The 56,371-nt window shown below is 73.5% G+C and carries 47 protein-coding genes and 1 pseudogene (2 of these 48 only partly in view); 23 read left to right on the plus strand and 25 right to left on the minus strand.

Annotated features, from left to right (window positions below):
* The 3 genes from ACFZAM_RS27600 to ACFZAM_RS27610 all read right to left on the minus strand — a co-directional run.
* Positions 1-793: the 5' portion of a thiolase domain-containing protein gene (locus tag ACFZAM_RS27600; protein WP_391050120.1), read on the minus strand. It extends 251 nt beyond the left edge of the window; 793 of the gene's 1,044 nt are visible here — the first part of the coding sequence; it begins with the start codon at positions 791-793; its stop codon lies beyond the left edge, outside the window.
* On the minus strand, positions 794-1,765 hold the full coding sequence (locus ACFZAM_RS27605; protein ID WP_391050122.1) for an OB-fold domain-containing protein: 972 nt from the start codon (positions 1,763-1,765) through the stop codon (positions 794-796). It abuts the gene before it with no gap.
* Between the two features lie 186 nt (positions 1,766-1,951).
* Positions 1,952-2,755, minus strand: coding sequence for a crotonase/enoyl-CoA hydratase family protein (locus ACFZAM_RS27610; protein WP_355343985.1), 804 nt, complete (start codon positions 2,753-2,755; stop codon positions 1,952-1,954).
* 198 nt (positions 2,756-2,953) lie between these two features.
* On the opposite strand from ACFZAM_RS27610, the gene ACFZAM_RS27615 reads away from it, so the two are divergent.
* The 6 genes from ACFZAM_RS27615 (at position 2,954) to ACFZAM_RS27640 (ending at position 8,129) form a co-directional block, all read left to right on the plus strand.
* Complete coding sequence (locus ACFZAM_RS27615) at positions 2,954-4,591, plus strand: AMP-binding protein (RefSeq protein WP_391050124.1); 1,638 nt, start codon at positions 2,954-2,956, stop codon at positions 4,589-4,591.
* Positions 4,592-4,600: 9 nt separating this feature from the next.
* The gene (locus ACFZAM_RS27620) at positions 4,601-5,209 is read left to right on the plus strand and encodes an isochorismatase family protein (protein WP_391050125.1); all 609 of its coding nucleotides are present in this window, start codon (positions 4,601-4,603) and stop codon (positions 5,207-5,209) included.
* A gap of 99 nt (positions 5,210-5,308) precedes the next feature.
* Entirely contained in the window at positions 5,309-5,878 is a 570-nt protein-coding gene (locus ACFZAM_RS27625) for a TetR/AcrR family transcriptional regulator (protein WP_355343976.1), read from the plus strand.
* Positions 5,879-5,995: 117 nt separating this feature from the next.
* Complete coding sequence (locus tag ACFZAM_RS27630) at positions 5,996-6,583, plus strand: DUF4865 family protein (protein WP_391050126.1); 588 nt, start codon at positions 5,996-5,998, stop codon at positions 6,581-6,583.
* A gap of 77 nt (positions 6,584-6,660) precedes the next feature.
* Positions 6,661-7,143 carry a carboxymuconolactone decarboxylase family protein gene (locus tag ACFZAM_RS27635; protein WP_391050128.1) on the plus strand — a complete coding sequence of 161 codons (483 nt, stop codon included), beginning with the start codon at positions 6,661-6,663 and terminating at the stop codon, positions 7,141-7,143.
* A complete protein-coding gene (locus tag ACFZAM_RS27640; protein ID WP_391050130.1) occupies positions 7,140-8,129 on the plus strand; it encodes a phosphotriesterase in 990 nt (329 codons plus the stop codon). The genes ACFZAM_RS27635 and ACFZAM_RS27640 overlap by 4 nt, the downstream gene beginning before the upstream one ends.
* Here ACFZAM_RS27640 and ACFZAM_RS27645 read toward each other — a convergent pair.
* Positions 8,126-8,968, minus strand: coding sequence for an endonuclease/exonuclease/phosphatase family protein (locus tag ACFZAM_RS27645; protein WP_391050275.1), 843 nt, complete (start codon positions 8,966-8,968; stop codon positions 8,126-8,128). The genes ACFZAM_RS27640 and ACFZAM_RS27645 overlap by 4 nt on opposite strands.
* Positions 8,969-9,096: 128 nt before the next feature.
* On the opposite strand from ACFZAM_RS27645, the gene cpt reads away from it, so the two are divergent.
* Positions 9,097-9,642 carry a chloramphenicol phosphotransferase CPT gene (gene cpt / locus ACFZAM_RS27650; protein ID WP_391050132.1) on the plus strand — a complete coding sequence of 182 codons (546 nt, stop codon included), beginning with the start codon at positions 9,097-9,099 and terminating at the stop codon, positions 9,640-9,642.
* Between the two features lie 112 nt (positions 9,643-9,754).
* Here the strand turns inward: cpt and ACFZAM_RS27655 are convergent, their stop codons facing one another.
* The 4 genes from ACFZAM_RS27655 to ACFZAM_RS27670 form a co-directional block, all read right to left on the minus strand.
* Complete coding sequence (locus ACFZAM_RS27655; RefSeq protein WP_391050133.1) at positions 9,755-10,486, minus strand: alpha/beta fold hydrolase; 732 nt, start codon at positions 10,484-10,486, stop codon at positions 9,755-9,757.
* Positions 10,487-10,514: 28 nt separating this feature from the next.
* Positions 10,515-12,068, minus strand: a complete 1,554-nt coding sequence (locus ACFZAM_RS27660; RefSeq protein WP_391050135.1) for an AMP-binding protein — start codon at positions 12,066-12,068, stop codon at positions 10,515-10,517.
* A 58-nt stretch (positions 12,069-12,126) separates the two neighbouring features.
* Complete coding sequence (locus ACFZAM_RS27665) at positions 12,127-13,272, minus strand: nitronate monooxygenase (RefSeq protein WP_391050136.1); 1,146 nt, start codon at positions 13,270-13,272, stop codon at positions 12,127-12,129.
* A gap of 209 nt (positions 13,273-13,481) precedes the next feature.
* Complete coding sequence (locus ACFZAM_RS27670; RefSeq protein WP_391050138.1) at positions 13,482-14,987, minus strand: MFS transporter; 1,506 nt, start codon at positions 14,985-14,987, stop codon at positions 13,482-13,484.
* A gap of 165 nt (positions 14,988-15,152) precedes the next feature.
* Between ACFZAM_RS27670 and ACFZAM_RS27675 the strand changes: the two genes are divergently transcribed.
* A complete protein-coding gene (locus tag ACFZAM_RS27675; RefSeq protein ID WP_391050140.1) occupies positions 15,153-16,136 on the plus strand; it encodes an AsnC family transcriptional regulator in 984 nt (327 codons plus the stop codon).
* 40 nt (positions 16,137-16,176) lie between these two features.
* Here the strand turns inward: ACFZAM_RS27675 and ACFZAM_RS27680 are convergent, their stop codons facing one another.
* Together ACFZAM_RS27680 and ACFZAM_RS27685 are read right to left on the minus strand one after the other, a co-directional pair.
* A complete protein-coding gene (locus ACFZAM_RS27680; RefSeq protein WP_391050142.1) occupies positions 16,177-18,468 on the minus strand; it encodes a tetratricopeptide repeat protein in 2,292 nt (763 codons plus the stop codon).
* A gap of 247 nt (positions 18,469-18,715) precedes the next feature.
* Positions 18,716-19,894 carry an acyl-CoA dehydrogenase family protein gene (locus ACFZAM_RS27685; RefSeq protein ID WP_391050143.1) on the minus strand — a complete coding sequence of 393 codons (1,179 nt, stop codon included), beginning with the start codon at positions 19,892-19,894 and terminating at the stop codon, positions 18,716-18,718.
* Between the two features lie 291 nt (positions 19,895-20,185).
* On the opposite strand from ACFZAM_RS27685, the gene ACFZAM_RS27690 reads away from it, so the two are divergent.
* The 4 genes from ACFZAM_RS27690 (at position 20,186) to ACFZAM_RS27705 (ending at position 24,033) form a co-directional block, all read left to right on the plus strand.
* Positions 20,186-21,694 (plus strand): LCP family protein, encoded by a 1,509-nt coding sequence (locus ACFZAM_RS27690; protein ID WP_391050145.1) that lies wholly within the window; start codon positions 20,186-20,188, stop codon positions 21,692-21,694.
* 197 nt (positions 21,695-21,891) lie between these two features.
* A complete protein-coding gene (dhaK, locus tag ACFZAM_RS27695; protein WP_391050147.1) occupies positions 21,892-22,884 on the plus strand; it encodes a dihydroxyacetone kinase subunit DhaK in 993 nt (330 codons plus the stop codon).
* 73 nt (positions 22,885-22,957) lie between these two features.
* On the plus strand, positions 22,958-23,632 hold the full coding sequence (dhaL, locus tag ACFZAM_RS27700; RefSeq protein WP_391050149.1) for a dihydroxyacetone kinase subunit DhaL: 675 nt from the start codon (positions 22,958-22,960) through the stop codon (positions 23,630-23,632).
* On the plus strand, positions 23,629-24,033 hold the full coding sequence (locus tag ACFZAM_RS27705) for a PTS-dependent dihydroxyacetone kinase phosphotransferase subunit DhaM (protein ID WP_391050151.1): 405 nt from the start codon (positions 23,629-23,631) through the stop codon (positions 24,031-24,033). Before dhaL ends, ACFZAM_RS27705 begins: the two co-directional genes overlap by 4 nt.
* Before the next feature lie 76 nt (positions 24,034-24,109).
* On the opposite strand, the gene ACFZAM_RS27710 is transcribed toward ACFZAM_RS27705, so the two are convergent.
* The 5 genes from ACFZAM_RS27710 to ACFZAM_RS27730 form a co-directional block, all read right to left on the minus strand.
* Positions 24,110-24,367, minus strand: coding sequence for a hypothetical protein (locus ACFZAM_RS27710; protein ID WP_355343930.1), 258 nt, complete (start codon positions 24,365-24,367; stop codon positions 24,110-24,112).
* 202 nt (positions 24,368-24,569) lie between these two features.
* The gene (locus ACFZAM_RS27715) at positions 24,570-25,643 is read right to left on the minus strand and encodes a hypothetical protein (protein ID WP_391050154.1); all 1,074 of its coding nucleotides are present in this window, start codon (positions 25,641-25,643) and stop codon (positions 24,570-24,572) included.
* Positions 25,644-25,828: 185 nt separating this feature from the next.
* The gene (locus tag ACFZAM_RS27720) at positions 25,829-27,484 is read right to left on the minus strand and encodes a DHA2 family efflux MFS transporter permease subunit (protein WP_391050156.1); all 1,656 of its coding nucleotides are present in this window, start codon (positions 27,482-27,484) and stop codon (positions 25,829-25,831) included.
* 343 nt (positions 27,485-27,827) lie between these two features.
* Positions 27,828-30,605 carry a BTAD domain-containing putative transcriptional regulator gene (locus tag ACFZAM_RS27725; protein ID WP_391050157.1) on the minus strand — a complete coding sequence of 926 codons (2,778 nt, stop codon included), beginning with the start codon at positions 30,603-30,605 and terminating at the stop codon, positions 27,828-27,830.
* Between the two features lie 384 nt (positions 30,606-30,989).
* Positions 30,990-31,499 (minus strand): NUDIX domain-containing protein, encoded by a 510-nt coding sequence (locus tag ACFZAM_RS27730; protein WP_391050159.1) that lies wholly within the window; start codon positions 31,497-31,499, stop codon positions 30,990-30,992.
* 188 nt (positions 31,500-31,687) lie between these two features.
* Between ACFZAM_RS27730 and ACFZAM_RS27735 the strand changes: the two genes are divergently transcribed.
* A complete protein-coding gene (locus ACFZAM_RS27735; RefSeq protein WP_391050161.1) occupies positions 31,688-32,821 on the plus strand; it encodes an O-antigen ligase family protein in 1,134 nt (377 codons plus the stop codon).
* A 76-nt stretch (positions 32,822-32,897) separates the two neighbouring features.
* Here ACFZAM_RS27735 and ACFZAM_RS27740 read toward each other — a convergent pair whose 3' ends face one another.
* Both ACFZAM_RS27740 and ACFZAM_RS27745 read right to left on the minus strand, forming a co-directional pair.
* Positions 32,898-33,449 carry a hypothetical protein gene (locus ACFZAM_RS27740; protein WP_391050163.1) on the minus strand — a complete coding sequence of 184 codons (552 nt, stop codon included), beginning with the start codon at positions 33,447-33,449 and terminating at the stop codon, positions 32,898-32,900.
* Positions 33,450-33,495: 46 nt separating this feature from the next.
* Entirely contained in the window at positions 33,496-34,257 is a 762-nt protein-coding gene (locus ACFZAM_RS27745) for an aspartate/glutamate racemase family protein (protein ID WP_391050165.1), read from the minus strand.
* A 354-nt stretch (positions 34,258-34,611) separates the two neighbouring features.
* On the opposite strand from ACFZAM_RS27745, the gene ACFZAM_RS27750 reads away from it, so the two are divergent.
* Positions 34,612-35,769 (plus strand): glycosyltransferase, encoded by a 1,158-nt coding sequence (locus ACFZAM_RS27750; RefSeq protein ID WP_355344119.1) that lies wholly within the window; start codon positions 34,612-34,614, stop codon positions 35,767-35,769.
* A 54-nt stretch (positions 35,770-35,823) separates the two neighbouring features.
* Here the strand turns inward: ACFZAM_RS27750 and ACFZAM_RS27755 are convergent, their stop codons facing one another.
* Complete coding sequence (locus ACFZAM_RS27755; protein ID WP_391050167.1) at positions 35,824-37,164, minus strand: TerD family protein; 1,341 nt, start codon at positions 37,162-37,164, stop codon at positions 35,824-35,826.
* A 195-nt stretch (positions 37,165-37,359) separates the two neighbouring features.
* On the opposite strand from ACFZAM_RS27755, the gene ACFZAM_RS27760 reads away from it, so the two are divergent.
* The 4 genes from ACFZAM_RS27760 to ACFZAM_RS27775 all read left to right on the plus strand — a co-directional run bounded on the left by ACFZAM_RS27760 (position 37,360) and on the right by ACFZAM_RS27775 (position 42,126).
* Positions 37,360-37,992, plus strand: a complete 633-nt coding sequence (locus ACFZAM_RS27760) for a DUF6643 family protein (RefSeq protein WP_391050169.1) — start codon at positions 37,360-37,362, stop codon at positions 37,990-37,992.
* A 53-nt stretch (positions 37,993-38,045) separates the two neighbouring features.
* Complete coding sequence (locus ACFZAM_RS27765) at positions 38,046-38,873, plus strand: MOSC N-terminal beta barrel domain-containing protein (RefSeq protein WP_355343902.1); 828 nt, start codon at positions 38,046-38,048, stop codon at positions 38,871-38,873.
* A gap of 93 nt (positions 38,874-38,966) precedes the next feature.
* Positions 38,967-39,596 (plus strand): hypothetical protein, encoded by a 630-nt coding sequence (locus ACFZAM_RS27770; protein ID WP_391050171.1) that lies wholly within the window; start codon positions 38,967-38,969, stop codon positions 39,594-39,596.
* A gap of 118 nt (positions 39,597-39,714) precedes the next feature.
* Complete coding sequence (locus ACFZAM_RS27775) at positions 39,715-42,126, plus strand: right-handed parallel beta-helix repeat-containing protein (RefSeq protein ID WP_355343896.1); 2,412 nt, start codon at positions 39,715-39,717, stop codon at positions 42,124-42,126.
* Here ACFZAM_RS27775 and ACFZAM_RS27780 read toward each other — a convergent pair.
* A complete protein-coding gene (locus ACFZAM_RS27780; protein ID WP_391050277.1) occupies positions 42,096-44,522 on the minus strand; it encodes a hypothetical protein in 2,427 nt (808 codons plus the stop codon). The two genes, ACFZAM_RS27775 and ACFZAM_RS27780, sit on opposite strands and share 31 nt — an antisense overlap.
* Positions 44,523-44,915: 393 nt before the next feature.
* On the opposite strand from ACFZAM_RS27780, the gene ACFZAM_RS27785 reads away from it, so the two are divergent.
* On the plus strand, positions 44,916-45,761 hold the full coding sequence (locus ACFZAM_RS27785) for a DeoR/GlpR family DNA-binding transcription regulator (RefSeq protein ID WP_188286022.1): 846 nt from the start codon (positions 44,916-44,918) through the stop codon (positions 45,759-45,761).
* Positions 45,762-45,853: 92 nt separating this feature from the next.
* Here the strand turns inward: ACFZAM_RS27785 and ACFZAM_RS27790 are convergent, their stop codons facing one another.
* From ACFZAM_RS27790 to ACFZAM_RS27800, 3 genes are all read right to left on the minus strand, one after another.
* Positions 45,854-47,257, minus strand: coding sequence for a hypothetical protein (locus ACFZAM_RS27790; protein WP_391050174.1), 1,404 nt, complete (start codon positions 47,255-47,257; stop codon positions 45,854-45,856).
* 126 nt (positions 47,258-47,383) lie between these two features.
* A complete protein-coding gene (locus ACFZAM_RS27795; RefSeq protein WP_391050175.1) occupies positions 47,384-48,088 on the minus strand; it encodes a cytochrome b/b6 domain-containing protein in 705 nt (234 codons plus the stop codon).
* Positions 48,072-48,761, minus strand: coding sequence for a molybdopterin-dependent oxidoreductase (locus ACFZAM_RS27800; protein ID WP_391050177.1), 690 nt, complete (start codon positions 48,759-48,761; stop codon positions 48,072-48,074). The genes ACFZAM_RS27795 and ACFZAM_RS27800 overlap by 17 nt, the downstream gene beginning before the upstream one ends.
* Positions 48,762-49,110: 349 nt before the next feature.
* Between ACFZAM_RS27800 and ACFZAM_RS27805 the strand changes: the two genes are divergently transcribed.
* The gene (locus tag ACFZAM_RS27805) at positions 49,111-49,518 is read left to right on the plus strand and encodes a Rid family hydrolase (protein WP_391050179.1); all 408 of its coding nucleotides are present in this window, start codon (positions 49,111-49,113) and stop codon (positions 49,516-49,518) included.
* A 54-nt stretch (positions 49,519-49,572) separates the two neighbouring features.
* On the opposite strand, the gene ACFZAM_RS27810 is transcribed toward ACFZAM_RS27805, so the two are convergent.
* On the minus strand, positions 49,573-50,802 hold the full coding sequence (locus ACFZAM_RS27810; protein ID WP_391050181.1) for a pyridoxal-phosphate dependent enzyme: 1,230 nt from the start codon (positions 50,800-50,802) through the stop codon (positions 49,573-49,575).
* Between the two features lie 250 nt (positions 50,803-51,052).
* Here ACFZAM_RS27810 and ACFZAM_RS27815 point away from each other — a divergent pair, with 250 nt between their 5' ends.
* Positions 51,053-51,562 (plus strand): ATP-binding protein, encoded by a 510-nt coding sequence (locus tag ACFZAM_RS27815; RefSeq protein WP_391050183.1) that lies wholly within the window; start codon positions 51,053-51,055, stop codon positions 51,560-51,562.
* Between the two features lie 260 nt (positions 51,563-51,822).
* On the opposite strand, the gene ACFZAM_RS27820 is transcribed toward ACFZAM_RS27815, so the two are convergent.
* Complete coding sequence (locus tag ACFZAM_RS27820) at positions 51,823-52,143, minus strand: SHOCT domain-containing protein (RefSeq protein WP_391050185.1); 321 nt, start codon at positions 52,141-52,143, stop codon at positions 51,823-51,825.
* A 228-nt stretch (positions 52,144-52,371) separates the two neighbouring features.
* Here ACFZAM_RS27820 and ACFZAM_RS27825 point away from each other — a divergent pair.
* Positions 52,372-53,097, plus strand: a pseudogene (locus tag ACFZAM_RS27825) (DUF2797 domain-containing protein); the annotation flags it as partial.
* 1,066 nt (positions 53,098-54,163) lie between these two features.
* Here the strand turns inward: ACFZAM_RS27825 and ACFZAM_RS27830 are convergent.
* Positions 54,164-55,396 carry an ROK family protein gene (locus ACFZAM_RS27830; RefSeq protein WP_355343876.1) on the minus strand — a complete coding sequence of 411 codons (1,233 nt, stop codon included), beginning with the start codon at positions 55,394-55,396 and terminating at the stop codon, positions 54,164-54,166.
* A gap of 17 nt (positions 55,397-55,413) precedes the next feature.
* Between ACFZAM_RS27830 and ACFZAM_RS27835 the strand changes: the two genes are divergently transcribed.
* Positions 55,414-56,371 carry the 5' portion of an MFS transporter gene (locus ACFZAM_RS27835; RefSeq protein ID WP_391050187.1) on the plus strand. The gene runs 389 nt beyond the window's last position, so the window shows 958 of its 1,347 coding nt (coding positions 1-958); its start codon is at positions 55,414-55,416; the stop codon falls past the right edge of the window.

Raw genomic sequence — 56,371 nt, forward strand, 5'->3', positions numbered from 1 at the left:
TGTCCACGGGCGCGTCGAAGGCTCCGGCCCGCTCGGCCGCGAGCCGCGTCGAGGGCGAGTCGGTGAGGTCGCGGACGCCGAGCGAGGGGGCCTCGATGCGGTGGTCCATGCCCCGGATCCAGGCGGGCCGCGCGCACAGCCGCCGGGCGGTGTCCCCCGCCGCGAGCACCACGGCCGCGGCCCCGTCGCCGACCGGCGGGCAGTCGGCGCGGCGCAACGGGCGTACGACATAGGGGTCGTCGGCTGCGGGCGCGGTGGTGAGCTGCGCGTTCGGGTTGGTGCGGGCGGCGGCGCGGCTGCGGGCGGCGATCCCGGCCAGCTCGCGCTCGTCGGTGGCTCCCGCGTCGATCAGCGCCCGGGCCTGGAGTGCGGCGAGCGCGACGGAGTCGGGCCACAGCGGCGCCATGTAGTACGGGTCGAGCTGCCGGGTGAGGACCGAACGCAGGTCGCCGGGCGAGGACTTGCCGTAGGAGTAGACGAGCGCGGTCTCGGCCTCGCCGGTGAGGATCCGCACCCACGCCTCGTACAGCGCCCAGGCGCCGTCGGTCTCGACGTGGGACTCGGAGATCGGCGGCCAGGCGCCGACGCCGTCCAGCGCCATGGTGAAGGAGAAGGCGCGTCCCGCGAGGTAGTCGGCGGAGCCCGAGCAGGTGAAGTCGATCTCGCTGGTGGCCAGTCCGGTCTGTCCGAGCGCGTCGTGCAGGACGGGCATCAGCAGTTCGACCTCGGAGACCTCGTCGGTGCGCGCGCGGTGGCGGGACTGCGCGAAGGCGACGATGGCGACGTCGGGCATCTAGACCAGCTCCCGGTAGGTGTCGTATTCGGCGTCCGGTTCCCCGGTGGGGCGGTAGTGGTCGGGGTAGCGTCCGCCCTCGGTCCAGACCGCCTCCACCCGCAGGCCCATCCGCACCTGGTCGTACGGCATTCCGGCGATCCGTCCGTGCAGCGGGAGGTCGGCGCCGTCGAGCGCGATGTGCGCGTAGACGTACGGGACTTCTATGTCCATGGCCTTCAGGTGGGCGCTCTTGATGTTGACGATGCAGAAGGTGGTGACTGTGCCGCGCGGACCGACCTCGACCTCTTCCGCGGTGGCGACGCCGCAGGTGGGGCAGGCGCCGCGCGGCGGGACGTAGACCTTGCGGCAGGACGGGCAGCGCTCGCCGACGATCCGCCGGTCCTCGGCGGCGCGCAGGTAGCCGGTCTGGGCGCGGCCGGGCGAGTAGGTGTAGTCGAGGCGGGCGGGGGCGACGATGCCGGTGACGGGGTCGGTGAAGACGCCGTCGTGGGCGGTGGCCGCGCCGCGCGTACGGCCGTCGTCGTACGGCTCGAAGCAGGCGATGTCGGTGATGGCGCCCTGGCGTTGCCCGGCCCAGCGGATCGCGACGCGCATGCCGGTGCTGACGTCCTCGGGCGCGGCGGCGTCGAGCGCGTGCAGCAGGGCGGTGTCGGCGCCGTCGAGGCGGACCAGGACCCAGGCGAAGGGCGTGGCCAGCGGCTGGTTGGGGCGCGGGTCGGGATTCCAGGCCCAGGTGGTGACGGTGCCGGTGGCGCCGACCTCGACCAGGTCGCGCACCTCGGCCGCGGTGACCGGGTCGTACTCGACGGGGGGTACGAGGACGCGGCCTTCGGCGGTCCGCACGCCGAGCACGGTGCGCTCGCGCAGCCCGGTGAGGAAGGCGCTCTGCACGGGGCCGAGCGAGCGGGTGAAGGGGAATTCCACGACGAGCGGGGCGCTGAGCACGTCCGGTGCGTGGCCTGGTGTCATGGGCTGGCCTCCTGGGGTGGGGCGGCTCGTCGGGGGTGGTGCGCGGTGGCTGTCCGAGCGCGGTGGGCGTCCGGTGCCGGGGGGGGGTTCAGGTGCCCGGCTTCAGGGGCCGGGGTTCAGGTGCCCGGCTTCAGGGGCCGGGGTTCAGGGGCCGGGGTTCAGGGGCCGGGGTTCAGGGGCCGGGGTTCAGGCGCGGCGGAAGACCGGCTGCCGCTTCTCGGCGAAGGCGCGCGGTCCTTCCTTCGCGTCGGCGGTGGCGAACAGCGGCCAGCCGCGCTCGAGTTCGAGTTTCAGCCCCTCGGTCTCGGGCAACTCCGCGGTGTCGTAGACGCTGGCCTTGACGGCCTCGACGGCGAGCGGGCCGTTGGCGTTGATCAGCTCCGCGGTCTCCATGGCCCGGTCCAACGCGGTCCCGTCGGGCACGACATGGCCGATCAGGCCGATGTCGCGGGCCTCGTCGGCGCTGTACGGGCGTCCGGTGAGCAGCATCTCCAGCGCGTGGGTGCGGGCGATCTGCCGGGTGAGCCGTACGGTCGAGCCGCCGATCGGGAAGAGGCCGCGACGGACCTCGAACAGGCCGAAGACCGCGCTCCGTCCCGCGATCCGGATGTCGGTGCCCTGGAGGATCTCGGTGCCGCCCGCCACGCACGGTCCTTCGACCGCGGCGATCACGGGTTTGCGCGGCCGGTGGTGCCGGAGCATCGCCTTCCAGTGCAGATCGGGGTCGTCCTTCAGCCGGGCCCGCGCCCGCGTGGCGGTCTCGTCGGCGCCCTCCGACAGCGCTTTGAGGTCCATCCCGGCGCAGAAGGCGCCGCCCGCTCCGGTCAGCACGATCGAGCGGATCGCGTCGTCCTCGTCGGCCTCGACCCAGCCGTCGTACAGCCCGACGAGCATCGGCAGCGAGAACGCGTTGCGCGCCCGCGGCCGGTTCAGGGTGAGGACGAGGGTGGCGCCCGCACGCTCCACGGTGAGGTGTTCCGTACCGCCCATCACGGTGCTCCTTCCGTCCGGTACTGGAACAGGTTGCAGTAGCAGCAGGCCGGGGACAAGGGTTTTCTGACTACTCGTCAGATTTGTTGGACGGGAGCCCTTCCCACCGCACGCCCGGACCGCTCTAATGACCGCGAGTCCACCGCCACTTCACCTTCACCGACGACCGACGCGGGACCGCGCGGGACGGGAGACGCCGTGGAGTACAACCTTGCCGACCTCTTCGAGTCGGTCGTCGACGCCGTACCGGACCGGGAGGCGCTGGTGTACGTCGACCACCCCGGCACCGGATCCGAGCGGCGGCTGACGTACGCGCAACTCGACGCGGCGGCCAACCGGCTCGCCCACCACCTCCTCGCGGCCGGCCTGCGCCCCGGCGAACACGTCGGACTGCACCTCTACAACGGGGTCGAATACCTCCAGACCGCTTACGCCTGCCTCAAGGCCCGCCTGGTGCCGGTCAACGTCAACTACCGCTATGTGGCTGAGGAGTTGGTCTACCTCTACCGGGACGCCGACCTGGCGGCGCTGGTCTTCGACGCCGAGTTCACCGACCGCGTGGCCGCGGCCCTGCCGCAAGCTGACCGGCTGCGGCATCTGATCCGGGTGGGCGGCCCGCCCGCCGCCGAGGACGCGGAATCCGCCCTGGATACGGTGGAGTTCGCCGACGCGGTGGCCGCGGAATCGTCCTTACGCGACTTCGGCCCGCGGTCGGCCGACGACCAGTTCGTCATCTACACCGGCGGCACCACCGGCATGCCCAAGGGCGTGATGTGGCGTCAGGAGGACCTGTTCTTTTCGGGGATGGGCGGCGGCGCCCCGACCGGCGAGCCGGTCAAACGGCCGGAGGAACTGGCGGAGCGGGTCGCGGCCGGCGGCGAGGGCCTGGTCTTCTTCCCCACCCCGCCGCTGATGCACGGCACGTCCACGCTCACCGCCTTCATCGGCTTCCACTTCGGCCAGAAGGTGGTGATCCACCGGAAATTCGTGCCGGAGGAGGTGCTGCGCACCATCGCGAAGGAACGGGTCACCAGTGTCTCGCTGGTCGGCGACGCGATGCTCAGGCCGCTCGCCGACGCGCTGGCCGGACCGCTCCAAGGCACCGACTGCTCCTCGCTGTTCACCCTGTCCAGCTCGGGCGCGGTGATGTCGCAAACGGTCAGGGACCAGTTCCAGTCGCTGGTGCCCGGGGTGCTGATCCTCAACAACTTCGGCTCGTCGGAGTCCGGCTTCAACGGCACCGCGACGGCCGACGCGGGCCCCGACCGCGGCTTCCGCATCTCGGTCGACTCGCACATCGCGGTGGTCGACCCGGCCACGCTCGAACCGGTGACCGGCGCGGCGCCCGGCCGTATCGCGCTGCGCGGCCACGTACCGCTCGGCTATTACAACGACCCCGCCGCGTCCGCGGCGACCTTCTTCCGGCGGGACGGCGAGCGCTGGGTACTGCTCGGCGACATGGCCACCGTGGACGAGGACGGCGTGGTGACGGTGCTCGGGCGGGGCTCGCAATGCATCAACACCGGTGGCGAGAAGGTCTATCCGGAGGAGGTCGAGGAGGCGCTCAAGGCGCATCCCGACGTCTACGACGCGCTGGTGGCGGGGGTGCCGGACGAGCGCTGGGGCCACCGTGTGGCGGCGGTGGTGCAGCCGCGCGACGGGGCGGACCCGCTCACCCTCGAGGACGTGCAGGCGCACTGCCGTGCGCGGCTGGCCGGGTACAAGATTCCGCGCAGTCTGGTGGTGACCGACCGCATCCAGCGCTCCCCCAGCGGAAAGGCCGACTACCGGTGGGCCCGTTCGATCGTCGTACAGGGGGCCGGATCCGGCGGGTAGGGTCCGATCATGACCGTACATGATCACCAACGCGGCGCCGGGCGGAACTCCGGCCGCGAGTCGCCGCATGCGCCGCACTCCGCCCTGTCCCCGCTCTCTCCCGGCCTCGATCCGGCCCGCACCGCGCTGGTGCTGGTCGACCTCATGGACCGGATCGTCGCGTTACCCCTGGCTCCGCACAGCGGGCCCGACGTGCTCACCGCCGCGTGCGGCCTCGCCGCGTCCTTCCGGGACGCGGGCGCGACGGTCGTCGCCGTTCGCGCGCAGCGCACCGGCCCCGCGGAACAGCCGCCGGGCAGCGGCCTGGTGGAGGGCGTGGCGCGGGACGGCGACCTGCTCGTCGTGAAGCGGACCGTCGGCGCCTTCCACGACACCGGCCTCCACGACCGGCTCCAGGAGCGCGGCATCGACACCCTCGTCCTGGCCGGGATAGCCACCAACATGGGCGTGGAGTCCACCGCGCGGGCCGCCGCCGACCACGGCTACCGGCTGGTCTTCGCCGAGGACGCGATGTCCGGCCTCACCGCCGCCGAGCACCGGGCGACGGTCTCCCTCGACTTCCCCCGGTTCGGCACCGTCGTCTCCGCCGCGGAGGTGGAATTCGTCGGTCCCGGCTGAACCCGCCGGTCTTCGGGAACCTAGGAGTGGCGGCGGGGTGGCCCGCCGCCTTCTTTTTCACCCTGGTTTCTGTACCTACTAGTATGTACACTCGGTTCCATGGACACGGCGGAGCGGTTGATCGAGAGCGCCCAGGAGCTGCTCTGGGAGCGGGGCTATGTCGGGACCAGCCCGAAGGCCATACAGGACCGGGCGGGTGCCGGGCAGGGCAGCATGTACCACCACTTCCGGGGCAAGCCGGACCTGGCGGTGACGGCGATGCGGCGCAGCGCCGCGCAGCTCAGGGCGCAGGCAGAGGAGCAACTGGCGGGCGGCGAGACGGCCGTGGAGAAGGCGCTGGCGTATCTGCTGCGCGAGCGCGACGCCCTGCGCGGCTGCCGGGTCGGCCGGATGGCCATGGACCCGGACGTCATCGACAGCGCGGAGCTGCGACAGCCGGTGGCGGAGACCTTCGGCTGGCTGTGCGACCGGCTCGCCGGGATCATCGCCGACGGCATGGACAGCGGCGAGCTGCGGCCGGGCCTGGATCCGTACGACACGGCCGCCGCGATAGTCGCCGTCGTCCAGGGCGGTTACGTCCTGGCCCGCGCCGCCGACTCGCAGGAGCCGTTCGACCGGGCGGTACGGGGTGCCACGGCGCTGCTGACGGCGGCGCGTACGGCGTCCTGACCACAGACACCCGGCGCCGCTTCTCGACCCGACACCTGACAAGGACCCGTCCCGCCGCACGACGGCGGCGCACCGCTCCGAGGCGGCGCCGCGGCACTCATGGGGGAGCCACCGACCATGCACGCGATGAACTACCGCATCACCCTGCCCGCCGACTACGACATGGGGATCATCCGGCACCGGGTGGCGACCCGCGGCCACCTCCTGGACGACTTCCCCGGCCTGGGCGTCAAGGCGTACCTCATACGTGAGCGCGGGGTCGAGGACTCGCCGGTCAACCAGTACGCCCCGTTCTATCTGTGGAACACCCCGCAGGGCATGAACGGCTTCCTGTGGGGTCCCGGTTTCCAGGGGATCGTCAGCGACTTCGGACGGCCGGTGGTCGAGCACTGGACCGGGCTCGGCTTCGCGCGCGGACCGTCCTTCGGCGCCGTTCCGCGCGCGGCGGCCAGGCGGGCGTGGCCGCTGGACCCGGGCGCCGAGCCCGCCGCCGTGATCAGTGCCGCGCTCGCGGAACTGCCGGAGCTGGCCGCACGCCCCGGCGCGCACAGCGTCGCGCTCGCCGTCGACCCCCGACGGTGGGAGCTGCTGCGCTTCACCCTGTGGGAACAGACGGCCCCGCCCGCCCCCGGCGAGGAGCGGTACGAGGTGCTGCGTCTGTCGGCACCGGAGTTGGACACGATCGAGACGGGACAGCAGTGGTGACCACCCCTACGGCTGATACGGCGCGTACATCCCCTACGGTCCCTACGGCCCGTACGGTCCCTGCGGCCCCTACGACGATGACGCCGAGCACGATCGACCGGGACGCGGGCTACCGGCTGCTGGCCGAAATGGCGGGCCCCTCCACCGTCGAGTCCACCCTCACCGGCCTCGACTCGCTCGCCCCCGGCTTCCCCGACTGGATCGTCACCGCCCTCTTCGGCGGCACCTACCAGCGCGAGGGGCTGGCCCTGCGGGACCGGCAGATCGCCAATCTGGCGGCGCTGACCGCGATCGGCGGGGTCGAGCCGCAGCTCGACGACCATGTCCGCAACAGCCTGCGGATCGGCATGTCCGCACGCGAGATCGTGGAGGTGATGGTGCACCTCGCACCGTACGCGGGCGTGCCGAGGGCGTTGGCCGGGCTGCGGGTGGCGGCCGGCGTCTTCACGGACGGGGCGGACGGCCCGGGCAGCGCGGACTGCGCGGGCGATGCGGGCGACGCGAGCGATTCGGGCGGCGCGGACGACGCCGACGGCACGGCGCCGGGCGGTGCGCGATGAGCGGGCGGTCCGGGACGAGGGCGGTGCGTACGGTCCTCGGGGACATCGCGCCCGACCGGCTCGGGGTGTGCGACACCCACGACCATCTCTTCCTGCGCATGCCCGCGCTCGCCGGACAGGAGCTGGACGATCCGGCGGCGGCGGGGGCCGAGTTGGCCGCCTTCCGGGCGCTCGGCGGGGCGGCGGTCGCCCAGTGGACGCCGTTCGGCCTCGGGCGGCGAGCGGTCGAGCTGCCCGCGCTGTCGCGGACCTCGGGCGTGCACGTCGTGGCGGCGACCGGACTGCACCAGGCCGCCCACTACGCGCCCGAGCTGGTGGAGCGGCTGCGCGCGGACGGCCTGGCCGCCTTCTTCACCGCCGAGCTGACCCGGGGGCTGCTCGACGGCGACGACCCGGACGGCCCGCGCGGCACCGCGAGGGCGGGCATGATCAAGGTCGCCGGGATGTTCCACGGCCTCGACGGCCACGCCCGGGGGGTCCTGGCGGCGGCGGCCGAGGCCCACCACGCCACGGGTGCGCCGATCGGCGTCCACCACGAGCTGGGGACCGCCGCGGTCGACGTCCTCGGCGTACTCCACGGTGAGGAGGGCGTGCCCACCGCCAGCGTCCTGCTCGGCCACCTCAACCGCTTCCCCGATCCGGGCGTCCACCGCGAACTGGCCGCCTCCGGCGCGTTCCTCGCCTTCGACGGCCCCTCACGCGCCAACCACGCCACCGACTGGCGGCTGATCGACTGCATGGTCGCGCTCGCCGAGGCCGGCCACACCGCGCAGCTCCTGCTCGGCGGCGACACCACGACGGCCGCCGCCCGCTCCTCGACCCGCGGCGGTCCGGGGCTGCCCTACCTCCTGCGTACGCTCCGGCCGCGCCTGGAAAGGGAGTTGGGCACAGCGGCGGCCGAGGCGGTCTTCGTGACAAACCCGGCGCGGGCGCTGTCCGCCGAATGGCACGACGGGGGCGGGAGCACGGGCGCCGACAGGGCCTAGCGCGGGTCCGGTCGGCCGCCGGTCGCCGCGCCCTGGGCCAGGTCGGCGACCACGGCCGCGTGGTCGGAGGGCCAGACGCCGTCGACCGGACGGTCACCGGCCCGGTGGGCGCGCTGGACGGCGCCGCGCATGCCCCCGGCCGTCGGCATGCCGACGAAGATGTAGTCGAGGCAGGTGGGCCGGTTGCCGAAGTTGGCCGCGTCCTGCTGGGTGATGTCCCAGGTGCCGTTCGGCAGGGCGGGGTCGGCGAACCGCCAGGCGTCGACCAGCACGAGCCCCGGAACGGCGGGCGCCGTCCGGTAGCCGCCCATCAGCCGGATCTCGTCGAAGTCCGGTTCCGCGTTGAAGTCCCCGGTGACGACGGGCGGATGCCCGCCGGTCGACCGCTCGGCCACGAAGGCGGCCAGCTCCCGCACCTGGAGGCAGCGGACCGCGGAGTCGGCGGCCCCAGAGTTGAGGTGGGTGGTGAAGAAGGGCAGCGGGCCGCCGGGCGCGTCGATCAGCGTGTGCAGCGCCGTCTTGCCGTCGTCGGCGGCGGCGCCCGCGGGCAGCCGACGCTCGGCGGTCTCCAGGATCGGGTGGCGGCTGAGCACCGCGACCCCGACGTCGACGGTGGTGTCACCGCCGTTGCGCCCGTGCCAGCGGTCCTGCACCGGGGCGCGCGACCAGGCCCACTCCATGCCCAGCTCGTCCGCCAGCCATCCGGCCAGATTCTCGTCCGCGCTCCCCCACACTTCCTGGAGGCCCACGACGTCCGGCCGCACCTCGGCCAGCGTCCGCACGATCGCGTCCCGCCGCTCGCGCCAGTTCCCGAACCGCCACCAGAGATTCCAGGTCATGACGCGGGTGGTGTCCGCCGACCCGGAACCGCTGCCCGAGCCGCCGCCGGAGCCGCCGTCGAAGCCCGTGTCCGAGCCGCTGCCGATATCCACTCGCCGGTTCCCCTCACCGCGCCTACCGTGTCGGGATGTCCACTGAGGTGATCATTCTCAACGGCGGATCGAGTTCCGGGAAGTCCAGGATCGCCCGCTGCTTGCAAGATGTGCTGCCGCGGCCCTGGCTGACCTTCGGCTGCGACACCCTGGTCGACGCGCTGCCCGCCGCGATGCGCACCTCGGAGGACCCCGAGGGCGGCATCGGCTTCGGACCCGACGGCTCGGTGTCGGTCGGCGACGACTTCCGGCTGCTGGACATCGCCTGGGCGCGGGGCATCGGGGCGATGACCCGCGCGGGGGCCAGGATCGTCGTGGACGAGGTCTTCCTCGGCGGGCCCGACTCCCAGGAGCGCTGGCGCACCGCCCTGACCGGCCTCGACGTCCTGTGGGTCGGCGTGCGCTGCGACCCCGAGGTGGCGGCGGCCCGCGAGGCCGCCCGCGGCGACCGCGCCACCGGCATGGCCCGCTCCCAGGCCGACCTCGTCCACCGCGGTGTGCGCTACGACCTGGAGGTCGACACCAGCCGCACGCCGTCGCTGGCCTGCGCCCGTACGATCGCCGCCCGCGTCACCGGCTGACCGCCGCCGGACGACGGCACCGGGCACCCACGACGGCCACGCCGCCCGTCGGTCACGGTGTCAGGCGGCGCGGCCCCCGTCGCCGGAAGGCGCCGACCGTACCCGTCGGACCTCAGCCCCGCGCCCCGTCCGCCGGCCGACCGGCCGGGACCGGGGACAGGAAGGCCCGTACCTCGCGCAGGAATTCAGCCGGGCGGTCGTCGTGGATCATGTGACCGGCCTCGATGGTGACCAGGCGGCAGTCGGGGATGCGGCCCGCGACCCGGGCGAGCTGGTCCTGGCGCAGGTGGCTGCTCGGGCCGCCCGCGACGAGCAGGGTGGGCGCGGTGATCGCGGTGAGGTCGCGCCACCAGGCCGGGTCGGGGTCATTGCGCTGCGCCGCGACGGCGGGCAGCAGACGCCAGTCGTACGGGGTCGGCTCCTCGGGGGCTTCGGTCGGGACGGGGCGCGGCGGGTCGGCGGGGAAGGGCAGCGGGCCCTCCTCCAGTACGAGCCGCCGTACGGCGTCCGGCCGCGCGATGGCCGCCAGCGACGCGGCGAACGTGCCCAGCGAGTGGCTGACCACCGTCACCCGCCGCAGTCCCAGCGCGTCGAGGAAGCCGAGCACGTCGTCCCGCAGCAGCTCGAAGGAGTACGTGCCGGGGTGTTCGCTCGCGCCGTGGCCGCGCAGGTCGGGCGCGTACGCGCGCCAGCCGTCGGCGGCCAGCGCGTCCGACACCGCGCGCCAGGACGTACGGTCCTCGCCCAGCGCGTGCAGCAGCAGGAGCGGCGGCCCGTCCGCCGGACCGGCCACCTCGTAGGCGAGCCGCACACCGTTCGCCTCGACGTTCAGAATCTCACCCATACGCCGAGGCTACGGTGCCGCGGGCCGCTCACAGCGGGCGTTCGCGCTCGGCCCAATACGGCTCGCGGAGCCGTCGCTTGTAGAGCTTGCCGTTGGGGTCGCGGGGCATCTCGGCGACGAAGTCGACGGTCTTGGGCCGCTTGTACCCGGCCAGTCTCCGGCCGCAGTGTTCGAGGATGTCGTCGGCGAGCGCCGGTCCCGGCTCGTGTCCGGGTGCGGCCTCGACCACGGCCTTGACCTCCTCGCCCCACTCGTCGTGCGGGATGCCGAAGGCGGCGGCGTCGGCGACGGCGGGGTGGGTGAGGAGAGCGGCCTCGATCTCGGCGGGGTAGATGTTGACGCCGCCGGAGATGATCAGGTCGATCTTGCGGTCGCGCAGGAAGAGGTAGCCGTCCTCGTCGAGATAGCCGAGGTCGCCGACGGTGAAGAAGTCGCCGATCCGGTTGGACCGGGTCTTGGCCGCGTCCTTGTGGTAACTGAAGCCGCCGGTCTTCATGTTGATGTAGACGGTGCCGACCTCGCCGGGCGGCAGCAGATTCCCGGCGTCGTCGTGGACGGCGATCTCGCTGATCGGCCAGGCCCGCCCCACGGTGCCGGGTTTCTTCAGCCACTCCCGCGCGGTGGCGAAGGTGCCGCCGCCCTCGCTGGCCGCGTAGTACTCCTCCACGCACGGGCCCCACCACTCCAGCATCGCCCGCTTGACGTGGTCGGGGCAGGGCGCGGCGCCGTGGATCGCGTGCCGCATGGACGTCACGTCGTAGCGCCCCCGTACGTCCTCCGGCAGGGCCAGCAGCCGGTGGAACTGCGTGGGGACCATGTGCGTGTGGGTGCAGTGGTAGCGGTCGATGACGCGCAGCATCTCCTCCGGCGTCCACTTGTCCATCAGCACCACCGGGTGCCCGATGTGCAGGGCGGCGCCCGCGAATTGGAGCACGGCGGTGTGGTAGAGCGGTGAGCAGACGAGGTGGACGTTGCCGTCGAAGGGCTTGATCCCGAAGATCCCGAGGAATCCGCCGAGATACGTCTCCTCGGGCGGCTTGCCCGACAACGGGCGGCGGATGCCGCGCGGGCGGCCTGTGGTGCCCGAGGTGTAGTTCATGACCCAGCCGCTGGTCCTGGCGTCGGGCGCGGTGGCGGGCTGTCCCGCGAGCAGGTCGGCGAAGGGGCGGAAGCCGTCGATGTCGCCGACCGCGTACCGCCGGTCCGAGGCGAACCCCGCCTCGTCGGCCGCCTCGCGGGCGGCCTCGGCGAAGCGCTCGTGCGCGATGAGCACTTTGGCGCCGGAGTCGGCGAGTATCCAGCCGATCTCGGGGGCCACGAAGTGGTGGTTGACGGGCACCAGGTAGAAACCGGCCTGGAAGGCGGCGAGATAGGCGGTGAAGAACTCGACGCCGTTGGGCAGGACGACGGCGAAGGCGTCGCCGGGCTCCAATCCGGCCGCGCGCAGCCCGTGCACGAGCCGGTTGGACGCCGCGTGCAGCCGCTCGGCGCTCCACTGCTCGCCGTCGGGCGCGGTGAGAACGGTACGGCCGGGGTCCTGTTCGGCCTGTGCCCAGAAGCCGTTGGGCGTGGACGTGCTCATCCGGTCCTCCTCAGCGGTCGTGTCTGCCGGAGCAGATCTGTTCTGCGCGTGCGGGCGGTCAGCGCCGGTCACGCCCTGGGCCGGGGGCGGCGCCGTCCTGCGCGCCGCGTCGGGCGATACGGTTCAGCCGGTCCATCGCGCGCTCGAAGCCGCGTGTGAGGTCGTCGAAGACGGCCTGGACGGGGCGCTCCTGGTTCATCGCGCCGACGATCTGGCCGACCGGTGTGCCGAGCAGCGGGCCGACCTCGTAGCGCTGGATGCGGGAGACGGCGTCGGCGACCAGCAGGCCCTGGAGCGGCATCGGCAGGGTGCCGGGGCCTGCCGGGTCCTCCCAGGCGTCGGTCCACTCGGTGCGGAGCTGGCGGGCGGGTTTGCCGGTGAGGGCGCGGGAGCGGACGGTGTCGCCCGAGCCCGCGGCGAGCAGCTTGCGGGTGAGGGCGGGCGAGTGCAGATCGGCCTCGGCGGCGGTGAGCCAGACCGAGCCGAGCCAGACGCCCTGCGCGCCCAACGCCAGCCCGGCGGCGACCTGTTCGCCGGTGCCGATGCCGCCTGCCGCGAGCACCGGCAACGGGTCGACGGCGCGCACCACTTCGGGGACGAGCACCATGCTCGCGATCTCCCCGGTGTGGCCGCCCGCCTCGTAGCCCTGGGCGACCACGATGTCGATGCCCGCCTCCTGGTGGTGCCGCGCGTGCCGGGCGCTGCCGGCGAGCGCGGCGACCAGCACACCGTGGTCGTGGGCCCGGCGCACGACGTCGGCGGGCGGTGAGCCCAGCGCGTTGGCGAGCAGCTTGATCGGGTAGTCGAAGGCGACGTCGAGCTGGTCGCGGGCGACCTTCTCCATCCAGCCGGTGATCCGCCAGCCCGCGCGCTCGTCGGCGGCGAGTGCGGGGACGCCGTGTTTGGTCAGCAACGCCTCGACGTAGGCGCGGTGTTCCGGCGGGATCATCGCCTCGATGTCCGCCTCGGTGACTCCCTCGACCTTCTTCGCGGGCATCACGACGTCGAGGCCGTACGGCAGTTTGTCGGTGTGCCCGTCCAACCAGTCGAGGTCGCGGGCGAGTTCGTCGGGGGCGGAGTAGCGGACCGCGCCCAGGACGCCCATGCCGCCCGCGCGGCTGATCGCGGCGGCGACCGCGGGGAACGGCGTGAAGCCGAAGACGGGGTACTCGATGCCCAGCCGTGTGCTCAGCTCGGTCTCCATGGGGGGCAGGATGCCGCAGCCGGTGTGGAGAGGGAAGAGATTTTCTGACGCAGTGTCAGATTTCTGCGACCCCGCGCCCGTCACGCGGGGCCGCGACGCCCGAGCGCGCCACACGTCGGCGGCGCTCCCGGCCGCCCCCCGTCACATCAGCGGCGCTCCCGGCCGCCGCCCCGTCACGTCGGCGACACTCCCGGCCGCCCCCCGTCACATCAGCGGCTGTCGCCGCCCTCGTCGCCGCGCCGCACCGTCATCACCGCCGCCGCGACCGCGGTCGCCGCCAGGATCGCGGCGGCGGTACCGAGGGCTGCCTGCGCGGCGGCGCGCGGTGTGCCGTCCCCCGCGAGGTAGACGCCGCCGATGACGGCGACGCCGATGGTGCCGCCGAGTTGCTGGACGGCGTTGAGCAACCCGGCGGCCGAGCCGGTCTCCTGCCGGCCGACGCCGCTCAGCGCGGTGGTGAAGAACGGCGGGGTGAACAGCCCGGTGCCCAGGCCCGCGACGGCGAGCGCGAACAGCAGCGCCGTCGGGTACGCGTCGGGCGCGGCGGACCGGTAGGCGAGGACCGCGCCGCCGATCCCGACGCCGAGGAAGGCGATCCCGGCGTGCATGACGCGGGTCCCGTAGCGCGGGACCAGACGGCCGCCCGCGGCCACCGACCCCGCGGACAGCCCGAGCGACCAGGGCAGCATGGTCAGTCCCGCGGTGAGCGGGCCGCGGCGCAGGCCCAGTTCGAGATGGAGGACCACGGTGATCATGACGCCGTTCATGACGGCGAAGAACAGCGTAGAGGTGGCGAGCGCGGCGGGAAAGGCACGGCCGCGCAGCAGGGCCGGTTCGATCAGCGGCGCCCCGCCGCCGCGCGCGGTGCGCCGCTGGTGGACGACGAACAGCGCCAGTACGGCGGCGCCGACGGCCGCCACCGCCCATCCGGCCGCTCCGGGCGAGCCGGTGGCCAGCGGGCACACCACCAGCGCGGTGCCCGCCATGGCCAGCGCCGTCCCCGCAGGGTCGAGGCGCGGCCGGACCGGGGCACGGTCCTCGCGCAGCCGTCGCGCGACGGCCAGCACGACGACCGCGAGCGGGACGTTGACCATGAAGCAGGCGCGCCAGGACGAGCCGAACAGGTCGGCGTGCGTCAGGACCCCGCCGAGCACCGGGCCGAGGACCGCGGACAGGCCCATCACCGGGCCGATCGTGCCCAGCGCCTTGGCCAGTTCGTCGCCGTCGAACATCGCGCGGATCAGGCCGAAGGTCTGCGGGATGATCAGCGCCGCCGCCGCGCCTTGCAGCGCCCGCAGTCCGATCAGCGTCTCGGGGGTCGGCGCGAGCGCGCACGCCAGCGACGTGACGGCGAAGGCCGTCACCCCGATCCGGAAGACCCGGCGGCGGCCCGCGATGTCGCCGAGCCGGGCGCCGGTCAGCAGCCCGAGCGCGAACGCGAGGGTGTAGGCGGCGCTGAACCACGGGATGGCCGCTGCCGCGCCGCCGAGGTCGGTGTGGATGACCGGGCCCGCGACCTGCACGATCGTGGCGTCCAGCAGATTCATCGCCTCCGCGACCAGCACGGCGGCCAGCGCGATCCACCGCCAGGGGTACGCGGACGGCGGTACGGAACCGGCCGCCGGTCCCTCTCCCGTGCCGGGACCCCCGGTCACGGCGGGCGCGCCGTGCGGGTCGTACGTGTCGTGCGTCTCGTGTCCTGTGCTGCGGGACATGCCTCTCCCCTGCGGGTACGGGTGCGCGGTTGGTCGTCCGTGCGCGTGGTCCGTCTCTCGACGCCCCGGCCCCGTGACCGACGACCACCACCGTCCCGCCCGTACGGCACCCGCTTCCATTTCCGTGGAAGAATTCGATGATTACTTCCATCGAGGTCGGCTGATATGGCGAAGGCGCTCGCACTCGACGATCTGGACCGTGGCCTGATCCACGCCCTGCAAGTGGACGGCCGGGCGCCGTTCACGCTCGTCGCGGACGTCCTCGGCTGCTCCACCCAGACCGTCGTACGCCGCTACCGCCGCCTGTACGCGCACGCGGGCCTTCGGGTGGTCGCGCTGCCCGCGCCGCGCAGCGCCGGTATCCACCAGTGGTTCGTACGGCTGACCGCCGCCACGCGCGCCGCGCACGACATCGCGGTCGCCCTCGCGCGGCGCCCCGACACCTCGTGGGTACGGCTGACCTCCGGCGGCACCGAGATCGTCGCGATCATCCACACCCAGCCCGCGGGCCCCGACGCGCACGCGCTGCTGCTGCGCGACATCCCCCGTACCGCCGGGATCACCGCGGTGTCCGCGCACTACCTCCTGCACACCTACGTCGGCGGACCGACCGCCTGGCACGGACGGGTCGGTGTCCTGGACGCCGCACAGCGGGCGCGGCTGCGCGCCGAGAGCGCCGCCGAGGAGCCGGAAGGCTCCCCGTATCTCCTCACCGGCTCCGACCGCCTCCTGCTGGACGCGCTGCGCGACGACGCCCGGATCAGCTACGCGGAGCTCGCCGCCGCGACCGGCTCCACGGCCGCCACCGTCGCCCGCACACTCGCCGAACTGCGCACGCGTGGCGCGCTCTTCCTCGACGTGGACATCGAACCGGCGGTGCTGGGCGTGACCGTGTCGGCGCTGCTGTGGATGCAGGTGAAGCCCGCGCATCTGGACGCGGTCGCCACGGAGTTGGCGGGGCACCGGGAACTGGCGATGGTCGCGGCGACGACCGGGCCGACGAACCTGGTCGCGCAGGCGCTGTGCGGGGACGCGGAGGAACTGCACCGCTATCTGACCCGCGAGGTCGCGCTCGACCCGATCGCGCGGATCGAGACGGCGCCGGTCCTGCGCACCTACAAGGCCGCCGCGACCCTCCGGATCGGCTGAGGACGGGGCCGAGGGGCCGGGACCGGATCGGACCCGCCGCTCACAACCGCTCGGGCGCGCCCTGCTGTTGGGCGGAGACACGGCGGTACAGGGCCTGCGCCTCGGCGGTCCTGCCGAGCTGTTCCAGGCAGTGCGCCTCGTCGTTGCGACTGGTGAGGGTGTCGGAGTGGTCGGCGCCCAGCACGCGCTCGCGCGCCTCGGCGACCTCGTGGTAGACCGCGAGCGCGGTCGACCAGCGGCCCAGCCAGCCCAGACCCACCGCTATCTCCCGCTTGCTGACGAGGGTGTCGGGGTGCTCCGCGCCCAGTACCCGCTCGCGCACCGCCGCCACGTCGCGCGCCTCGGCCAGCGCCCGGTCCCAGTGGCCGAGCCGTCCCAGATTGACCCCGAGCGCGTGCCGGGCCCGCAGCGTCTCGGCGTCGGTGGAGCCCCCGGTCCTGGTCCTGGCCTCGACCAACTCCTCGTACAGCGCGAGGGCGTCGCCGCTGCGGCCGAGCCGTCCGAGGCAGATGCCGGTCTCGTAGCGCGCGGCCAGCGTGTCGGAGTGGTCGGCGCCCAGCACCCGGGCGCGCGCGGCGGCCACGTCGCGGTAGGTGGTCAGCGCCTCGGCCCAGCGGCCCGCGCGGCCCTGCGCGTAGCCGACCTCGAAGCGGGTCACCAGCGTCTCGGGGTGATCGGCGCCCAGCACCCGCGCCCGGGCGTCGGCGACCTCGACGGCCATCGCGTACGACTCGTCCGTCCGGCCGAGACGGCCCAGGTTGAAGGCCAGATTGTGCTTGCAGTGCAGGGTGTCGGGGTGGTCCGCGCCGACCGTGCGCTCGCGCGCCGCCAGCACGGCCGAGTAGATCTGGTGGGCCTCCAGGTAACGGCCGAGGCTGCCCAGCGCGTACGCGGCCTCGTGCCGGGCCACCAGCGTGTCCGGGTGGTCGGGGCCGAGGACCCGGCGGCGTACGTCCGAGATGTACTCGTACAGCCGCAGCGACTCCTCGGTGCGGCCGAGCCTGCCCAGGCAGAAGGCGGCCTCGTGGCGGCTGGCCAGGGTGTCGGGGTGCTCGGTGCCGAGCGCGCGGTCGCGGGCGGCGGCGACGGAGGTGTGCAGGTCGTACGCCTGCCGCCAGTTGCCGACCCGGCCGAGGTCGATGCCCTCGGTGTGCCGGGCGGCGAGCGCGGCCAGGGTGTCGGGGCCCGCGGCGGCGACGACCACGCGGGTGGACCAGGCGCCGGTGAGTTCGTGGTGCGGCGCGTCGGGGATGCGGTGCGCGCGGGTGGAGCGCGCGGCGGAGCCGGTGGTCAGGCCGCTGGCCCAGGACGGCAGTGCCGAGGGACGCTCGGCGGCGGCCGCGCCCGCCGCCGCCCGCATGGCCTTGAGCCGGCCGCCGACGTCCGCGGCGTCCTGCGGGCGGTCCTCCGGGTCCTTGGCGAGCAGGTCGAGGATCAACCGGTCCAGTTCGGCGGGGAGTTCCGGCCGCGTCATCCGTGGCGGGTCGGGCGCGGTGTCGCGGTGGCCGACCAGGATCGACCAGGCGTCCTCCAGGTCGAACGGCGGCCGTCCGGTGGCCAGTTCGTACAGCACGCAGCCCAACGAGTAGAGGTCGCTGCGCTGGTCGACCTCGGAGACCGCGCCGATCTGCTCGGGCGACATGTAGTGCGGGGTGCCCATCGCCATGCCGGTGCCGGTGAGCCGGGAGGTGAAGCCGATGTCGTGGCCGAGCCGGGCGATGCCGAAGTCGCAGATCTTCACCGCGCCGTCGCTGAGCCGCATGATGTTGGCCGGTTTCAGGTCGCGGTGCACGATGCCCTGGGTGTGCGTGTACGCGAGGGCGTCCGCGACCTGTTCAGCGATGTCGGTGATGTCGGGGACCGGCAGCGGATGGCGCCGCGCGTCGTCCAGCACCTGGAGCAGATTGCGGCCGTCGAGCAGTTCCATCACCAGGTAGAGGACGCCGTCGTGTTCGCCGAAGTCGTGCACGACGGTGACCCCGCGGTGCTGGAGGGACGCCGCGACGCGTGCCTCGCGGCGGAAGCGCTCCTGGAGGACGCGGGTGAATCCCGCGTCGCCCGCGTGGCCGACCGGTTTCAGGCACTTCACCGCGACCCGGCGGCCCAGCGACTCGTCCAGCGCACGCCAGACCTCGCCCATGCCGCCGCGGCCGATCAGTTCGTGCAGCCGGTACCGCCCCTGGATGAGGGTCCCCAGTCCCTCGGGGCCGTTCCCCTGCCCGCGTCCCGGTCCGTGTCCCTGCTCGCGCCCCTGCTGGTAGGTCTGTTCGCGTCCCTGGCCGTGTCCCTGTGGATGTCCCTGGTCGTGTCCGTCGTGATGTCCAGCCGCCATCGCGTGCCGCCGCCCCCGTGGTCCTCGGTGCTTCCCCGGTCCCAGTATGGCCGCGACCGCCGACAAGCGGCACAGCGCATCAGGGCAAAACGGCCGCGGACTCGCGAAGCCGCGGCCCGCCGGGCGGGTGACGGGCGCCGGGCCCCACCCGCCGGACCGACGGCCGGGTGACGGCTCCGACCCGCCGGACCGCAACGGGGACGCGCCCCGGCGGGGGCCGAACAGCCGGGAACCTGCCGCACAGGCCCTAGCGGCGGACGCGCGGCATGCCCAGACCGATCCAGGAGATGATCTCGCGCTGGATCTCGTTGTTGCCGCCGCCGAAGGTGAAGATGACGGCGCTGCGGTAGCCGCGTTCCAGCTCGCCGTGGAGCACGGCGCCCGCCGAGCCCTCCTTCAGCGGTCCGGCCGCCGCGGTCACCTCCATCAGCCAGGCGTACGCGTCCCGCCGGGCCTCGCTGCCGTAGACCTTGACCGCGGAGGCGTCCTGCGGGGTGAGGGTGCCGCGCTGGAGGGCGTCCACCATCTGCCAGTTGAGCAGCTTCATGGCGTCGAGCCGGGTGTGCGCGCGGGCCAGCCGGCCGCGGACCCAGCCGAGGTCGATGACGCGGCGGCCGTCGTCGAGCTTGGTGTCGGCGGCCCAGCGCTGGACGTCGTGCAGGGCGCGGATCGCCATGGTGCCGTGCGCGGCCAGCGTGACCCGCTCGTGGTTGAGCTGGGTGGTGATCAGCCGCCAGCCCTTGTTCTCCTCGCCGACCCTGCGGGTGACGGGCACGCGGACGTCGTCGTAGTAGCTGGCGGTCGTGTCGTGCGAGGCCAGGGTGTTGATCACCGTGCAGGAGTAGCCGGGGTCGGTGGTCGGCACCAGCAGCATGCTGATGCCCTTGTGCGGCGGCGCGTCCGGATCGGTGCGCACCGCGAGCCACACCCAGTCGGCGGTGTCGCCGTTGGTGGTCCAGATCTTCTGGCCGTTGACCACGTACGTGTCGCCGTCGCGCACCGCGCGGGTCTTGAGCGCGGCGAGGTCGGTGCCCGCGTCGGGCTCCGAGTAGCCGATGGCGAAGTCGATCTCGCCCGCGACGATCTTCGACAGGAAGTACGCCTTCTGCTCGTCGGTGCCGAACTGCATGATCGTCGGACCGACGGTGTTGAGTGCCATCAGCGGCAGCGGCACCCCGGCCTGCGCGGCCTCGTCGAAGAAGATGAACTGCGCCATCGGCGTCATCCCGCGCCCGCCGAACTCGGTGGGCCAGCCGATCCCGAGCCAGCGGTCGGCGCCGAGCTCGCGGATCGTCCGCCGGTAGAAGTCCTTGCGTGCGGCGGGGTCGTCGTGCCGGGCGTAGGCGTTGTCCGGTACGAGACCGGCGAAGTAGTCGCGCAACTCGGCGCGCAGCCGCCGCTGTTCGGGCGTGTATTCCAGGTCCACGGCCCCTCCTGAACTCTTCGGGACTCCCGTCGGGACGCACCGGCGGTGCCGGCCGCTGCCCCGATACCGGCGCACACAGTAGAACGCGTTCCAGAAATTCGGAAGGGCCGTGCGAGGGCGGCGACGGCCGATACCCCGGCGCGGGAACGGGGGGGGCCGGGTGCCGCGACGGTCCACGACACCCCGCCCGCGGGCAGCCGGGATTCGCCGCCGCCGTGGGTGATACTGCAATTTCGCTGGTGGGCGCCGTGTCCACCGGTCCGTGGACGGACGCGAGGGACGCACACACGTATGGCCGACGGGCAGGACGACCCCCACGAGGACGACCGGACCGGGCCGCCGGGGGCCGGCGGGGAACCGGGAGCCGAAGACGGGGAACCGGGAGCCGAAGACGGGGAACCGGGAGCCGAAGGCGGGGAAGCCCCCGAGGAGGACACGCCGTCCGCGCCGGGCGCCACAGCCCTCGGCGTCCGGCGGTACCGAGGGCGGCGGACGATGCGGGTGACCGCGCTCGCCGTCTCCGTCCTGGTCCTGCTGACCGCCGCGACCGGCGCCTTCCTCTACCTCCGCCTGGACGGCAACATCCGCGATCTGCCCCTGTTCGGCGGGGTCGGCGGCGACGCGGGCACCGAGCGGGCCGACGCCTTCGGCAGGACCCCGATCAATGTGCTGGTGATCGGCTCAGACACCCGCGCGGACCCGGAGGACTGCCGGCTCGGCGGCGACTGCGGCCCGGGGCAGAACGCGGACGTGGGCATGGTGCTGCACATCTCCGCCGACCGCTCGCACGCCTCGGTGCTCAGCATCCCCCGCGACACGGTGACCGACCTGCCCGCCTGCCGCGACCCGCACGGCGGTGTCACCGAGCCCCGGCACGCCCAGATCAACTCCACGCTGCGCTACGGCCCCGGCTGTACGGTCGCGGCCGTGCACGCGCTCACGCGGATCCCCATCGACCACTTCGTGATGGCCGACTTCGCGGGCGTGGTCCGGATGTCCGACGCGGTCGGCGGCGTCCCGGTCTGCGTGGACCGCAATGTGTACGACTCCTACTCGCACCTGAAGCTGGCCAAGGGCAGGCACGAACTCCAGGGCACGGCCGCGCTCCAGTTCCTGCGCTCGCGCCACGCGTTCGGCGACGGCAGCGACCTCGGCCGTACGGACGCGCAGCATCTCTTCCTCGGCGCGCTCGCCCACCGGCTGCGCGAGAACAGCACGTTCACCGACCCGGCCTCACTGCTGGACCTCGCGGACGCGGCCACCCGGGCGCTGACCGTGGACACCCGGCTCGGGAGCGTCTCCCGGCTGGTCGGCCTGATCGACGACCTGCGCAAGGTGCCGTCGGCGCGGATCGCGTTCGTCACCATGCCCAACATGCCCGATCCGGAGGATCCCGACCGCGTGGTCGTCTCGCACTCCGGCCGCCGCCTGTTCGCCGCCATCGCGGCCGACCTCCCGCTGACCGTCACGGACTCCCGGGCGATCGACGGCAAGCCCGACGATCCGACGGACGCCACGGGCCCCACGGACTCCGCGGATTCCACGGCGGGGGTCACGGGTGGTGACGACGGCGACCCGTCGGGGGACGCGACGCGGGACCCCTACGGCGGCGAGGCGGCCACCGCCACCCCGCGCCCGACTCCGGCCCCGCCCCTGACCCATGCCTTCGGCCGTACCGCCGGCGGAAAGGCCGCCTGCGCGCGGGTGGCCACCGGACCCGCGGTCACCGTGCGTGGCGAGACCCTGACCCCGAGCGCCGCCTTCCGCGCCACCCCCTGGATCCCGGTCTCCGCGCCATGACCGCCCCGCTCACCTGAGCACGCGGGTGCGGAACGCGCTGTGCGGCGCGTATGCGGCGATACTGGGGGGAGACGCGACAGCCCGGCCGGAGCATGCCGTGGGCCGACCGGGCAAGGCGGTCCCCGAACCGCGTCCGGCCCCTTGACCTGGACGAGGGCCCCCGGGCGCCGCACTGCCGACCTTCTCAGGAGGTACTGATGAAGATGCTGATCAACGTCGCCGAGACCGTGGTCGCCGACGCGCTGCGCGGGATGGCGGCGGCGCATCCGGAGCTGACCGTCGACGTCGAGCGGCGGGTGATCGTGCGGCGGGGGGCGCCGTACGAGGGGAAGGTCGGTCTGGTGTCCGGCGGTGGTTCCGGGCACGAGCCGCTGCACGGCGGATTCGTCGGGCGCGGGATGCTGGACGCCGCCTGTCCCGGCGAGGTCTTCACCTCGCCCGTGCCTGACCAGATGGTACGGGCCGCCGCCGCGGTCGACAGCGGGGCCGGGGTGCTGTTCATCGTGAAGAACTACACCGGTGACGTGCTCAACTTCGACATGGCCGCCGAGCTGGCGGAGGACGAGGGCGTGCAGGTCGCCAAGGTCCTGGTCAACGACGACGTGGCGGTGGTCGACAGCCTCTTCACGGCGGGACGGCGCGGTACCGGTGCGACGCTCTTCGTGGAGAAGCTGGCGGGCGCCGCGGCCGACGCGGGAGCGCCGCTCGACCGGGTGGCGGCCGTGGCCCGCCGGGTCAACGAGTCCTCGCGCAGCTTCGGCGTGGCGCTCAGCGCCGTGACCACGCCCGCCAAGGGCGCCCCGACCTTCGACCTGCCCAGCGGCGAGCTGGAGCTGGGAATCGGCATCCACGGCGAGCCGGGGCGCGAGCGCCGGGCCATGATGACGTCCGGCGAGATCGCCGATGTGGCGGTCGACGCGGTCGTGGAGGACCTTCAGCCGGACGGACCGGTGATCGTGCTGGTCAACGGGATGGGCGCGACGCCGCTGCTGGAGCTGTACGGCTTCAACGCCGAGGTGCACCGGGCCCTGACCGAACGCAAGGTCCCGGTCGCGCGCACACTGGTCGGTAACTATGTGACCTCGCTCGACATGGCGGGCTGCTCGGTGTCGATCTGCCAGGTCGACGAGGAGCTGCTGGGGCTGTGGGACGCGCCGGTCTCGACGCCCGCGCTGCGCTGGGGCTGCTGAGCGCCCGCTCTCCCGCGCCGTACCGACCGCTCCCGGCCACCGGCCGCCACCGCCGAAAGGACCGTACAACCGTATGAATGCCCTCCCCTCCCCCGGATCCGCCGGCTCCACCGTCGACGCGGACTTCGTGCGGCGCTGGCTGGACACGGCCACCGCCTCCGTCGACCGCGAGTCCGAGCGGCTGACCGAACTCGACTCGCCCATCGGCGACGCCGACCACGGCAGCAATATGCGGCGCGGTTTCATCGCGGCGCGCGACGCCGTCGAGCAGGAACCGCCCGGCACGCCCGGCGGCGTGCTGGTGCTGGTGGGCCGGACGCTGATCAGCACGGTCGGCGGGGCGTCGGGGCCGCTGTACGGCACGCTGCTGCGCAAGGCGGGCAAGGAGCTGGGCGACGAGGAGGCCGTCGGCGCGAACCGGCTGCGGGACGCGCTGCGCGCGGGGGTGGACGGGGTCGCCCAGCTGGGCGGCGCGTCGGCCGGTGACAAGACGATGCTGGACGCGCTGCTCCCGGCGGTGGACGCGCTGACCGGCGCGCTCGACGCGGGCGGCTCGCTGTCCGAGGGCCTGGCCTCCGCGGCCTCCGCGGCCGACGAGGGCGCGAAGGCCACCACGCCGCTGCGCGCCCGCAAGGGCCGGGCCAGCTACCTCGGCGAGCGCAGCGTCGGCCACCAGGACCCGGGCGCGACCTCGGCGGCCCTCCTGGTCGACGCGCTGGCCGCCACGGCGCGGGACGGTGCCGCGTGACCACCCCGATAGTCGGCATAGTGCTCGTGTCGCACAGCGCCTCCGTCGCGGCCTCCGTCGTCGCGCTCGCCACCGGACTGACCGGCGGCGCGGCCGATGTGCCGGTCGTCGCGGCCGGCGGCGGCCCGGACGGCGGGCTCGGCACCAGCTCCGATCTGATCGTCTCGGCCGCCCGTACGGTCGACCAGGGCGCGGGGGTGGCCGTCATCGCGGACCTGGGCAGCGCCGTACTCACCGTCAAGGCGCTGCTCGCGGACGACGAACTGCCCTCCGGCAGCCGGTTGTTGAACGCCCCCTTCCTCGAAGGCGCGGTCGCCGCGGTCGTCACGGCCTCGACCGGCGCGGACCTGGACGCGGTGGCCGCGGCGGCCGAAGACGCGTACACCTACCGCAAGTTGTGATCTGAGGCGCCGGAGAAAACCGCGGGCCCCCGCCGTCCCACACGGGTGACGGCGGGGGCCCGCGGGCTGCTGCGGGTCAGCGTCCGTAGCTGATCAGGGCGCGGACCATGCGGCAGGTGATGTCGGACGGCGGGTGGACGCCGATGCGCTCGGCGGTGTCGTGGATCCGGCGGTTGCTCGCCTGCGCCGGATCGTAGACGCCCGAGTCGAGCAGGGCGATGACCAGGCGCATCGTCTTGAGCCGGCGGTTGTGCGCGATGTACCACTCACGCGGCCGTCCGGCGGGAAGCGGCTTCTTCGGCAAGGACAGTAGGGGCAGTGCGGCAACGGCCATCGGCATCCTCCTGAGGCGTCGGCCAACCCTCTCGAACACTGTCGATTTTACCGCCAAGCACTGACAAAGGCCGCTGCTCAGACGGGGGTTGGCGGAGGTTCTTCCGACCCGCGCGAGGGCCCTCCGCACGGCGCTTCGCGGGCACTTCGCGGCACTTCGCAGGGCACTTCGCCGAGGGCCTTCGCGGTCCGCCGGACAGGCCCTAGCCGCCGAGCAGCCGTACGGCGTGGTGGGCGGCGGCGAAGCAGCGCGGGTCCTCGTAGGTCGCGTACTCGCGCCGCGCCACCTCGGCGATCTTGATGGCGTGTTCGTCGCGCAGTTCGACCGCGGCCTCGACGATCCGGCGGCGCTCCGCGGGGTCGTGGGCGTCCACGACCGGTGCGGCGGGGTCGGGTTCGCCGCGTCCGGTGAAGATGTTGAGCAGCGTTCCCGACACGTCGCGGACCGCTTCGTAGGAGGGCAGCGCGAGTTGCGGCGGCAGGTGCGGCAGCGTCATCCGGACCGCGGCGGGCGCGGTGACGGCGTGGATGGCGGGCACCGGATTGCCGCCCGGCCGCATCAGGGTGTAGCGCCCGGCGCCGATCGCGGTCAGCTCGGCGAGCGCGGCGTCCACCGACTGTTCGAGCCGCGCGTCGGCGGCGGCGAACAGCTTGGACTTCGGTCGGCGGCCGAGTGTCCTGACCGCGCCCACGGCCTTCGCGCCGCGCGCGAGGGCGCCGTCCGGCGGCTGGTAGAGCGCGGCCCAGAAGGCGAGGCCGTTGGCCAGTTCGTGGAGTTGTACGGTGCTCGGCGCGCCGACGGCGGTGATGCCGCGTACGGCGTGCGCGGTACGGATCACGCCGTGGGTCAGACCGGCGAACATGCCGGGAGTCAGCCGGGGCCACCACTTGACCAGGGTCTCCCGCCAGCCCGCGCCGTCGATCTCGCGCCGGAACAGCGTCGCCCAGTCGGCGAGCCGCCGGGCCTCGCCGAGCGCGGCGCGCCAGGAGTCGGGGTCCGCCGCGTCGATGGGGGCGAAGAGGTCGGGCGGCGCGCCGAGGCCGCGGTGGCCCGCGTACCACTCGACCCAGTCCGGCACCTGGTCGCCGTGGCCGAGGGCGGCCAGCGCCTCGGCTCCCATCGGGGCGTGGAGCGCGAATCCGCGCAGCTGATTGCCGGACCCGAGGAAGAACCCGGCGTGACCGAGCCGTTCCAGGGCCTCGTTGACGGCGGTGTCGTACGTGTCGTCGCGCGTGCTGTCGTACGCGTCGTCATGGCTGGGGGTGGCGTCGGGCATGGCGGGCACGGTCCCCTCGGGGTTGCGCGGAAGCGGCGGGTCGGGCGCGGGCGGTGCGGTGCGGTGCGGTGAGTCGCAGTACGGTGCGGTGCGGCGAGTCGCGGGCGGCGCGGTGCGGGAAACGGGCCCCGCTCCCCCTCGAACCGGGGAACGGAGCCCGCGCACCGCTGTCGCCCTGTACCGGTTCAGCCCCTGGCGGGGGCCGGGTCGGCGGGCGAGGCGGCGGCCTCCGCGGCGGCGATCTCGTCCGCGCTGAGCGGCAGCCCGTGGGGGTTGGCCGAGGCGCCGTCGATCTTCTTGACGAGCAGGCAGGACAGCGCGCCCAGCGCCATCACCACGACGGACACCAGCAGTGTCGGGTGCATGGCGTCGATGAAGCCGTGCCCGAAGACCGCGGCGCCCGCGTCCTGGATGCGGTGCGCCGCGTCGGCGGGGACGTCCGAGGGGAGCTTCAACCCCGAGGTGTTGCCCGCCACTTCGAGGTGCTTGCCCGCGTTGTCGAAGCTCTTCACGAACCCCTCGCGGTAGTCCGCGGGTACGCTCCCGGCCCGCTGCGCCGCCTGGTCCTTGAGGGAGGAGGCGAGCTGCCCCTGGAGCACCGCGCCGACCACGGCGCCCGCGAGCACGGAACCGACCTGCCGCAGCGCGTTGTTGACGCCGGACGCGGCGCCGGTGAGCTTGGGCGGCACATTGCGCATGACCTCGGTGGCCATCGGGGTGAAGGTGCAGCCCGCGCCCATGCCCATGATGAACAGCGGTGCCACGATGCCGGTCCAGCTCTGGCCGACGTCGGCCACGGACATCACCCACAGCAGACCGCCGCCGTACAGCACGAGGCCGGTCATCAGGATGTACTTGCCGCCCAGCTTCTCGGAGAGCACACCCGCGGGCCCGGCCATCACGAAGGTGCCGACGGACAGCGGCAGCAGCACGATGCCGGACTTCATGGCGCTGTAGCCGAGGATGGACTGGAGGTAGACGGTGATCGGGAGGAAGAGGCCCACGATGCCGAACGAGATCGCGATGCCGACGAAGTTCATGATCGTGAAGTTGCGGTCCTTGAACAGCGAGAACGGCACGAGGGGTTCGTTGTCCTGCTGGCCGCGCTGATAGACCAGGAAGACCGCGAAGACCACGGCGGAGGCGGCGATCGACGTCCAGATCCAGCCGTTCCAGTTGTACTTCTGTCCCTCGATCAGCGCGAAGGAGAGCAGGAAGAGGGTCAGCGACAGCAGGACGACGCCGGGAACGTCGAAGCGGTGCTTGACCGTTCGTTCCGCGTTGGGGATGAACAGCAGGGCGCCGGCCACCGCCAGGACGCCGAGCGGGATGTTGACGAAGAAGATCCAGCGCCAGTCGATCTTGGTGACGAGCACGCCGCCGACGGCCGGGCCCGCGGCGCCGGACACACCGGCCACGATGCCCCAGATGCCGAGCGCGACACCGCGCTTCTCGTGCGGGAAGACGTCGATGATCAGGGAGAGGGTCTGCGGCAGCAGCATCGCGGCGCCGATGCCCTGGATCGCGCGGAAGGTGATGAGCTGCGACGGGTTCTGCGACAGACCGCAGGCCAGGCTCGCCAGGGTGAACAGCGCGACGCCGTAGACGAAGAGGTTCTTCTTGCCGGTCAGATCGCCCATCCGGCCCGCGGTGATCAGGAGTACGGCGAGCGCCAGGGTGTACGCGTTGGTGATCCACAGGATCTGGTCGAGTGACGCGTTCAGGTGCTCCACCATGTCCGGAATGGCGATGTTGACGATCGTCAGGTCGAGCAGTGTCATGAAGAACCCGATGGACAGCACCGTCAGGATCGCCCACGGGTTGCCCCGCAACTTGTTCACAATTCCTCCTTGCCGTGGGCGTGGCAGGCGCTCACGGTCGCGTGTGTCGTTCGAGGCGGCGACGATCAGCTCTACGGCCCCAAGAGGAGCCCTCCGCGAGCGGATGTGACATCGCCGTCGGGCGGTGAGGCAGGGATCACAGGCGTGACACCGGCGCGGCCACCGGCGGGAATCGCCGAGGTGAACGCGCGGGTGCGGGGGTGTACTCGCCCGGCGCCCGCGGCGCGGTCAGGGCGGCGAAAAGCCCCCGTGTGAAGGGGAGTTCCCCCACGGAGGCTGTTGTGGGGCAGGACAAGCCCCTGGGAAAACCGTGACAGACGCCTTCTGGTCCGTCAACCGGCGACTACAGGTGGGTCACCTCGCGCAGCACGGCGACCTCACGGGGTTCGAGCCCTTCGAGAATGGACAGGGCGGTGCGGCGGACCTCGGCCGCGGCGGCCGTGTCACCGGCGGCGTGATGGGTGTCACCCAGATAACTGAGCGTCACGACCTCCTCGGCGAGGTCGCCCAACGCCCGGGTGATCTCCAGCGACCGTTCGAAGGCATCGACGGCCTCCGCGTACTGCCCGAGCCCGTGGTGCGCGTAGCCCAGATTGTCCCAGGCGACCGCCTGCATCGGCCGGTCGCCGAGCACGCTGTAGAGCGCCAGGCCCTGCTGACACTGCGTCAGGGAGGCGGCGAAGTCGCTGAGCCTGCCCAACAGCCAGCCCGCCGCGTTACGGGCCCGCGCCTCGCCGTGCTGGTGCGCGATGACGTTGAACAACTCCGCGGCCTGCTGGGCGTATTCGAGCGCTTCCTGGTAGCGGCCCCGGTGTTCGAGCACCGAGCTGAGGCCGAAGTAGGTGTGGGCGAGACCGGTGCTGTCGTCGAGGTCGCGGTAGACCCCGGCGCAGTGTTCGAGGTGGGTGAGGGCGGCCGGGTAGGCGACCAGCCACGAGTAGCTGGTGCCGAGACCCCGGTGCACGCCGGAGCGCCGGGGGCCCCAGGGGTCGGGCGGCGAGGCCGGGTTGGGGCCGCGCCGGTCGGAGACGCCCATCAGAATCCAGCCGAGCCGGTCGGAGTGCACGTCGAAGCCGTTGACATCGGCCTGCGTGACGGTGGCCATCAGGACCTGCTCCTCGGCCTCCATCCACTCCGCAGCCCGCCGCGCGTCTGCGAGCGTCTCGGGCACCGCGCCCGGCTCCGGGTCCCCCAGCGTCAGCGGGATCGGCACCGGGCTCAGCAGCCTGGCCGCCACGTGGGCGGTGTGCAGGTAGTGGTCGAGCACCCGCAGCAGGACCGTACGGCGCTCCGCCTCGCTGTCGTGCGTGGCGGTCAGCTCACCGGCGTACGCGCGGAGCAGGTCGTGGAAGGTGAAGCGGCCCGGCACATGCTCCATCACCAGGTGGGCACGGGTCAGGTCGTACAGCGCGCGGCGTGCCTCGGCGACGGTCACCCCGGTCAGGCTCGCCGCGGCCGGGACGGTGATGTCGGGTCCCGGGTGGACCGACAGCAGCCGGAACATCCGCCGGGCGGACTCCGACAGGTGGCCGTACGACCAGGAGAAGACCGCGCGCAGGTCGGTGGAGGCGTCGCCGATGTCGAGGGTGTCGAGCCGGTGGCGTACGTCGCGCAGCGCGGCGACCAGGTCGGCGAGCGACAGCCGGGGCGAGACGAGGGCGCGGGCGGCGGCGATGCTCAGGGCGAGCGGCAGCCGGGCGCACAGTTCGACCAGTTCGGCGGCGGCCTCGGGTTCCGCGGCGGTGCGCTCGGGGCCGAGGCGGCGGGCCAGCAGGTCCAGCGACTCCACCGCGCTGAGCAGGTCGAGGGTGACGGGGGTGGCGCCCTCGGCGGCGATCAGGCCGGTCAGTTGATTGCGGCTGGTGATCACCACGGCGCAGGAGGTGCTGCCGGGCAGCAGCGGCCGGACCTGGTCGGTGTCGCGCGCGTTGTCCAGGACGATCAGGACCCGGCGGCCCGCCAGCAGGGTGCGGTAGAGCGCGGCGCGGGCGTCCAGTTCCTCGGGGACGCTCTCGGCGGGCACCCCGAGCGCGTCGAGGAAGCCGCGGATCGCCTCGACCGGCGCCAACGGGCGGGAGCCGGGAGCGAATCCGCGCAGATTGACGTGGAGCTGGCCGTCGGGGAAGCGCTCGGCATTGCGCTGCGCCCAGTGGATGGCCAGCGTCGTCTTGCCGATGCCCGCGGTGCCGTCGATGGCCGAGATGACGGCGGTGCCGCCGAACTGCACGGCGTGGTCGAGGAGTTCGTCGAGGAGCTTGAGCTGTCTGCGGCGGCCGGTGAAGTGCCGTGAAGCGGCGGGGAGTTGGCGGGGCACGCGGGCCGGGGCGGCGACCGGTCCGCCCTCCGTGGCGCGCGGCTTCTCGGGGGCGGCGACCGAGGGATCATTGGCGAGAATCCGCTGGTGCAGCAGGTCGAGCGCGGGCGGTACGTCCAGGCCCATCTCGTCGGCCAGGCGGGTGCGCAGCCCGCGGAAGGCGGCGAGCGCCTCGCTCTGCCTGCCGCCGCGGTGCAGTGCGAGCATGAGCTGGCTGACCGGCTTCTCGCGCAGCGGGTACTCGGCGACGATCGCGGACAGCGAGGCGACCACTTCCGTATGCCGCCCGAGGGCCAACTGGTGGTCGGTACAGGTCTCCTGGACCGCGAGCCGCCGTTCGTTCCAGGCCGCCGCCCTGGCCTCGATCACCCGCCCCGAGAGCCCGGCGAGCGCGGGTCCGTGCCACAACTCCAGCGCCGCGCCCAGCAGTTCCACGCACTCGGCGAGGTCGCCCGCGACGCGCGCCGACTCCGCGGCGGCCACCTGACGGTCGAATTCGGCACTGTCCAGAGCGCCTTCGCTCACCGCCATCCGGTATCCCGCGTCTCCGACGGCCGTGATGTCCCCGGTCCCGCCGGGAGCGGCGACCAGCGCCGAGCGCAGTCGCGACACCGCGTTGCGGATCTGCTTTCCGGCCGTGGCGGGCGGAGTCTCGTCCCAGAGGGCGTCGACGAGGTGGCTGAGCGATACGGTCCTGTTGGCTTCGAGGAGAAGCAGCGCGAGGACTCGCTGTTCCCTGGGCCCGCCGAGGGATATTCGGGTCCGACCGGACCAGGCCTCCAAGGCGCCGAGGACCCGAAACCTCACGCCGTCCCCCTTACCGGGCTCGCCCGGCGTTGTGATCGGAAACTGCATCATAGACCGCGGGCTCCAATGAGGACCAGTTGAGGACGAGTTGAGGCCGCCGTGCCCAATGCTTGAGCCAGGCCCTTCAGTTGAGTAGTCGATGTAGTCGATTGATTAGTCGATCAGTGCGGTGAAGGCAAACAAGCTTGGCGGTCTTCCGCCACCCAACGGGGGTGTGGCGTGAAGATCGGCTCGATGGCATACGCCTCGGGTCCCGGCGGCCGACGGCCGGGACACGCGCGGTGCCTCCCCTGGGCGAGGCCCGGGTTCGGAACCGGCACGGGGCGGCTCCGCACCTGGGCCTCGTTCGTACCCCCGCGCGGGCCGGTGTCCTCGGTGCGGCTGTTACGGGGCCGGGTATCCGGGGTGCGCCGCTCCCGGAGCGGTGGCGGGCGCGAACCACGTGGGGTCGTCGCGCAGCGCCATGTCGATCCGGCCGCGGGCGATCGGGCCGAGCGGCGGCAGTTCGTCCAGCGCGAACCAGCGCACGTCGAGCGATTCGTCGTCGTTCACCCGCGCCTCGCCGCCGACGGCCCGACAGCGCAGCACGATGTCGATGTACTGGGCGCGGTCGCCGTTGTCGTACCTCACCGGCTCGTTGGTGAAGACGCTCAGCACCTTCTCGACGACGGCGTGCACCCCGGTCTCCTCCTCGATCTCCCGGACGGCCGCCTCGGCGGGCTGCTCGCCCGGGTCGGGGATGCCACTGATGAGCGCCCACTTTCCGGTGTCCGTACGGCGGTTGAGCAGGATCCGGCCGCGGTCGTCGAAGACGACGGTCACCACACCCGGCAGGAGCAGCAGGGTGTCCCCCGCCTTCGCGCGGATGTCTCGGATGAATTCGGGAATCGCCATGCCCAGAGCGTACGAGAACGACGGTGAACGCCACACCAGCACCAGGTTTCCCACGTGGTGCCGGGTTCCCGTACGACGTATCCACAGGTCGGGGTGTCACCCGTTACGGTGGCGACAGACAGCGCCCACGCGGGGAACGCGGGTGTGACGGTACCCCGTCGCGCCCGGGTGGCAGGGGGTACCGGGGGATGGACACGACGGCCGGCGGGACGCCGGGCGCCACGCGTGCGAAGGCGGCCGGGGCGCCGCGGCGCGAACCGCGTCTGTACAGCGGCACCACCGACGCCGTCGGCATCGCCCTCCTCGTCTGCTGCGGCGTCTGGACGCTGATCGCCGCCGCGGGCCGCGCCGCCCGCCCCGAGGGCACCCTGCTCGCCATCCTCGCGGTCAGCGCCGGATACGCGGCCGGCCGCATCCTCGGCGCGCTGCTGCCGGTGCTCGCGCCCGCCGTCGCGGCCGTGGCCGTACTCGCCCTGGTCCTCGTCCCGCCGAGCCGGCTGTCCGCGCACCCCGACGCGCCGCCGCTCGGCTATCCGAACGCCGACGCCGCGCTGCTGGTCCTCGCGGTCGGCGCCGCCTGCTGCGCCGCGTGGGCGGTCCGGGGCAAGGGGTGGCGGCTCGGGCTGCGGCTCGTGGCAGCGGGCGCCGCCGTCACCGCGCTCGCGCTGGGCTCGGCGGCGGGCTTCGCGGCGGGGATCGCCGTCGTCCTGTACTCGCTGGCGGCTGCCCGGATGCGGCGACGGCTGCTCGGCCTGTGCGGACTGGCGCTGGCCGCCGCGCTCGCCGTCGGCGGCAGCTACGCCGTCGCGGTCGACGCCCTGCCGTCCGGTCTGTCCGAATCGCTGACCGGCCAGCTCACCCAGCCGCGGGTCGAGCTGTGGCACGAGGCGATCGACCTGGCCGAGCGGCACCCGCTGCGCGGGGTCGGGCCCGAGCGGTTCACCGAGGAGAACGCCGGTCCGCCCGCGGACGCCACCACCGCCGTCGCCGCCTCACCGCCGTCCGCGCCGCTCCAGCTCGCCGCCGAGCAGGGCATTCCGGGCGCGGCGCTGCTCGCCGTCGCCTTCGGCTGGCTGCTGTACGCCCTGTGGCGCTCGCCGCGCCCGACCCCCGTCGTCCTCACCGCGGGCGCCGCCCTCACCGGGCTCGCCCTGCTCGCCACCGTCGACCACGTGCTCAGCTACGCCGTGGTCACCGCGGGAGCCGGGTTCCTCGCGGGCATGGCCACGGCCCGCCCTCTGCCGGACGACGGCTGCCCGCCGGTGGCCGGGTCGGCGCCCGGTCCCTTGCTGCCGGACGACGGATTCGGTCCACTGCGCTGACCGGGTGACGCGGCCTCGGGGCCCGCCCCGGATACGGGTGTGCGGGCCTGGGCGTCTCCGGCCCGCGGGACGCGGGTCAGGCGCCGGAGGTGTGGCGGGCGGTGCGCAGCGTCAGCAGGTCGCGGATGGTGTCCACGGCGCCCTGCGCGTCGTCGACGGTGACCGTGAAGCGGCGACCGCTGCCGAGGTCGATGACCAGGCCCTGGCCACGGCGGACGACGACCGCGGTGCCCTCCTCAGGGCGCCAGCGGTAACCCCAGCCGCCCCAGTTGCGCGGGCTGACCAGGGGCGCGAGCTGGGCGCCGCTGACCTGCTCCAGCGGGATACGGCGGCGCGGCACTCCGATGTGGCCGCAGCGCACGTCGACCGCGTCGTGGTCGACCCGGACCCTGACGTGCGTGAAGGCGACCGTGCCGAACAGCACCAGCAGTCCGACGGCCACGCAGCCCACCACGGACATCACCAGCGGGGCCAGGCCCGAGGCGGCGTCGGGGCCTTCCACGGCCAGCTCGATGCCCAGCGCCATGCAGGCGGCGCCACAGGCGGCGAGCACCCATTGCATGCGGTTACGGGCCCGCCCCGTCCAGACGTGGGGCGCGCCGCTCTCCGGCCGAGGAGGGTGCGTCATGCTGTGAAGGGTACTGGGATACCCACCAGAAGGCAGCCCTATGCACTCAGGCGGTGGCGGGTGTCACCAATGAGGCGCCTTCGGCGTACGCCAGCGCCGCCGCGGGGAGCGGGGCCGACCGGCCGTTGAGGACGACCTCGATCCGGCCGCCGCCGGTCGCCCGGGCGGCGGACCCCGCACGGCGCAGCGCCTGCGCGGCGACGGCGTCCGCCGAGCCGTACAGCACGGCGCCGGGGACGGCCGCGGCGATCCGGTCGGCGACGAGTTCGTAGTGCGTGCAGCCGAGCACGATGGCCCGCGCTCCGGCGGGGGTCAGCGCCGCGGCGGCGGCGACCGCGGCGGCCACGGCCGCGGTGTCGCCGTGCTGCACGGCGTCCGCGAGACCGGGGCAGGGCACCTCGGTGATGTGCGCGCCGTTGCCGAATTCCGCGATCAGTCCGCGCTGGTACGCGCTGCCCGTCGTCGCGGGCGTCGCCCAGATGGCGAGGGAGCCGCCGGCCGCCGCCGCGGGCTTGATCGCGGGCACGGTGCCGACGACCGGCACCGCCGGTTCGAAGGCGGCCCGCAGCGCGGGCAGCGCGTGCACGGTCGCGGTGTTGCAGGCGACGATCAGCGCGTCGGGCCGGTGCGCGACCGCGGCCCGCGCGCACTCCAGCGCCCGCCCGGTCACGTCCTCCGCGCCGCGCGGACCCCACGGCATTCCCTCGGGGTCGGACGACAGCACCAGATCCGCGTCCACCCGCAGCCGCCGTACGGCCGCCGCCGCCGCGAGCAGTCCGATCCCGGAGTCCACCAGTGCGATCTTCACCCCGCCACTCTAGCGACGCCCCCCGCCCCGCTGCCGCGTCACCACCCCCGACCCGCCCACGCCCCGATGCCGATCCCCGCACCGCCGGAGCCGCCGCCGCGCGTCGGTCGGGGGGGGTCGGCCCGATCCGCGTCGAGGAGGGCGGGGCGCGCCGGGCCGCAGGGGGCCGCGCCCCTGCGGATGAGGCCATGGCCGCGGCCCGGACCTAAGTCGTCGCCGCCGCAGGCGGTGGGTATCGCAGCCGCCGGGCGGCCGTCGGCGGGCAGGGAGGCGGTCCGATCGGGCTTCGGGGAGGGCGGGGCGCGGCGGGTGGTGGGGGGTGGGTGCGGCAGACTGCGGGGCGTGACGGTGTTGATGGTGATCGCAGGGGTGTCGTTGCTGGCCTGGGTGTGGCTGGTGGTCGGGCAGGGGGGATTCTGGCGGACCGATGTGCGGCTGCCGCGGCGGGGCGCGCTGGACGAGTGGCCGTCGATCGCGATCGTCGTGCCCGCGCGCGACGAGGCCGAGGTGATCGGGGTGAGCCTGCCGTCGCTGCTGGCCCAGGAGTATCCGGGCCACGCCGAGGTCTTCCTGATCGACGACGGCAGCACCGACGGCACCGGGGACCTGGCCCGCGCGCTGCACGACCGGCACGGAGGTCTGCCGCTGACGGTCTCCTCGCCCGGCGAGCCGCCGCCCGGCTGGACGGGCAAGCTGTGGGCGGTCCGGCACGGCATCACGCTGGCCGCCGAGCGCAGCGGCCCCGACTACCTGCTGCTGACGGACGCCGACATCGCCCACCGGCCGGACAGTCTGCGCGAGTTGACGGCCGCCGCGGTCTCCCGCGACCTCGACATGGTCTCGCTCATGGCACGCCTGCGCGTGGAAACGGGCTGGGAGAAGCTCATCGTCCCGGCCTTCGTGTACTTCTTCGCGCAGCTCTACCCCTTCCGCTGGATCAACAAGGCCCGCTCCCGTACGGCCGCCGCCGCGGGCGGCTGCGTGCTGATCCGCGCGTCGGCCGTGGCCGCCGCCCGCGTGCCCGACTCCATCCGGCAGTCGGTGATCGACGACGTGGCGCTCGCCCGCGCGGTGAAGCGTTCGGGCGGCAGGATCTGGCTCGGGCTCGCCGAACGCGTGGACAGCGTGCGGCCCTACCCGGACCTGGGCGAGCTGTGGCGGATGGTCTCGCGCAGCGCGTACGCGCAACTCCGGCACAATCCGGCGGTGTTGCTCGGCACGGTGCTCGGGCTCGCGCTGATCTATCTGGTGCCGCCGCTCGCGGCGGTCGGCGGCGCGATCGCCGGGGCCTGGCCGCTGTGCGCGCTGGGGCTCGCGGCGTGGGCGGCGATGGCGGCCAGTTACGTACCGATGCTGCGGTACTACGGTCAGCCGTGGTGGCTGGCGCCGACCCTGCCGTACACGGCGGCGCTGTACCTGCTGATGACCGTCGACTCCGCGGTCGAGCACTACCGCGGCCGTGGCGCGGCCTGGAAGGGCCGCACCTACGCGCGGCCCGACGCCTCCGTCTAGGGCGCGTCGGCGCCCAGCCCGTCGAGGCCCGCACCAAGTCCCTTCAGCCACGCCTCACTTGCGGCCAGGCGTCCAGTTCAGGCCCCAGCCGTACGCGTAGTCCGTCGTGCGCTGCGGGCTCACGCCGCGCCTGGGGACCAGATAGCGCGCCTCGCGCCGTACGACGAGGTCGTCGCCCTCGCGGACCAGCAGCGCGAGGGCGCAGACGTTGGACTGCACGGTGCACTCGTCGAGGACGAAGTCGACCGGGGCGCCGTACTGCGGCTGGAGCGTGACGGTGGCGTGCAGTCCCGCGAAGCTGCGAGCGCCTTCGTAGATCGTGACGAAGACGAGGATCCGCCGGAAGTGGGCGGTGTGGTCGAGGTTGACGGTCAGATTCTCGCCGGACGCGCTGCCGCCGGTGCGGTCGTCGCCGTCGAGCAGGATGAACGGCGGCTGGTAGAGCGAGCCGAAGGCGTTGCCGAGGGCCTGCACCACACCCTTGCTGCCGTCGGAGAGTTCGAAGAGCGCGCACAGGTCGAGGTCGACGCCGCCGCCCTTGCGGAACCGCCCGCCGCCGCGGGCCGGGTCGACCCGCCAGCTCAGATTGACCCGCAACGCGCCCGTCGCGCCGCCCTGTTTGGTGAGCGAGACCGCCGGCGCGTCCTTGGTGAGCGTGACCTTGGACAGCCGTACCGGCGCGGGTGCCGAAGCCGGAACGGGCGGTGCCGTCGGGGCGGGTGGTGCGACGGGTACGACCACGGTCGGCTCCGGAGCGACGGCACGCGTCGCCTCGGGCAGAGGGTCGGACATGGGCTCGGACATGGGCTCAGGCACGGGATCGGGTACGGGCTCGGGCACCACCTCCGGCAGCCGCTCCGGCAGTTGATCCGCCCGCAGCCCGTACGCGGCGCCCAGCCCCGCGAGCCCGGAGCCGTACCCCTGCCCGACCGCCCGGAATTTCCAGCCGCCGCCGCGCCGGTAACACTCGCCGAGGACGTACGCCGTCTCCGCCGTGGCCCCCTCGCAGTCGAAGCGCGCGACCTCCGCTCCCCCGTCGGTGACGCGCAGCCGCAGTCCGGGGATCCGGCCGAAGGTGCCGCCGTCGGAGCGGGCGACGATCAGCACGGAGGTGACGGCCGTTTCGACGGACGTGAGGTCAACCGAAAGAGTGTCAGTGACCGTGCCTGCGGCCGGGTCCGGATCCGGCGTTCCACCAGCCGCGTAGCGCACCGCGCCGGAGGGGTGCACGGGTGCGGCGGCGTGCACCAGATCGTCCGCATCGCGGGCCCCGGTGTCCGCCACGAGCAGCGCGCAGACGTCGGCGCGCGGGATGCCCGTACCCGCCCGCCTGGTGAACTCCACCTGGAGGACCGCCGTGGGCAGCGGCATGTTCTCGCCCTTGCGCAGCGTCATCGGATGCCCCCTCGCACGTGCGCCGAGACGCCCGGTAACACCAAGGACGCACGGCTTTTACCTGATCACATCATGAGACGCTGACCGTTTTCCCCGGATTCGCTCATATTGGGGACAGGACCGCGCAACACGCAGCACAAACAACCCGCTAATCGGTCTCCCCAACGACCACATCGTGGGCTTAACTTATGGCTCATGAGCTCCCCCCGCGGTTCTTATGGTGGCGGCTACAGCGGCTACTACCCCTCGTCCTCGTCCTTCCCGGACACCCCGATCTACGACAGCCTCGTGGCCGAGCGAGGCACACCGCAGATCGCCCCCATCCGCGTGCCGTCCTACACCCCGTACGAGACAGGCACCGGATACAGCGGCTACCCCGGCAGCAACCTTCCCGCGCTGCCCGCCCTCCCGGCTCTGCCGTCGGGGCCGTCGGCCCCCTCGCCGCAGTACACCCAGCCGCAGCCCGCCGCGCAGAACGGCTACCCGACGCCCGCGTACCAGCCGCCGCCCGCGCCTTACATCCCGCAGCAGACCGCCGCCCCGCGCGGCGGCTTCAACGGGAACGCCTTCAACGGCGGCAACGGCGGCGCTTTCAACGGCGTCGGCTCCAACGGGACGGGCACCGGCAACGGTTACAGCAACGGCGGCGGGTACCCGGCGCAGCCGCCGCAGCCCTCCCCCTCCGGCTACGAGGCCGCGCGGCCGGTGCCGCCGCGTCCCGTACCGCCGCGGCAGGCGCCCGGCGGCCACCCGGAGGAGCAGTATCCGCGGCGCAATCTCGGCCAGGGCGTTCCCCCGGCCGCCGGAGGCGGTTACTACCAGGGCTGATCAGGTACCTCCCGGGCCGATCGGCCCGGCGCGCGTGCTGGCAGGATGGCGGTATGACCTCGACCGTCCTCAGCGCGCTGCACATCTACCCGGTCAAGTCGCTGCGTGGAATCAGCATGCGGACGGCGGTCGTGGAGCCGTGGGGGCTCACCGCTGACCGCCGTTGGATGCTGGTCGACCGCGAGCGGGGCAAGGCCGTGACACAGCGGGAACAGCCGCGTATGGCGCTGCTGGCCGCCGAGCCCGTGGGGGGTGGCGGTCTGCGGCTGACCGGTCCCGGGCTGCCGCCGCTCGATGTCGCCGTGCCTGAACCGGGTCCGCTGGAGACGGTGACGCTCTTCGCCCACAAGATCGAGGTCGTGCCCGCGGGGCAGGCGGCCGACGACTGGTTCAGCGGGTATCTCGGCCGCCCGGTGCGGCTGATGCACATGGACGACCCCGCGGTCCGGCGGCCGGTCGACCCCGATTTCTCCGCGCCGGGCGACATGGTCAGCCTCGCCGACGGCTTTCCGCTGCTGGTGACCACGACCGCCTCGCTCGCCGCCCTCAACTCGCTGATCGCGCAGGGCGAGCGGGCCGAGGAGGGCCCGCTGCCGATGAACCGCTTCAGGCCGAACGCGGTCGTGGACGGCACCGAGGCGTGGGCCGAGGACGACTGGCGGCGGGTACGGATCGGCGAGGTCACCTTCCGCGTCCCCAAACCCTGCGGGCGGTGCGTGATCACCACCACCGACCAGGGCAGCGCCGGGCGCGGCAAGGAGCCGCTGCACACCCTCGGCAAGTACCGCAGGATCGGTTCGAGTCTTGTTTTCGGCCAGAATCTGATCCCCGAGAACCCCGGAACCCTACGGGTCGGCGACCCGTTGACCATCGTGGAGTAACGCGTCGCCGCGGCGCTCCCGCGACCCCCGCGGATCCACACGCATGAGTCGCGCCGTTTGCGGTAGTTGAACGGGTGTGAAGGGGGTCCGTCCATGAATCGCCAGAGTCGGCAGCGTCACCGCACACGGCTCAGGAAGTTCGGCTGGCGGTGGCGGCGCAATCCGCTGCGGCGCCGCTCCGATGTCGTCGAGGCATGGCTCGGCGTGGCCACCGTGGTGCTGCTCTGCGCGACCCCCGCGCTCGGCTGGTGGGCGGGCAGTTCGGTGGACCGGGCCCTCCAGCGGGTGGTGCGCACCGAGAACGCGCAGCGGCGGCTGGTCCCCGCCACCGTGCTGGATCCGCCGGACACGACGACGCCCGTGGTCGCCGACAAGGTCGGCACCGCCGATCCGCGCCGCGGCGATCTGCTGCGCTGGAAGTCCCCGGACGGCGAATCCGTCTACAGCGCGACGGTGCCCGGCGACATCGAGGTCTGGCGCAAGGGCGGTATCTGGCTGTGGACGGACCGCTCGGGCGAACTGGTCGCGCCACCGCTGGATTCGGCCACCGCCGCCACGCACTCCGTGCTGGCGGGCACCGCGGCCGCGACGTCCGCCGCCGGATTCCTGATGATCGTACGGCAGTTGGTGATGTGGCGGCTGATGAGCCGCCGGCTGACGAGCTGGGAGCGGGACTGGGCCCGCGTCGGCCAGGACTGGGGCCGCGCGGGAGCGGGCGGCTGAGCGGCGCGACGACCGGGCGGGACCGCGGGCGGACCGGTGTTCGTCAACAGCCGCCTTCCGCGCACGCTACGGTGGGTCCCCGGTCAGCAGATGCAAGAGGTGGGGGCACAGCAGCCCGATGGCACATGGCGTGGTCCAGGTGACCAATCCGAACAGCTCGCGGTGGCGCCGCCGCACGGGCGAGTACGAGTCCCTGGCCGCCGCGGTCGAAGCGGCGGCGGACGGTGACATCCTCTCGGTGAGTTCAGGCACCTACCGGGAGAATCTGGTGCTGGACCGCGCGGTGACACTGCGCTGCGCCGACGGCGCCGGGACGGTACGGATCGCCCCGGCCTCGGGCGTGGCGCTGACCGTACGGGCCGCCGCGACCGTCCAGGACCTCGTGGTCGAGGGCCAGGACATCTCGGCCGCCGCGCTGCTCGTCGAGGCGTGCGCGCCCGAGCTGACGGGCCTGCGGATCAACACCCGTTCCGCCGTGGGCCTTGAGGTGCGCGACGGCGCCCGGCCCACGGTGCGGCAGTGCACGGTGGACAATCCGGGCGGCCTCGGGATCAGCGTGCTGGACGCCGCGGGCGGGCTGTTCGAGGAGTGCGAGGTGGTCGCCGCGGGCCAGAGCGGGATCGCCGTACGCGGCGGGGCCGCGCCGCGCCTGGAGCGCTGCCGGGTGCACAACACCTCGGGCTCCGGCCTGTCGGTGACCGGCGAGGGCAGCGCCCTGGAGGCGGTGGGCTGCGAGGTCTACGAGATCCGCGGCAGCGGTGTGCAGGTCTCCGCGCGCGCCTCCGCGCACTTCACCGACTGCCAGGTGCACCGCACGACCGGCGACGGCATCTCGCTGGACACCGACGGGGTGCTGGCGATGGCGGACTGCGACATCCACGACATCCCGGAGAACGCGGTCGACCTGCGGGCGCGTTCGGTGCTGACGCTGACCCGCTGCCAGGTCCGCCGCTTCGGCCGCAACGGCCTGTCGGTGTGGGACCCGGGCACCCGCGTGGACGCCAACCAGTGCGAGATCCACGACAGTACGGGCGACTACCCGGCGGTCTGGGTGAGCGACGGCGCCGTGGCCATACTGGATTCCTGCCGGGTCCACGACGTGCCGGACGCGCTCTTCGTCCTGGACCGGGGCTCGCGCGCCGATGTCGTGGACACCGACTTCTCGCAGATCCGCAACACCGCGGTGTCGGTGAGCGACGGCGCGAACGTCCAGCTCGACGACTGCCGGATCCGGGAGGCCGCCACCGGCGCCTGGTTCCGCGACCACGGCAGCGGCGGCACGCTCGCGCAGGTCACCATCGACGACACCGCGACCGGGGTGATCGTCACCAAGGGCGCCGACCCGGCGCTCGACCGCTGCACGGTCACCAACGCGGCCGAGTCCGGCATCTACGTCTCGGCCGAGGGCCGCGGCACCTTCACCGCCGTCCGGGTCACCGGCAGCCGCGGCTACGGCTTCCACATCATCGACGGCTGCCGGTCCACGCTGACCCGCTGCCGTACCGAGCGCTGTGCGCGCGGCGGTTACGAATTCGCCGAGCCGGGCCCGGTCACCGAGGACTGCACCAGCGACCGGGCGGCGACGGAGGCCGATCCGGTGCCGGTGCCCTCGGGCGCCGCGACCGTGCAGCAGGCCGCGGCGACACAGTCGTACGGGCTGCTCGGCGGTGTTCCCGAGCAGCGTCCGGTGGCCGAGACCGCGCCGCCCGAGCAGGTCGCGCGGGACAGTGACGACGTGCTCGGCGACCTGGACGCGCTGGTCGGCCTGGACAGCGTCAAGCGCGAGGTGCGCACGCTGATCGACCTGATCGCGGTCGGCCGCCGCCGCCAGGAGGCCGGGCTGAAGGCGCCCTCGCTCCGCCGCCACCTGGTCTTCACCGGCTCCCCCGGCACCGGCAAGACCACGGTGGCCCGGCTGTACGGGGAGATCCTGGCGTCGCTCGGCGTGCTCCAGCGCGGCCATCTCGTCGAGGTGGCGCGGGTGGACCTGGTGGGCGAGCACATCGGGTCGACGGCGATCCGTACCCAGGAGGCGTTCGAACGGGCCCGCGGCGGTGTGCTGTTCATCGACGAGGCGTACGCGCTGGCCCCCGAGGACTCCGGGCGGGACTTCGGACGCGAGGCGATCGACACGCTGGTGAAGCTGATGGAGGACCACCGGGACGCGGTGGTGGTGATCGTCGCCGGGTACACCGCGGAGATGGAGCGCTTCCTCGCCTCCAACCCCGGTGTGGCGTCGCGTTTCTCACGGACCATCACCTTCGGCGACTACACCGCGGAGGAGCTGCTGCGGATCGTGGAGTCGCAGGTCCTGGAGCAGGAGTACCAACTCGCGGACGACGCGGGCGAGGCGCTGCTCAAGTACTTCACCGCGATCCCGAAGGGTCCGGGGTTCGGCAACGGCCGCGCGGCCCGGCAGACGTTCGAGGCGATGGTCGAGCGGCACGCGGGACGGCTGGCGCAGGTCGAGGAACCCACGCACGAGGAGCTCCAGTTGCTCTACCCGGAGGATCTGCCGGAGCTGCCCTGAGCGGGCAGCGCGGGCAGCGCGGTCGGCGCCGGGGCGGACCGTACGGCCCGCTCCGGCCCTGACCGCGCCAACTCGGCGAGCAGCGCCGTGCGTTCCTCGGCGAAGGCCGGGTCGGCCTGGAAGTCCGAGTGCCCGAGCACCGGTTCCGGCAGCGGGTGGTACAGACTGCGGCCGTACGCGACGGGGTCGAGCAGCGGACCCCGGTCGACGTACGGCGCGGCCGAACTGCCGTGCTCGCCCTGTGCGTTGGAGCGGGCGCCGAGGTGGACGGGGCCGCCGATCGGGTCGGTGCGGCGCCACAGATTGCGCCAGGCGTGCATGTCATCGTGCAGCGCGCGCAGCCGGTCGGGCCCGAAGTGGGCGGGGAACCAGCGGCCGTAGAGCCGGGCCAGCGGACAGCCGTAGGTGAGCAGGGCGACGCGGGCGCGGGTGGCCGGGTCGAGCTGCCAGACCGCGGCGGCGGCCAGGACGCTGCCCTGCGAGTGGCCGGACAGGATGATCCGGCCGCCGGTGCGCCGCGTCCAGGTCTGGATCCGCCAGCTCAGGTCGGGCACCGCGCGCTCGGCGTAGCAGGGCGGCGCGAAGGGGTGCGCGGCGCGCGGCCAGAAGGTGCCGACGTCCCACAGGATGCCGACCGTGCGGCGCGCGGAGGCGTCGCGGTACGCCCGCCGTCCCAGCGCGATCAGCGCCACCACTCCGGCGCCGACCATCCAGGAGCCGAGCGCCTGCGCGGTGCCGGCGACCGCGTCGAGGACGCCCGGCGCCCCGGCGGCGGTCTCCCCCGGTGTGCGGCCCGAGCGCAGGGCGCCCACGAGAGCCCCGGCGCCCAGGGCGAACGACGCCGCGCACACCACGGCGATCAGCATCGGCGCGCTGTCGGTCAGCCCGGCGCGGGCGAGGGTCCCGGCGATCTGCCGGGTCCTGGTCCTGTGGTGCGGCTCGTCCGGGTACATCCGCTCGACCTCCGCGCGCAGCTCCCGCTCCCGGCGCCGCAGCCGCCACATCACCGCGGCGGCGCACAGCAGGAGCACCGCGAGCACGGCGGGGATCACGGACGCCTCCCAGGTCAGCACGGCGGGTGGCCCGGCCAGCGAGCTGCCCTTCTCGCCGGGCGTCGGACCCCGGTCCAGCCAGTCCGCGCACCGCTGCGCCACCCCGCCGGTCAGCACTCCGCCCATCGCGCAGGCCAGCAGCGCGACGGCGGGCCCGGCGAGCCCGCGCAGCGCGACCCCGCGGTCGGCGGGCAGGCCGTCGGGGGCGTCGTCAGGCACGTCGTCAGGCGCGTCGTCAGGTGAATCGTCGGGCGCGTCGTTGGGCGCGTCGGCGGACCCGCGAGGGGCCGCGGACGTCGGCGCGTACTCCGGCGGAGGCGAGCGGTGCAGGAGCAGCGCCGTCACCGCGAGCGCGGCGATCAGCGCGCCCTGGAGCACGGTGAGCGCGGTGAACGTCTGGGCGGCGGGCAGCCGTCCGGCGGAGGTCCAGCCGGGCCGGTGCCAGGCGCCGTAGACGACGGCCGCGGTCAGTGCCGCCGCCGTGCCGTTGAGCAGGACCCGCGTGGTGAGCCGGTCGGTGGTGTCGTCCACGTCGTTCTCGGTACGGCGGGCCCGGCACGCGGCGACGACGGCCGCCGTACCGAGCACAGCGAGCAGCCCGGCGAGCGTCCAGCCGACCGCCGGGAGCGCCCGCCCGCCGTGCCCGTGGTCGTAGCGCAGGGCCGGGACGCACAGGGCGGCGGCGACGGTGAGCAGGCCGGCGGCGGTGTGGGCGGTGCGCAGCCGGGCGACGGACCGGCGGCCGTACCAGAATCCGGGCAGCGCGAGGGCGGGGGTGCCGGAGCCGGGCGGCGGGGCCTGCCGGTCGTTCGGGCGCTGCGACTCGTACGCGTACCAGGTGCGGTGGGACAGCCACCACAGCAGGCAGGTCAGGGCGAGCGGTGCGGTGGCGGCCAGGGCGAGGCGGCGGCCTGGCTCGCTCCACCAGCCTCCGCGCTCGACGGCCGCGAAGCCGAGCCACGCCTTGTCGCGGGCGCAGGCGGCCCGGCCCGCGCACTGCCACGCGACGATGTCGAGGGCGACTTCGCAGGCGGCGGCGACCAGCAGCACGGTGAGGGTCAGCGCGATCAGCCGGACGAGGACGTCGTAGCCGCGGCGCAGCCGGTGCCGGGTGGACGGCGGGCGCATCCAGTGCGCCAGGTTGGCGATCATGAACGGCAGGAGCAGCAGCCACAGCGCGCGGCTGCCGTTGCCCGAGGTGAGGTTGGACCAGCAGTACGCCTCGGCCACCGGGCCGTCGCGGTGTTCCTCGGGGTGCTCCTCGGCGTCGGCGTCGCGGACGCGGCGGTGTAACCCGGCGATGTCGTCGCCCGCGACGCAGACGATGCGGGAGTCGTCGAGCATGAGGGCGGGGGTGGTGCCGCCGACTCCGTGGACGAGGAGTTCCAGCGCGAGCGTCTCGCACGTACCGGCTTCGGGTCCGGTGTTCGCCTCGGGTTCCGCTTCGGCTCTCGCCTCCGCTTCCGCCGCCCGCGCGTCCGTTCCGCCTTCCGCTCCCGCTCCCGTTCGTGGTGACACCGCGTCCCCCGTCCCTCGCTGTTCCCTCCGGTGGTGCCCGCCCGGCCCGCGGGCAGCCGTCAGGCCCGGCAGCCGTGCCGTAATCGTGATGTCGATGGTCGGAAGTCGTACCGGTCCGGTCACCTGACGTACACGCGATGTCGCCGCTCATGGAAAGATGACCGCAGCACGTCGGTGGACGGCATCGCGGACAACGAGACGGACGGGACGGGGTCACGGGTGAGCGACAACCAGAACCTGCTCGCGGAGCAGCGGCGGGCCCTGATCCTCGACGAGGTGCGGCGGCGCGGCGGTGTCCGGGTCAACGAGCTGACGCGGCGGCTGAACGTCTCCGACATGACGGTGCGGCGCGATCTCGACGCGCTGGCCCGGCAGGGTGTCGTGGAGAAGGTGCACGGCGGCGCGGTGCCGGTCGTCGAGGCCAGCAGCCACGAGCCGGGCTTCGAGGCGAAGTCGGCGCTTGAGCTGGGCGCGAAGGAGGCCATCGCGCGGGCGGCGGCGACCCTGGTCACGCCCGGCAGCGCCATCGCGCTGGCGGGCGGCACGACCACCTTCGCGCTGGCCCACCATCTGCTGGATGTGCCGGATCTGACCGTGGTCACCAACTCGGTGCGGGTCGCGGACGTCTTCCAGTCGGGGCAGCGGCGGACCGGCGCCCACAGCGGCGAGGCGAGCGCGACCGTGGTGATCACCGGTGGTGTGCGCACCCCGTCGGAGACGCTGGTCGGCCCTGTCGCGGACCGGGCGATCCAGTCCCTCCACTTCGACCTGCTCTTCCTCGGCGTGCACGGCATCTCCGTGGAGGCGGGCCTGTCGACGCCGAACCTCGCGGAGGCCGAGACCAACCGGCAGTTCGTACGGTCCGCCCGCCGCGTCGTGGTGATCGCCGACCACACCAAGTGGGGCACGGTGGGCCTGAGTTCCTTCGCCTCGCTGGAGGACGTGGACACTCTCGTGACAGACGCGGGCATTCCCGAGGTGCTGCGCGCGGAGATCGCCGAGCACCTGTCGGAGCTGATGGTCGCCGAGGAGCCGGAGGGCTCGACGGGCGCGGCCGACAACTGAAGGCCCGGCTAAGGGTGTTCAGGGCTTCGGCTCAGTTCGTAGAGGGCTTCGGCTCAGGCCGTCCAGGTCCTCGGCTCAGTCCGTCCAGCGGCTCAGCGGTATTCGGCGAAGCGTGCGCGCACGGCGAGGAGCACCAGCACACCGGCCGCGCCGAGCGCGCCCGCCGGGATCTGGGGCCAGCCCGCCAGATCGTCGTGGGCGGCCCTCGCGTGCGTGTCGAAGTCGTCGAGCTGACGGCCCGCGAGGGCGTCCAGGGTGGTGGCGAAGTCCCAGAAGTCGAAGGCCACGTCACCGCGTCCGACATTGGTCAGGACAACCGCGGCCTCGTCCGTCCTGCCCCGCGACTTCAGTGACCGCAGCCGCTTGTCGTCGGCGAGGAAGTGGCCGTAGCGGGTGAGAACGTCCTCGTACGCGGCGCGTTCGGCCGCGGTGGCGTATCCGTCGGGGCTGAGCAGTGCGTCGAGTCGCTTGACCAGACCGTCGAACTGCCGCTGGTCGGCGACCCCGTAGGCGGCGTCGTGGACGAACCAGCGGCTCTCGCTCGCGGCGGCCTGCGCGGCGGTGGCGCGGGCCTCGGCCAGCCGGGACCAGGGGCGCAGCCCTTCGCGGCCGGCCGCGGTCACGGCGTCGGCGGACGAGGTGAGGGCGAGAGTGCCCACGAGGGTGACGAGCAGCGCGGCGACGGTGGCCGCGACCAGCGCCGGGCTGAACAACCGCCGGTAGTCGGTGGCCAGTTCCCACTGCCACCACAGGAGGAAGCCGAGCATCAGCAGGCCGACGGCACCGATGACCAGGGCCCAGCGCAGCGCGGCCGAGTGGGCCGCGGACTCCAACTGCGCCGCCTTCGCCTCGTACCCGGCGGACAGCTCCGTGGCCTCGGGCAGGAGCTGGTCGTGCATGATCTGCCCGGCCTGGACGTTCATCGCCACGGCGCGCGGCGGCGGTTGGCCCGCGGTGCGGTCGGGCTGCTGCTCGTCCACGTAGGCGGCCCGGCCGCTGAGGTCGTCGTAACGGCCGAGCCCGTCGAGCAGGTCCCGCACCCGGACGCTCTGCGAGCGGTCGGCGGCGAGCTGCCGCAGCAGGTCGCTGATCTCGGCGCGCCGCTGCTGCGCGGTGATCAGCGCGATGAGCTGGTTGCCGACCTCGACCTGTGCGTCGGTGGCGGATCTGCCCGGTGCGAGGGTGTCGGCCCGCTGGGCGTCCAGGTCGGCCAGGGCGAAGCGCAACTGACCCGCCACGGCGGCCCGTTGGGTCACCGCGTCCCGCAGGCCCGCGGTGTCGGACCGTACGCCGATCGCCCCGGCGACCGCGACGGCGCACAGCGCGGCCAGCAGCGCCAGCGCCGTCACGGCCCTGGTACCGAGCCGCCGCGGCCCGGCCTTCCCCCGTCGAAGGCCGCGCCGCGGCGCGCGTATCGTCTCCGGTTGCCTGACCGTTACGGCCACCACCGCCGACGGGTCGCCCGCCGGGGGCCGCGTCACCTGAGACGTCGTCATGCGGCGACGCTAGGCGCGTCCCGCGAAACCCCGGTGGCCCCGGAGCGACCGCCCGGTGTCCGGCCCGTAACAGAACTGCCGCGAAAGGTACGTGCGACCGCGAACCGGCCGCGGGCGCCCAGGAGTTCAGCGCGGCCCGCGCGCCGTGGTCTTCCCCGTCCTCCCCGGAGCACGGCCGCCGCCGCTCCCCTCCCCGTCACCCTCGGTCGGGGATTCCGGCTGCCACAGCGGGTGTTCCTCCTTGATCCACCAGCGCGGTACGTAGCCGGTGCGCAGGCCGCGCCGCGCCTCGGGGTCCTTGCTGGCGAACCACACGTGTCCGGTGATCCCGGCGGCCAGCAGGAGCGCCAGCCAGTCGTGCACGAAGGTGGCGCCGGTGCGGTAGAGCAGCGGGGACATCCGGGGGAACCACATGATCAGCCCGCTGCCGATCATCACCAGCACCGCGCCGACGCTGAAGGCGGCGAAGAGCTTCTGGCCCGCGTTGAACTTGCCCGCCAGGCTCGGCTCGCGCCTGCGGGTGCGCAGCGCGGCGCGCAGCCAGCGCCAGTCGTGCGGGAAGAACCGGCCGAGCCCGCTCGCGTCCCGGCGGAAGGCGCGCGAGGCCAGTCCCAGGATCACCGGTACCGGGAGCAGGATGCCGGACCACTCGTGAACGGTGACGACCAGCCGTCTGCGGCCGACGATCTCCGACAGCGGCGGGAAGTACAGACAGGCGGCGGTGAACACGCACACGCCCATCAGCCAGGCCAGTGAGCGGTGCACCCAGGTCTCGGCGCGGGTGAAGCGGCGCAGCCCGGTGACGGCCCGTGCCTCACGTAGTGGGGTCATCATGGCGGCCGTTCGACGTGCCGACCCATCCGTCCACGTCATAGCCGTAGTGCTCCCAGTAGCCGGGTTGGACGTCCTTGGTGACCGTGATTCCGGACAGCCACTTGGCGGACTTGTAGAAGTACATGGGCGCGGCGTAGAGCCGTACGGGTCCGCCGTGCGCGTCGGTGACGGGCTTGTCGTTCATGGTGAGCGCCACCAGCATGTCGGGCCGCCTGGCCTGCTCCATGGTGAGGCTCTCGGTGTAGACGCCGTCGAAGCAGCTGAAGCGGATCGCCCCGCCCTTGGCCTGGACGCCCGCCGCGTCGAGCAGGGTGGACAGCCGCACCCCGGAGAAGGCGGTGCTCGGCACCCGCCAGCCGGTGACGCACTGCACGTCGTGCACCATCCGCACCTGCGGCAGCGCCCGCAGATCGGCGAGGCGGTACGAGGCGGGCTTGTCGACGAGGCCGCCGACGGTCAGCCGGTAGTCGTTCTCGCCCCGGTGCGGGATGGAGTTGGACACCGAGTAGAAGCGGAAACCGCCGCCGCCGGGCAGCAGTCCGGTCACCCCGGTGGGGTCCTTGGCGCTGACCGACGCCAGGATCGTGTCGAGTTTGCCCTGGACGGCGCTGCCCACGCCGACGCCGACGGCGCCGAGTCCCAGCATGCCGAGGATGACTCGGCGACCCACGGGGGTGCCGCGCCCTTCCGATTCCGCGCCTTCCGGGGAGTCCTGGGCGTCCTGCGAGTCCGGGGTGTCCCGCGGTTGGGGGGTGTCCGGCGTTCTGGGGGTGTCCGGCGATTGCGGGGTGTGCGGGACTGCCGACGGCGGAAGCGGTTCCGGTGACCTCACCGGGTGGGACGTGCTGTCTTCCATTCCTCGATTCGAGCACGCCGGAGGCCCGCTGGCCAGGGTCGGCGGGCCTCCGTCAGAGTTTCGTCACATCCGGGTCCGTTTATCCGCGTCCGCTGTGCGTTCCGCGAGGTCGCGGCGGGTGCGGGTGCGGGGACCGGCACCCGGCTGTGCCACCATGCCGGTCATGGGTGACAAGGATCAGTCGGGCATCGCGCACTACGAGCGGCCGGAAGGGCTGCCGCCGGTCAACGGGTACAGCCACGCGGTGGCGTTCACCGGGCGCATGGTCGCGGTGTCGGGTCAGGTGCCGCTCGACGCGGACGGCACGCTGGTCGGCGGGGACGACGCCGAGGCCCAGATCCGGCAGGTGTTCGTCAATCTCGTGGCGGCGCTGGCCGCCGCGGGCGCGACGCCGGACCGGATCGTGAAGCTCACCGTCTTCCTCACCGATCTCGCCGACCTCGCCGCCTTCCGGCGGGTGCGGGACGAATTCCTGGCCCCGCAGAGGCTCCCCGCGTGTTCCCTGGTACGGGTCGCCGGGCTGGTCAACCCCGCGTTCCGGGTGGAGATCGACGCGCTGGCGGCGATCTGATCAGGCGCTGGGCCCGGCGCCGGACCGCGCGCCGACCTCGTATCTGACGTGGCGTCAATCCGGCCGACTGCCGTCCGCCAGAAAGGCGTCGATCGCCGCCGCGTACGGCGCGATGTCCAGGCCCTGCGCCGCGAGCCAGGCGTCGGAGTAGTACTTGTCGAGGTAGCGGTCGCCCGGATCGCAGATCAGGGTGACGACGCTGCCGGTGCGACCCTCCGCGACCATCTCGGCGATGATCTTGAAGGCGCTCCACAGCCCGGTCCCGGTGGAACCGCCCGCCTTGCGGCCGATGGCCGTGTCGAGGGCGCGTACGGCCGCGACCGAGGCGGCGTCCGGGACCTTCATCATGCGGTCGATCGCGCCGGGCACGAAGCTCGGCTCCATGCGCGGCCGCCCGATCCCCTCGATCCGTGAACCCCGCTCGCAGGAAACGGACTTGTCACCGGTCAGCCAGCCGTCGAAGAAGCAGGAGTTCTCCGGGTCGGCGACGCAGATCCGCGTGTCGTGCTGCATGTAGTGCACATAGCGGGCGATGGTCGCCGAGGTGCCGCCGGTCCCCGCGGTGGCGACGATCCAGGCCGGGTCCGGGTACCGCTCACGGCGGAGCTGCTGGAACATCGACTCGGCGATGTTGTTGTTGCCGCGCCAGTCGGTGGCGCGCTCGGCGTACGTGAACTGGTCCATGTAGTGCCCGCCGGTCTCGGCCGCGAGCCGCGCGGAGACCTCGTAGACCGTGCGCGGGTCGTCCACGAGATGACACCGGCCGCCGTGGAATTCGATCAGCCGCTGCTTCTCGTGCGCGGTGGTGCGCGGGAGGACCGCGACGAAGGGCACGCCGATGAGACCCGCGAAATAGGCCTCGGACACGGCGGTTGAGCCGCTGGACGCCTCGATGACCGGCTTGCCGGGGCGGATCCAGCCGTTGCACAGCCCGTAGAGGAAGAGCGAGCGGGCGAGGCGGTGCTTGAGCGAGCCGGTCGGGTGGGTGGACTCGTCCTTGAGGTAGAGGTCGATGCCCCACGACTCGGGCAGCGGGAAGCGCAGCAGGTGGGTGTCGGCGGACCGGTTGGCGTCGGCCTGGACCTTGCGGACGGCTTCCTTCAGCCAGGCGCGGTAGCCGGTGTCGGTGCGGTCGACGTCCACCGTGCCGGTACGGCCGCCCGCCCGGTCACCCGCCCCGGCCGCTCCGGTCGCCCCCGCCGCTCCGGCCCCCTCGGCGGTTCTTCCCGCGCCGCTCGCCCCGTCCGATCGCTCGCCGGTCTCGTCCGAATCGTTCGCGTCCATGCCGTGGATCATAAGCGTCTAAACCACCGGAAAGCGGTCCAGTACTGGCCCGTCGGCCTTTGCGCAGGCGGGCGACGGTCCCGGAAGTTGCGGATTCGGCCACCTGGGGAGACTCTGAAATCGCATCACGGAGTGCTGTAGCAGTCACTCTACGCATTTTCGCTCAGGTGTTCCCATCGGAGCGGCGTACGTCCCGGACCCGCCCCGCGGTGTTCCGGCCCCCGCCGCGGAGGGAGTCGCAGCCGTGATCATGCAAGCCGACCAAACCGACAGAGAGTGTGCGCTCGAACTCGACGCGCATCCGTACCGGATCCAGCAGATCCGGCGCATCGTGTCCGCCCAGCTTCGCTACTGGCGCCTCGACCCGCTGATCGACGCGGCGTCGCTAGGCATCAGCGAACTGCTCGCGAACGTCCACCGCCACGCCAAGCCCGACAAGCACTGCTCGGTGCGTCTGTCGCACGCGTCCGACCGCCTCACGGTGGCCGTCACCGACAACGACCCGAGGCTGCCGAAGCTGGCACCGGCCGCCGCGGAGCCGCTGGCGACCGCCGGCCGCGGGCTGGCCATGGTGGAGGCGGTGAGCGACAGCTGGGGCACCGATCTGCTGCCCGAGGACGGCGGCAAGGTCGTGTGGTTCGTGCTCCGCACACCGATGCCGCGGCCGTCGCTGGTCCCGCTGCGTGCCGCTGTGGCCTTCGAGCCCCCGCGTGAGCGCATCGCCGCCGTCGCCGCCAGTATCGCCGTACCGGTCGCCTGACCGACCCGGTGCGCAGGCCGCCCGTCACGGCGATCCCGTACGGTGCCTGCGCGGCGATCCGCGAGGCCACGGAACCGGCCGTCGTATCCCCCCGTGCGGATACGACGGCCGGTCCGTCTGTGCGCGCGCTCCTCCGCAGTGCCCCGCTGTCGTGTCCCGCTGTCGTGCCGGGCCGCCGTGTCCCGCTGGCTCACTCGGTGGTGACGGCCCGTAGGACGTCCAGCCGGGCCGCCCGTCGCGCGGGCCGCTGGGCAGCGCGCTCACGCCGTACCGCCCTTGCCCTCGCGCAGGTCACGGCCGAAGCGCTCGTCCAGGACCGACAGTCGGCGCCAGTACTCGTCCTCGTCGATCTCGCCCGCGGCGAAGCGGCGGCCGAGCAGGGTGACCGGCGAGTTCTCCGCGGCCTCGCTGACCGCCTCCGACCGCCAGGGCGCCGCCCGCCGGGGGCCGCCGCGCCCGCGTCCGCGCCAGACGGTGCGGCGCAGCACGGTGATCACGGTGACGACCACGGCCGCCCAGATCAGGGGCAGGAACAGGATCCACGGGCCGGGCCCGCCGTCATGCCAAGCCAGGGTGTTCATCGCTCGTCAACTCCTCGGTGGATGCCGTGTCGGGAGGCTTCTTCCGACACCACAGAGCCTCGTCCTCCACGGGCCGCCCGTCGTCGTACGGCCAGCGGCACCCGCGCTACCACCCGCGGAGTACGCGGCGGCCCCGGCACTGCTCCCGGCGCTGCTCCCGGCGGCGCGGGCACCGGCGCCGGCGGTCGAGGGCGGGTGCTGTCGTACCCCTGCCCTAGGGTCGGGGACATGTGGCGCTGCACGGGACTGGGCTGGGGTCAGGGCGGTCCCGAGTGGACGTGGTGGCATCCGGTGCACCGCGGCCGGTCGAGCCCGCTGCGGCTCGGTGAACCGCTGTCCCTGGCCGTCGGCGCGGACGCGGTACGCACCTGCGCGGGGGTGTGGCGCGGTAGCAGGTACGTGACGTGTCCTTACGGCGCGCGGCTGCCTCCCGACGTACGGCGCGACCAGTGCGAGCGGTGCGCGGCGCTGGACCGTTCGTATTCGGTGGCGGCCGACACCAAGGCGGACGATCCGCGGCCGTACGCCGTCTATCTGGCCTGGTTCGGCCCCGGACTGCTCAAGGTGGGCATCACGGCGGCCGAACGCGGCGCGGCCAGGCTGCGGGAGCAGGCCGCCGTCTGCTTCACCTTCCTCGGCGAGGGGCCCCTGATGACGGCCCGCCGTACCGAGGCGATCCTGGGCGCGGCCCTCGGCGTCCCCGACCGCGTCTCCGCTCCGGCCAAGCGCGCCGCCCGCCACGCGCTGCCCGACGCGGAGGCCCGCGCGGCCGAACTGCGCGGCCTGCACGCCTCGGTGGCCGGCCTGCTGCCCGACACCTTGCGGGCTCGGCCCTGCGAAGTCGTCGACCACGTCGTCCTGTTCGGCCTCTCCCCCGGTCAACTCCCGCCTCCGGCCGCCCGCATCACCGCGCTGCCGCCGGGCAGCACGGTGACCGGGACGGTCAGGGCGGCGGCCGGTTACGACGTCTACGTGCGGGTCTCGGAGCCGGAGGGGGCGGAAGGCCCGGGCCGCCTTCTGCTGCTTGACACCCGGCTCGCCCAGGGCTGGCCCCTGCTGCGCGCGCCGCACGGCGCGCCAACGGACGTCCCGACGGCCGTGACCGCGCCGGCCAAGCAAGCCCCCGCCGCTCTTCTGAGGGCTCGCCGCTGCGCGGCCCGTCTTGCCCGCCCACCCGCCCACCCGTGCGGGTGTTTTGTCGTCTGCGGGTGCCGCCTGTGCCTGGTCGGTGCCGGTCCGGGGCACCTCCTCGAAATCCGTATCACCTGGCCTTCGCGCATCCGGTACCCGGCCGTCAACGTATTTCTGCGGGGGCACCCCGCCCCGTCCCCTCCTCGCCCGTCGGCGTCCGACGGTCCGGTGGGGGTTGCCGGGGAGGGGGGTGGGTGGGGGCTCGGCCCCTGCGCCCCCCGACCCGCCCGCGTAGGCGGGAGGGGGATGGATGGGCTCGGGCACGTCGGCGTCCGACGGTCCGCTGTGGCTGAGGAAAGTCCCAAAGACCGGCGACGGCGCCCGGCCGTTCCTCCACCGTGGGATCGACGGAGAGCGCCCCCTCAGGGCGGAAGACACCCGGGGCACCCTCACAATCTTGGACACCCACCCCGGCCCCCCACGGACAGGCGGACGCCAACGACCTCACCCCCACCCACCACCTCCGCCCCACCACAGCGGACCGTCGGACGCCGACGTACCCGAGCCCACCCACCCCCTTTCGCCCACCCCGCCGGGAGGTCGGGGAGCGTAGGGGCCGAGCTCCCACCCACCCCCCTCCGCCACCCCCACCGGACAGGCGGACGCCGACGTACCGGAAGGGGACGGGCCGGGGTGCCCCCGCAGGGGGACGAACAGACAGGGGCTGGACGTCATCGAAGTGCGGACACGTTCGTCCCCCGAGGAGGTGCCCCGGACCGGCACCGACCCAGGCACAAGCGGCACCCGCAGACGAAAAAGCACCCGCAGGGGCGGGCGGGCGGGAAAGACAAGGCACACAGCGGCGACCCGCCAAACGAACGGGCACCCCTCACCCGCCCAGCAGCGCCAGCGGATCATCCAGCACCGGCTGCCACGCCAACTCCGCCGCCCCGACAAGGCTGTTGTGGTCCAGAGCGCAAGCGAGCAGCGGCACACTACCGCTGCGCCCCCAAAGGCTGTGATCGGCGACAACAGCCCGCAAACGCTCCGGATCAGCGTCCAGCAGATACCGGTGCAGGCCGCCGAGAAGGATGCGATCGGGGTTGAGGACATTGACGAGTCCGGCCAGACCGCGCCCGAGGCGGTCGATGAGGGTGTGCGCGGCGTCGCGGACGGAAGGGTCGGACGGGTCGTCGTACTCCCTGCGGAGCAGGTCGATGGACTGCTGGAGCAGCGAGCCCTCGGGCCCGGGCGCGCGACCGGCCGCTTCGAGGAAGGCCAGCGGGTCGGCCTCGACGTCGAGACAGCCGCGGCTGCCGCAGTGGCAGGGGCGTCCGTCGGGCAGCACGGTGAGGTGGCCGACCTCCAGGGCGAGCCCTGAACTGCCGGTGTGCAGACGGCCGTCGAGGACCAGGGCGCCACCGACCCCGCGGTGTCCGGAGGCGACGACGAGCAGGTGCTGGGCGTCGCGTCCCGCGCCGTGCCGGTGTTCGGCGAGCGCGGCGACGTTGACGTCGTTGCCGATGAAGGAGGGGACGGGGTCGCCGTCGGGTCCCGTGATGCCGACGCGGGCGATCTGGCTCGCGAACACCTGCCGTACGGGGGCGCCCGCGGGCCACGCGAGGTGCAGCGGGTTGAGTGCGGTGCCCTCGGGCTCCGCGACGGCGGACGGTACGGCGAGGCCCGCGCCGACGCAGACCCGGCCCGACGCGCTCAGCAGCTCCGCTCCGGCCTCCACGACCGCGGCGAGCACATGCGCGGGGTCGGCGTGCACGGTCATGGAGCCGGGCGCGGTGGCGACGATCTCGCCGCCGAGTCCGACCAGCGCGGCCCGGAATCCGTCGGCGTGCACCTGGGCGGCGAGCGCGACCGGTCCGCCGGGGGCCACGTCGAGCCGGTGCGAGGGACGGCCCTGCGCGCCGGAGGGGCCGGTGGGCCGGGTGTCGACCCGGATCAGTCCCAGTGCCTCCAGCTCCGCGGCCACCGCCCCGGCGGTGGCGCGGGTCACTCCGAGCTCCGCGGTGAGCAGGGCGCGGGTCGCCGCGCGGCCGGTGTGCACGAGGGAGAGTGCCGGGCCGAGCGCGCCCCGACCCCTCTCAAGCCTTGTCCGAATCTGTGTCACCCCTCTATTCTGACTTTGTGCCGACGCTAAACAAAATAGGGACGGCCCTCGGCCGATCCCACCACACTCCCCCACCCTCTCCTGCCCTACGCCGCCTGCGCGTCGCCCTGACCGTCTTCTTCGCCGTCGACGGCTTCCTCTTCGCCGGGTGGGTCGTCCGCATTCCCGCGATCAAGGCCCAGACCGGCGCGACCGCCGGTCAGTTGGGCCTCGCGCTGCTCGGTGTCTCCGTCGGCGCCATCGCCACGATGGTGCTCACCGGACGGCTCTGCCGCCGCTTCGGCAGCCGCCGGGTGACGGTGCTGACCGGCATCCTCCTCTCCCTGAGCATCGCCCTGCCCCCGAGGACGCACTCGGCACTCGCCCTCGGCCTCGTCCTTCTGCTGTTCGGGGTGGCCTACGGCGGCATGAACGTGGCGATCAACAGCGTCGCCGTCGACCTGGTCGCGGCCATGCGCCGCCCGGTCATGTCCAGCTTCCACGCGGCGTACAGCATGGGCGGGCTGCTCGGCGCGGGGCTCGGCGGCCTGCTGGCACCGCACCTGTCGGCCGCCACGCACCTGCTGCTGCTCACCCCGATCGGCCTGCTGACGGTCTTCCTCGCCGGACGCGTCCTGCTGGCGCACCCGCTGCGGCAGCCGTCGGCGGTCGCGGCACGCCAGACGGCCGGACCCGTACAGGCCCGTACGGAACCGCCGCTCGCGGACGGCCCGGCCCGTACCACCGCGGCACCTGCCGACGCGGTCACCGCGACGGCGACGGACCCGGTGCACGCGCCCGTCGCGAAGACCGCGCCCGGCAGGCCCGCAAGGACGGGGCTGATCGTCCTCCTCTTCGGGCTGATCGCGGCGTGTTCCGCGTACGGCGAGGGCGCGCTCGCCGAGTGGGGGCCGCTGCACATCGAGCAGGATCTGCACGGGGGGTCGAGCATCGCGGCGGCCGGTTACGCGGCGGTCGCGGGCGCGATGATGCTCG

Origin of the sequence: Streptomyces sp. NPDC008079, from assembly GCF_042957385.1 — a bacterium.
GTDB lineage: Bacteria > Actinomycetota > Actinomycetes > Streptomycetales > Streptomycetaceae > Actinacidiphila.

Excerpts from the sequence above, each read along its gene's own strand:
- ACFZAM_RS27665 (WP_391050136.1), bottom strand. The coding sequence starts at position 13,272 with ATGGAGACCGAGCTGAGCACACGGCTGGGCATCGAGTACCCCGTCTTC.
- ACFZAM_RS27715 (WP_391050154.1), bottom strand. The coding sequence starts at position 25,643 with ATGCCCGACGCCACCCCCAGCCATGACGACGCGTACGACAGCACGCGC.
- ACFZAM_RS27680 (WP_391050142.1), bottom strand. The coding sequence starts at position 18,468 with ATGGCGGCTGGACATCACGACGGACACGACCAGGGACATCCACAGGGA.
- ACFZAM_RS27675 (WP_391050140.1), top strand. The coding sequence starts at position 15,153 with ATGGCGAAGGCGCTCGCACTCGACGATCTGGACCGTGGCCTGATCCAC.
- ACFZAM_RS27645 (WP_391050275.1), bottom strand. The coding sequence starts at position 8,968 with ATGACCTGGAATCTCTGGTGGCGGTTCGGGAACTGGCGCGAGCGGCGG.
- ACFZAM_RS27820 (WP_391050185.1), bottom strand. The coding sequence starts at position 52,143 with ATGAACACCCTGGCTTGGCATGACGGCGGGCCCGGCCCGTGGATCCTG.
- ACFZAM_RS27780 (WP_391050277.1), bottom strand. The coding sequence starts at position 44,522 with ATGCTCGACGACTCCCGCATCGTCTGCGTCGCGGGCGACGACATCGCC.
- ACFZAM_RS27770 (WP_391050171.1), top strand. The coding sequence starts at position 38,967 with ATGAATCGCCAGAGTCGGCAGCGTCACCGCACACGGCTCAGGAAGTTC.
- ACFZAM_RS27790 (WP_391050174.1), bottom strand. The coding sequence starts at position 47,257 with ATGACGACGTCTCAGGTGACGCGGCCCCCGGCGGGCGACCCGTCGGCG.
- ACFZAM_RS27755 (WP_391050167.1), bottom strand. The coding sequence starts at position 37,164 with ATGACGCTGCGCAAGGGCGAGAACATGCCGCTGCCCACGGCGGTCCTC.
- dhaL (WP_391050149.1), top strand. The coding sequence starts at position 22,958 with ATGAATGCCCTCCCCTCCCCCGGATCCGCCGGCTCCACCGTCGACGCG.
- ACFZAM_RS27775 (WP_355343896.1), top strand. The coding sequence starts at position 39,715 with ATGGCACATGGCGTGGTCCAGGTGACCAATCCGAACAGCTCGCGGTGG.
- ACFZAM_RS27620 (WP_391050125.1), top strand. The coding sequence starts at position 4,601 with ATGACCGTACATGATCACCAACGCGGCGCCGGGCGGAACTCCGGCCGC.
- ACFZAM_RS27795 (WP_391050175.1), bottom strand. The coding sequence starts at position 48,088 with ATGACCCCACTACGTGAGGCACGGGCCGTCACCGGGCTGCGCCGCTTC.
- ACFZAM_RS27625 (WP_355343976.1), top strand. The coding sequence starts at position 5,309 with ATGGACACGGCGGAGCGGTTGATCGAGAGCGCCCAGGAGCTGCTCTGG.
- ACFZAM_RS27630 (WP_391050126.1), top strand. The coding sequence starts at position 5,996 with ATGCACGCGATGAACTACCGCATCACCCTGCCCGCCGACTACGACATG.
- ACFZAM_RS27810 (WP_391050181.1), bottom strand. The coding sequence starts at position 50,802 with ATGGACGCGAACGATTCGGACGAGACCGGCGAGCGATCGGACGGGGCG.
- ACFZAM_RS27670 (WP_391050138.1), bottom strand. The coding sequence starts at position 14,987 with ATGTCCCGCAGCACAGGACACGAGACGCACGACACGTACGACCCGCAC.
- ACFZAM_RS27730 (WP_391050159.1), bottom strand. The coding sequence starts at position 31,499 with ATGGCGATTCCCGAATTCATCCGAGACATCCGCGCGAAGGCGGGGGAC.
- ACFZAM_RS27660 (WP_391050135.1), bottom strand. The coding sequence starts at position 12,068 with ATGAGCACGTCCACGCCCAACGGCTTCTGGGCACAGGCCGAACAGGAC.
- ACFZAM_RS27610 (WP_355343985.1), bottom strand. The coding sequence starts at position 2,755 with ATGGGCGGTACGGAACACCTCACCGTGGAGCGTGCGGGCGCCACCCTC.
- ACFZAM_RS27805 (WP_391050179.1), top strand. The coding sequence starts at position 49,111 with ATGGGTGACAAGGATCAGTCGGGCATCGCGCACTACGAGCGGCCGGAA.
- ACFZAM_RS27760 (WP_391050169.1), top strand. The coding sequence starts at position 37,360 with ATGAGCTCCCCCCGCGGTTCTTATGGTGGCGGCTACAGCGGCTACTAC.
- ACFZAM_RS27735 (WP_391050161.1), top strand. The coding sequence starts at position 31,688 with ATGGACACGACGGCCGGCGGGACGCCGGGCGCCACGCGTGCGAAGGCG.
- ACFZAM_RS27640 (WP_391050130.1), top strand. The coding sequence starts at position 7,140 with ATGAGCGGGCGGTCCGGGACGAGGGCGGTGCGTACGGTCCTCGGGGAC.
- ACFZAM_RS27655 (WP_391050133.1), bottom strand. The coding sequence starts at position 10,486 with ATGGGTGAGATTCTGAACGTCGAGGCGAACGGTGTGCGGCTCGCCTAC.
- ACFZAM_RS27635 (WP_391050128.1), top strand. The coding sequence starts at position 6,661 with ATGACGCCGAGCACGATCGACCGGGACGCGGGCTACCGGCTGCTGGCC.
- ACFZAM_RS27710 (WP_355343930.1), bottom strand. The coding sequence starts at position 24,367 with ATGGCCGTTGCCGCACTGCCCCTACTGTCCTTGCCGAAGAAGCCGCTT.
- ACFZAM_RS27605 (WP_391050122.1), bottom strand. The coding sequence starts at position 1,765 with ATGACACCAGGCCACGCACCGGACGTGCTCAGCGCCCCGCTCGTCGTG.
- ACFZAM_RS27750 (WP_355344119.1), top strand. The coding sequence starts at position 34,612 with ATGGTGATCGCAGGGGTGTCGTTGCTGGCCTGGGTGTGGCTGGTGGTC.
- cpt (WP_391050132.1), top strand. The coding sequence starts at position 9,097 with ATGTCCACTGAGGTGATCATTCTCAACGGCGGATCGAGTTCCGGGAAG.
- ACFZAM_RS27815 (WP_391050183.1), top strand. The coding sequence starts at position 51,053 with ATGCAAGCCGACCAAACCGACAGAGAGTGTGCGCTCGAACTCGACGCG.
- ACFZAM_RS27765 (WP_355343902.1), top strand. The coding sequence starts at position 38,046 with ATGACCTCGACCGTCCTCAGCGCGCTGCACATCTACCCGGTCAAGTCG.
- ACFZAM_RS27740 (WP_391050163.1), bottom strand. The coding sequence starts at position 33,449 with ATGACGCACCCTCCTCGGCCGGAGAGCGGCGCGCCCCACGTCTGGACG.
- ACFZAM_RS27690 (WP_391050145.1), top strand. The coding sequence starts at position 20,186 with ATGGCCGACGGGCAGGACGACCCCCACGAGGACGACCGGACCGGGCCG.
- dhaK (WP_391050147.1), top strand. The coding sequence starts at position 21,892 with ATGAAGATGCTGATCAACGTCGCCGAGACCGTGGTCGCCGACGCGCTG.